The 57671-nt window shown below is 70.2% G+C and carries 51 protein-coding genes and 1 CRISPR repeat array (1 of these 52 running past the window's edge); of the genes, 22 read left to right on the top strand and 29 right to left on the bottom strand.

The features are described from left to right. Positions 1-1358, bottom strand: partial view of an amidohydrolase gene (locus tag D9R02_RS00900; RefSeq protein WP_121566150.1) — the 5' portion only. 304 nt of this gene lie to the left of the window's left edge; the window shows 1358 of its 1662 coding nt (coding positions 1-1358); it begins with the start codon at positions 1356-1358; its stop codon lies beyond the left edge, outside the window. 25 nt (positions 1359-1383) lie between these two features. Then, positions 1384-2766, bottom strand: a complete 1383-nt coding sequence (locus D9R02_RS00895; protein ID WP_121566149.1) for an MFS transporter — start codon at positions 2764-2766, stop codon at positions 1384-1386. Between the two features lie 213 nt (positions 2767-2979). On the opposite strand from D9R02_RS00895, the gene D9R02_RS00890 reads away from it, so the two are divergent. After that, positions 2980-3171 (top strand): hypothetical protein, encoded by a 192-nt coding sequence (locus D9R02_RS00890; protein WP_121566148.1) that lies wholly within the window; start codon positions 2980-2982, stop codon positions 3169-3171. Between the two features lie 3 nt (positions 3172-3174). Next, positions 3175-3351 carry a hypothetical protein gene (locus D9R02_RS12055; protein WP_164481665.1) on the top strand — a complete coding sequence of 59 codons (177 nt, stop codon included), beginning with the start codon at positions 3175-3177 and terminating at the stop codon, positions 3349-3351. On the opposite strand, the gene D9R02_RS00885 is transcribed toward D9R02_RS12055, so the two are convergent. From D9R02_RS00885 to D9R02_RS00875, 3 genes are all read right to left on the bottom strand, one after another. Beyond that, positions 3348-5081, bottom strand: a complete 1734-nt coding sequence (locus D9R02_RS00885; protein ID WP_121566147.1) for a choline/carnitine O-acyltransferase — start codon at positions 5079-5081, stop codon at positions 3348-3350. The genes D9R02_RS12055 and D9R02_RS00885 overlap by 4 nt on opposite strands. Next, a complete protein-coding gene (locus D9R02_RS00880; RefSeq protein WP_164481664.1) occupies positions 5078-5725 on the bottom strand; it encodes a TetR/AcrR family transcriptional regulator in 648 nt (215 codons plus the stop codon). Before D9R02_RS00880 ends, D9R02_RS00885 begins: the two co-directional genes overlap by 4 nt. A gap of 113 nt (positions 5726-5838) precedes the next feature. Next, the gene (locus tag D9R02_RS00875) at positions 5839-6507 is read right to left on the bottom strand and encodes a DedA family protein (RefSeq protein WP_121566145.1); all 669 of its coding nucleotides are present in this window, start codon (positions 6505-6507) and stop codon (positions 5839-5841) included. Between the two features lie 104 nt (positions 6508-6611). Between D9R02_RS00875 and D9R02_RS00870 the strand changes: the two genes are divergently transcribed. The 7 genes from D9R02_RS00870 to D9R02_RS00845 all read left to right on the top strand — a co-directional run bounded on the left by D9R02_RS00870 (position 6612) and on the right by D9R02_RS00845 (position 11078). Then, positions 6612-7061: a pyrimidine dimer DNA glycosylase/endonuclease V gene (locus tag D9R02_RS00870; protein ID WP_121566144.1), complete on the top strand. Its 450-nt coding sequence runs from the start codon at positions 6612-6614 to the stop codon at positions 7059-7061. After that, a complete protein-coding gene (locus D9R02_RS12210; protein WP_259273945.1) occupies positions 7058-7180 on the top strand; it encodes a hypothetical protein in 123 nt (40 codons plus the stop codon). Before D9R02_RS00870 ends, D9R02_RS12210 begins: the two co-directional genes overlap by 4 nt. 130 nt (positions 7181-7310) lie before the next feature. Then, on the top strand, positions 7311-7814 hold the full coding sequence (locus tag D9R02_RS00865; protein ID WP_121566143.1) for a TspO/MBR family protein: 504 nt from the start codon (positions 7311-7313) through the stop codon (positions 7812-7814). 64 nt (positions 7815-7878) lie between these two features. After that, complete coding sequence (locus D9R02_RS00860) at positions 7879-8859, top strand: DNA-3-methyladenine glycosylase family protein (protein WP_259273944.1); 981 nt, start codon at positions 7879-7881, stop codon at positions 8857-8859. Next, positions 8856-9359, top strand: coding sequence for a methylated-DNA--[protein]-cysteine S-methyltransferase (locus D9R02_RS00855; protein WP_121566142.1), 504 nt, complete (start codon positions 8856-8858; stop codon positions 9357-9359). Before D9R02_RS00860 ends, D9R02_RS00855 begins: the two co-directional genes overlap by 4 nt. A 187-nt stretch (positions 9360-9546) precedes the next feature. Then, positions 9547-10329, top strand: coding sequence for a glycosyltransferase family 2 protein (locus D9R02_RS00850; RefSeq protein WP_223246137.1), 783 nt, complete (start codon positions 9547-9549; stop codon positions 10327-10329). Continuing rightward, positions 10326-11078: a hypothetical protein gene (locus tag D9R02_RS00845; RefSeq protein WP_259463880.1), complete on the top strand. Its 753-nt coding sequence runs from the start codon at positions 10326-10328 to the stop codon at positions 11076-11078. Before D9R02_RS00850 ends, D9R02_RS00845 begins: the two co-directional genes overlap by 4 nt. A gap of 116 nt (positions 11079-11194) precedes the next feature. Here the strand turns inward: D9R02_RS00845 and D9R02_RS00840 are convergent, their stop codons facing one another. From D9R02_RS00840 to cas3, 9 genes are all read right to left on the bottom strand, one after another. Continuing rightward, the gene (locus D9R02_RS00840; protein WP_244246304.1) at positions 11195-11656 is read right to left on the bottom strand and encodes a DoxX family protein; all 462 of its coding nucleotides are present in this window, start codon (positions 11654-11656) and stop codon (positions 11195-11197) included. A gap of 242 nt (positions 11657-11898) precedes the next feature. Continuing rightward, positions 11899-16811: direct repeats of the CRISPR family, unit length 28 nt; unit sequence GGCTCATCCCCGCAGGCGCGGGGAGCAC. Between the two features lie 65 nt (positions 16812-16876). Further along, a complete protein-coding gene (cas2e, locus tag D9R02_RS00835) occupies positions 16877-17233 on the bottom strand; it encodes a type I-E CRISPR-associated endoribonuclease Cas2e (protein ID WP_121566140.1) in 357 nt (118 codons plus the stop codon). Continuing rightward, positions 17230-18177 carry a type I-E CRISPR-associated endonuclease Cas1e gene (cas1e, locus tag D9R02_RS00830; protein ID WP_121566139.1) on the bottom strand — a complete coding sequence of 316 codons (948 nt, stop codon included), beginning with the start codon at positions 18175-18177 and terminating at the stop codon, positions 17230-17232. Before cas1e ends, cas2e begins: the two co-directional genes overlap by 4 nt. 4 nt (positions 18178-18181) lie before the next feature. Then, positions 18182-18871, bottom strand: a complete 690-nt coding sequence (gene cas6e / locus D9R02_RS00825; RefSeq protein WP_121566138.1) for a type I-E CRISPR-associated protein Cas6/Cse3/CasE — start codon at positions 18869-18871, stop codon at positions 18182-18184. Continuing rightward, the gene (gene cas5e, locus D9R02_RS00820) at positions 18871-19575 is read right to left on the bottom strand and encodes a type I-E CRISPR-associated protein Cas5/CasD (RefSeq protein ID WP_121566137.1); all 705 of its coding nucleotides are present in this window, start codon (positions 19573-19575) and stop codon (positions 18871-18873) included. The genes cas6e and cas5e overlap by 1 nt, the downstream gene beginning before the upstream one ends. Then, entirely contained in the window at positions 19572-20714 is a 1143-nt protein-coding gene (gene cas7e, locus D9R02_RS00815; protein ID WP_121566136.1) for a type I-E CRISPR-associated protein Cas7/Cse4/CasC, read from the bottom strand. The genes cas5e and cas7e overlap by 4 nt, the downstream gene beginning before the upstream one ends. 26 nt (positions 20715-20740) lie before the next feature. Further along, entirely contained in the window at positions 20741-21373 is a 633-nt protein-coding gene (gene casB / locus D9R02_RS00810; protein WP_121566135.1) for a type I-E CRISPR-associated protein Cse2/CasB, read from the bottom strand. Next, positions 21370-23013: a type I-E CRISPR-associated protein Cse1/CasA gene (casA, locus tag D9R02_RS00805; protein ID WP_164481663.1), complete on the bottom strand. Its 1644-nt coding sequence runs from the start codon at positions 23011-23013 to the stop codon at positions 21370-21372. The genes casB and casA overlap by 4 nt, the downstream gene beginning before the upstream one ends. Then, positions 23010-26027 (bottom strand): CRISPR-associated helicase Cas3', encoded by a 3018-nt coding sequence (gene cas3 / locus D9R02_RS00800; RefSeq protein WP_183085926.1) that lies wholly within the window; start codon positions 26025-26027, stop codon positions 23010-23012. The genes casA and cas3 overlap by 4 nt, the downstream gene beginning before the upstream one ends. Before the next feature lie 255 nt (positions 26028-26282). Here cas3 and D9R02_RS00795 point away from each other — a divergent pair, with 255 nt between their 5' ends. Further along, positions 26283-26912, top strand: a complete 630-nt coding sequence (locus D9R02_RS00795) for a hypothetical protein (RefSeq protein ID WP_121566132.1) — start codon at positions 26283-26285, stop codon at positions 26910-26912. A gap of 36 nt (positions 26913-26948) precedes the next feature. On the opposite strand, the gene D9R02_RS00790 is transcribed toward D9R02_RS00795, so the two are convergent. Next, positions 26949-27536, bottom strand: a complete 588-nt coding sequence (locus D9R02_RS00790; RefSeq protein ID WP_121566131.1) for a GNAT family N-acetyltransferase — start codon at positions 27534-27536, stop codon at positions 26949-26951. A gap of 172 nt (positions 27537-27708) precedes the next feature. Between D9R02_RS00790 and D9R02_RS00785 the strand changes: the two genes are divergently transcribed. The 3 genes from D9R02_RS00785 to D9R02_RS00775 all read left to right on the top strand — a co-directional run bounded on the left by D9R02_RS00785 (position 27709) and on the right by D9R02_RS00775 (position 31488). Continuing rightward, positions 27709-29928 carry a catalase gene (locus D9R02_RS00785; protein WP_121241614.1) on the top strand — a complete coding sequence of 740 codons (2220 nt, stop codon included), beginning with the start codon at positions 27709-27711 and terminating at the stop codon, positions 29926-29928. A 223-nt stretch (positions 29929-30151) separates the two neighbouring features. Beyond that, positions 30152-31213, top strand: a complete 1062-nt coding sequence (locus tag D9R02_RS00780) for an iron-containing redox enzyme family protein (protein ID WP_121566130.1) — start codon at positions 30152-30154, stop codon at positions 31211-31213. After that, positions 31210-31488 (top strand): CDGSH iron-sulfur domain-containing protein, encoded by a 279-nt coding sequence (locus D9R02_RS00775; protein ID WP_019310306.1) that lies wholly within the window; start codon positions 31210-31212, stop codon positions 31486-31488. Before D9R02_RS00780 ends, D9R02_RS00775 begins: the two co-directional genes overlap by 4 nt. A 125-nt stretch (positions 31489-31613) precedes the next feature. On the opposite strand, the gene D9R02_RS12050 is transcribed toward D9R02_RS00775, so the two are convergent. Continuing rightward, complete coding sequence (locus D9R02_RS12050; RefSeq protein ID WP_180956144.1) at positions 31614-31781, bottom strand: hypothetical protein; 168 nt, start codon at positions 31779-31781, stop codon at positions 31614-31616. 257 nt (positions 31782-32038) lie between these two features. Here D9R02_RS12050 and D9R02_RS00770 point away from each other — a divergent pair, with 257 nt between their 5' ends. Next, positions 32039-32953, top strand: coding sequence for a sulfite exporter TauE/SafE family protein (locus D9R02_RS00770; RefSeq protein ID WP_121566129.1), 915 nt, complete (start codon positions 32039-32041; stop codon positions 32951-32953). An 18-nt stretch (positions 32954-32971) separates the two neighbouring features. Here D9R02_RS00770 and D9R02_RS00765 read toward each other — a convergent pair whose 3' ends face one another. The 7 genes from D9R02_RS00765 to D9R02_RS00735 form a co-directional block, all read right to left on the bottom strand. Further along, the gene (locus tag D9R02_RS00765; RefSeq protein WP_121566128.1) at positions 32972-33916 is read right to left on the bottom strand and encodes an electron transfer flavoprotein subunit alpha/FixB family protein; all 945 of its coding nucleotides are present in this window, start codon (positions 33914-33916) and stop codon (positions 32972-32974) included. A gap of 135 nt (positions 33917-34051) precedes the next feature. Further along, positions 34052-34858 (bottom strand): electron transfer flavoprotein subunit beta/FixA family protein, encoded by an 807-nt coding sequence (locus D9R02_RS00760; RefSeq protein WP_039100685.1) that lies wholly within the window; start codon positions 34856-34858, stop codon positions 34052-34054. Then, positions 34858-35748 (bottom strand): HpcH/HpaI aldolase/citrate lyase family protein, encoded by an 891-nt coding sequence (locus D9R02_RS00755; RefSeq protein WP_121566127.1) that lies wholly within the window; start codon positions 35746-35748, stop codon positions 34858-34860. Before D9R02_RS00755 ends, D9R02_RS00760 begins: the two co-directional genes overlap by 1 nt. Then, positions 35745-36227, bottom strand: coding sequence for a MaoC family dehydratase (locus tag D9R02_RS00750; protein ID WP_121566126.1), 483 nt, complete (start codon positions 36225-36227; stop codon positions 35745-35747). The genes D9R02_RS00755 and D9R02_RS00750 overlap by 4 nt, the downstream gene beginning before the upstream one ends. A gap of 73 nt (positions 36228-36300) precedes the next feature. After that, on the bottom strand, positions 36301-37464 hold the full coding sequence (locus D9R02_RS00745) for an acyl-CoA dehydrogenase family protein (RefSeq protein WP_039100772.1): 1164 nt from the start codon (positions 37462-37464) through the stop codon (positions 36301-36303). A 14-nt stretch (positions 37465-37478) separates the two neighbouring features. Next, positions 37479-39569, bottom strand: a complete 2091-nt coding sequence (locus D9R02_RS00740; RefSeq protein ID WP_121566125.1) for an ATP-binding protein — start codon at positions 39567-39569, stop codon at positions 37479-37481. Between the two features lie 12 nt (positions 39570-39581). Then, on the bottom strand, positions 39582-41189 hold the full coding sequence (locus tag D9R02_RS00735; protein ID WP_121566124.1) for a carboxyl transferase domain-containing protein: 1608 nt from the start codon (positions 41187-41189) through the stop codon (positions 39582-39584). A 135-nt stretch (positions 41190-41324) separates the two neighbouring features. Here D9R02_RS00735 and D9R02_RS00730 point away from each other — a divergent pair, with 135 nt between their 5' ends. The 5 genes from D9R02_RS00730 to relB all read left to right on the top strand — a co-directional run bounded on the left by D9R02_RS00730 (position 41325) and on the right by relB (position 46772). After that, the gene (locus D9R02_RS00730; protein ID WP_121566123.1) at positions 41325-41936 is read left to right on the top strand and encodes a TetR/AcrR family transcriptional regulator; all 612 of its coding nucleotides are present in this window, start codon (positions 41325-41327) and stop codon (positions 41934-41936) included. Between the two features lie 4 nt (positions 41937-41940). After that, on the top strand, positions 41941-43110 hold the full coding sequence (locus D9R02_RS00725) for an acyl-CoA dehydrogenase family protein (RefSeq protein ID WP_019310320.1): 1170 nt from the start codon (positions 41941-41943) through the stop codon (positions 43108-43110). A gap of 77 nt (positions 43111-43187) precedes the next feature. Then, positions 43188-44822: an AMP-binding protein gene (locus tag D9R02_RS00720; protein ID WP_121566122.1), complete on the top strand. Its 1635-nt coding sequence runs from the start codon at positions 43188-43190 to the stop codon at positions 44820-44822. A 944-nt stretch (positions 44823-45766) separates the two neighbouring features. Next, positions 45767-46483 (top strand): GNAT family N-acetyltransferase, encoded by a 717-nt coding sequence (locus D9R02_RS00710; RefSeq protein ID WP_121566121.1) that lies wholly within the window; start codon positions 45767-45769, stop codon positions 46481-46483. A 55-nt stretch (positions 46484-46538) separates the two neighbouring features. Further along, on the top strand, positions 46539-46772 hold the full coding sequence (relB, locus tag D9R02_RS00705) for a type II toxin-antitoxin system RelB family antitoxin (protein WP_121566120.1): 234 nt from the start codon (positions 46539-46541) through the stop codon (positions 46770-46772). Positions 46773-46834: 62 nt separating this feature from the next. Here relB and D9R02_RS00700 read toward each other — a convergent pair whose 3' ends face one another. The 3 genes from D9R02_RS00700 to D9R02_RS00690 all read right to left on the bottom strand — a co-directional run bounded on the left by D9R02_RS00700 (position 46835) and on the right by D9R02_RS00690 (position 50462). Next, positions 46835-47590 (bottom strand): SDR family oxidoreductase, encoded by a 756-nt coding sequence (locus tag D9R02_RS00700; RefSeq protein WP_121566119.1) that lies wholly within the window; start codon positions 47588-47590, stop codon positions 46835-46837. A gap of 22 nt (positions 47591-47612) precedes the next feature. Next, positions 47613-48938, bottom strand: coding sequence for a cryptochrome/photolyase family protein (locus D9R02_RS00695; protein ID WP_121566118.1), 1326 nt, complete (start codon positions 48936-48938; stop codon positions 47613-47615). A gap of 201 nt (positions 48939-49139) precedes the next feature. Next, positions 49140-50462 carry an SLC5/6 family protein gene (locus D9R02_RS00690; RefSeq protein WP_121566117.1) on the bottom strand — a complete coding sequence of 441 codons (1323 nt, stop codon included), beginning with the start codon at positions 50460-50462 and terminating at the stop codon, positions 49140-49142. 150 nt (positions 50463-50612) lie between these two features. On the opposite strand from D9R02_RS00690, the gene D9R02_RS00685 reads away from it, so the two are divergent. Continuing rightward, positions 50613-51035, top strand: a complete 423-nt coding sequence (locus D9R02_RS00685; RefSeq protein WP_121566116.1) for a MarR family winged helix-turn-helix transcriptional regulator — start codon at positions 50613-50615, stop codon at positions 51033-51035. A gap of 47 nt (positions 51036-51082) precedes the next feature. On the opposite strand, the gene D9R02_RS00680 is transcribed toward D9R02_RS00685, so the two are convergent. Continuing rightward, complete coding sequence (locus tag D9R02_RS00680; protein WP_121566115.1) at positions 51083-52840, bottom strand: oleate hydratase; 1758 nt, start codon at positions 52838-52840, stop codon at positions 51083-51085. 88 nt (positions 52841-52928) lie between these two features. Here D9R02_RS00680 and D9R02_RS00675 point away from each other — a divergent pair, with 88 nt between their 5' ends. Continuing rightward, positions 52929-53678 carry a TetR/AcrR family transcriptional regulator gene (locus tag D9R02_RS00675; RefSeq protein WP_223110100.1) on the top strand — a complete coding sequence of 250 codons (750 nt, stop codon included), beginning with the start codon at positions 52929-52931 and terminating at the stop codon, positions 53676-53678. A gap of 254 nt (positions 53679-53932) precedes the next feature. Here D9R02_RS00675 and D9R02_RS00670 read toward each other — a convergent pair whose 3' ends face one another. Both D9R02_RS00670 and hutG read right to left on the bottom strand, forming a co-directional pair. Then, positions 53933-55387 (bottom strand): amino acid permease, encoded by a 1455-nt coding sequence (locus D9R02_RS00670; RefSeq protein ID WP_121566114.1) that lies wholly within the window; start codon positions 55385-55387, stop codon positions 53933-53935. After that, on the bottom strand, positions 55380-56480 hold the full coding sequence (gene hutG / locus D9R02_RS00665; protein WP_121566113.1) for a formimidoylglutamase: 1101 nt from the start codon (positions 56478-56480) through the stop codon (positions 55380-55382). The genes D9R02_RS00670 and hutG overlap by 8 nt, the downstream gene beginning before the upstream one ends. A gap of 417 nt (positions 56481-56897) precedes the next feature. Between hutG and D9R02_RS00660 the strand changes: the two genes are divergently transcribed. After that, positions 56898-57671, top strand: a 774-nt coding sequence (locus tag D9R02_RS00660; RefSeq protein ID WP_147435315.1) for an IclR family transcriptional regulator, incomplete at its 3' end; no start/stop codon positions are given.

The following is a 57671-nucleotide window of genomic DNA, read 5'->3' as shown; positions in this document are numbered from 1 at the left end:
GGGAAGTCCGAGTTGCTCGGCGCCGTGATCCCGCGGTCCAGGAATGTGCGCATGGGGTAGGTCCGCCGCATCCGCTCCGGCCCCAGGTTCGTGAGGTAGGAGTCCCCGAGCTCGTGGAGGAACGCCGTGGAGGACGCCGCCACGATCCGGCCCTCGACCAGCCGCCGGAGGTCCTCCTCGGTGGGCAGCGCGCAGTGCTCCACCCGGTGACGACGCCGCGTGACCGCCTTTTCGTATGCCGCCTCGGGGCCCTCGGCCTCGGCGGCGACCTCGCGGCCCGCCCCCTCGATGAGGTCCAGGGCCTGCTCCACGGCGCGCTCCCCGATCCCGTGGATGGCCAGCCGCAGACCGTTGCGCAGCGCCTGGGCGGCCATGGGGGCGATGTCCGGGGTGTCGTAGTAGAGGATGCCGCGGGAGTCGGTGCCCTCGAAGGGCTCCTCCACCGCCGCGGTCCGTCCACCCACGGAGCCGTCCAGGATGAACTTCATGCCCTGGATCCGCACCATGTCGTCCCCCAGGCCGCTGCGGATCCCGGTGCCGATCACCTCGTCGTAGCTGCCGTGGAAGTCACCGAGCTTCAGCGCGAAGTACCACGGGCGGAACCGTGTGGTGAGCTCTCCCTCGTCCTTCAGCCGCAGGTAGGTGCCCATCTCCAGGGGCCCGGTGCTCATGTCGTGCACCGTGGTGAGCCCCCACGCCGCGAAGTCCTGTTGGGCCACGCGCATGCCGTCCAGCAGCTCGTCCGCCCCGCTCACGGGCAGGTCCGCGAGCGACATCGCGGTCTCCTGGAGCAGCCCGGTGGGCTCACCGCTCTCATCCCGCACGATGCACCCGCCGGAGGGATCCGGAGTGTCCCGGGTGATGCCCATGCGCTCCAGCGCCGCCGTGTTCACGAGCGCCATGTGCGCGCACGTGCGCTTGAGGTACACCGGGTGCTCCGGTGCGGCCTCGTCCAGGTCCGCGCGGGTGGGCCCGCCCCCGTTCATGCGGTGCTCGTCGTAGCCCCAACCGATCCCCCACTCCCCCGCCGCAGTCTCCCGGGCTGCCTCACGGATAGCCGTGACGACGTCGCCCGCTCGCGGAGTGACGGACGGCCGGCAGTCCGCGTTCAGCGCCAGCCGCGCGTACAGCCCCGGGTGCCCGTGCGTCTCGATGAGCCCCGGCATGAGGTACCGCCCGCCCGCGTCCACCACCGGCGCATCCGGTGCCGTGCGGCGTCGTGCCTCGCCGGTGTCCCCCACGAAGGTGATGACGCCGTCCTGGACCACCACGGCCTGCGGCTCGGGACGGTACTGCCCGGCGGGTCGGTGCACCACGGCATTGACCACGGTGAGGCTGCGGGTGTTCTGCCCTGTCATGTCTGATTCCTCGTTTCCACCGGGGTCACCGGTTCAGCAGGTCTCCAGAGATCTGGTCCACGTTCTGCTCCTCGTCGCGGCGGATGAGCCGGCGGGCGGCGATCGAGGAGACCAGGGAGATGACACCCAGCACCATCAGCAGCAGGGCCGGGCCCGTGGAACCGCCGCCCGTGACACCGAGGATCCACGCGGCGAGCGCGGGCATGAACCCGGCGATCACGCCCGCGAAGTTGGCGCACATGGCGATCGCGGAGTAGCGGACCTTCACCGGGAACAGCTGGGTGAGCATCGTGCCCACCGGCGCGTACGGGATGGACGCGAAGCCGATGCCCAGGATCATCGCGGCGGTGATCCACGCGACGTCGCGCGTGTCCACGAGCCAGAAGATGGGGAACGCGAGCACCGTGGCCAGTGCGTAGCCCAGGACCACCACGATGGACGGGGAGGTCCAGTCCGCCAGCTTGCCGGCCACGGACATGGTGACCAGCTGCGCGACCGCACCCCACGTGATGGCCGTGAGGATCACGGTGGAGGGCAGGCCGAGCTCCCCGGTGACGTAGCTGATCATGAACGTGGTGAGCACGAAGAACCCGGCGTTGCCGAACAGGTACGTGCCCACGCCCAGGATCAGGCGGCCGGGCACGGTCCGCAGGATCTCGACGGCGGGCAGGCCCTCCTTCTCCTGGGGAGCGGCCGCGCGGGCGGCCTGGGCATCCTTGTAGTCGTCGGTCTCGTCCACGCGCAGCCGGATCCACACGCCCACGACGACCAGCAGGATGGAGATCAGGTACGGGATGCGCCAGGCACCCTCCAGGAACTTCTCGCCGGACAGCGCCACCACGGCGGCCACGATCATCGAGGACAGGATGGTGCCGGTGGGAGAGCCCAGCTGCACCACTGATCCGTAGAATCCGCGCTTGCCCTCGGGGGCGTTCTCCACCGCCATGAGGGTGGCACCACCCCACTCGCCGCCCGCGGCCATGCCCTGCACGCACCGCAGGACCGCCAACAGGATCGGCGCCACGATCCCAGCGGTCTCGAACGTGGGCAGCACCCCGATCAGCGTGGAGGACACACCCATGGCCACGATCGTGATCATGAGGATGGTGCGCCGGCCCAGCCGGTCCCCGAAGTGCCCCGCGAGCAGCGCCCCGATGGGGCGTGCGATGAAGCCCACCCCGAACAGCAGGAACGAGCTGATCACTGCCAAGGCGGGATCGTCCCCGCCGAAGAACAGCGGCGCAAAGACGATGGAGGAGGTGGTGCCGAACAGGAAGAAGTCGTACCACTCGAGGGACGTGCCCACGTAGGCGCCGACCAGCGCGCGGCGGGCCTTGCGGGGGTCGTGCTGCCGGACGGTCTGGCCGCCCTGCGCGTGGTCTGCGGGACCACCGACGGTGTGGGACATGGGCACCTCTGGATCAGGAGGGAGGAGAACCGGTCCACGCGGTGGCCGGCGGGACCACCACGCTGTGACCCCTGCCCTGCCACTATGTGACCCAGGTCGCAGAGCGTCAAATACCTCGCGAACCCCGTTCGGCAGAAAAGTGTCGACTGTGTCATTTCATCCGGTGGGCTCGAGAGGGTTGTGGTGCCGCGCGCTGAGTGGTCGACTGGCTCCATGAGTGAAAACAGCATCTGGGAAGCCCTTCAGACCGCCCGCGACAAGGCCAAGGAGCGTGAGGACGAGGAGAAGCAGCGCGTCGAGGACGCGGACAACCACGAGCAGCAGCGCGCGGCGAGTTCGCGCGTGGCCGCACGTCAGGCCGCCCGCGAGACCCTGGACGACATCCTCGCCCAGCGGGAGGGCTGAGCCATGGCGGGTAGGCACACTGCGGATGACGGCCAGACCGCCAAGGAGCAGACCGTGGGGATGACTCCCGAGCAGGAGCAGGAGTACCTCCAGGACGACCGCACCCAGCCGCAGCCCGCAGACGGCGGGATCGGCGCCATGACGGACATGCAGGGCCGGGAGCCGGACACCGGCAACTAGCCCCGCAGCGACGCCAAGAACTCCCACAGCGTCTGCGCGGCCGTGGTGAGGTGGTGCGCGAAGCCCTCCAGGTCCTCGCTGGTGTCCCGGCGGTAGTTCACGCAGAACTCGTAGCTGTCCGCGCACGTGGTGTAGGTGACCCCGAAGCCCTCGGGTGTGGTGGGGGCGAACGCGTAGCGCACGATCCGGTCCGGTCCACCGATGGACGTGGTGGAGAGGAAGTCATGGCGCACCGCCGCGAGCGCCGGGGATCCGAAGAACGCGGAGGGCTCACGGGTGCGCTCGGCCATCATGGCGAGCCCCAGCATGTGCCGGTCCACCCCGTGGGCGCTCTTGCACGCCTTGACCCAGCCGCGGTGGGCGTCCAGGGCGGCGCGGAAGAGCTCCTCGGTGGCGTGACCCTCATGGAGGGCGCGCACGAACGCGGCGGCCTCCGGGGTGACGGGCCGCAGGCACTCGGTGCGCCCGGCCTGGTACTCGCGCATGTCCACCGCTTCGTAGACCCCGCGCACGCGCCCGTACGTGGCGTGCTGGGCGAGCAGCAGGATGAGCTGCTGGGCGGCGTCGTCGCTGATCCGGAAGGGCAGCTCCGCGCGGTGCGGGCGCGGCACCACCACGCGGTGCACGCCCAGCAGCGCGGCCTCGCTGCGGTAGCCGGCGACCGCCGCCACGAGCTCCTCCCGCAGCTGCGGGTCGATGTCCCACGTGAGGGCCTCCGGTGACGGTGCGTCCGGCAGGGGCGCCTCGTCCGGGACCGTGACGTCCTGCAGCTCCCCGGCGACCGCCAGGATCGTGGCGCCGTCCACGGTGCTGTGCTCCACGAGCATCGCGAGCCACTCGTCCTCCAGGCACACCTCGTACGTGATGGGCTTGTACACCCACGCGTGCCCCACCTCGAACGCCGAGCGTTCCAGGTGCTTCACGACCTCCGCGCGTGCCTCCACCAGGTTGACCACGAACAGCATGCGCGTGATGCGCTCGTAGACCGCCGCGTTGTGCGCGTCCGCGGTCAGTCGCTCCAGCAGCGGCGCCGCCACCTCGCTGCCCAGGTAGGACAGCGCCCCGAACGGCAGCTCGGTCTCGCGCGGCTCGTCCCGCTCGAGCACCCCCCGCAACCCCTGCGCCACGGTCCGCAGCGGCACCGGCCGCAGCTGCCCGGTGGCGATCGGCAGCGCGTACAGCCGCCCGCGGTGGATCACACCGATCTCCGGGACGTTCACCACGCCGCCGGACGACGACGCCGCGTGGCCCGGTCTGCGGATCTCGTCACGTTCCGGGAGGGGATGGCGGACTCCCCCGGCCAGGCACTCCCACTGCTCCATGCTCAGGGGGTTGCCCCGGGGGTCCACCTGCTGGGGAGTCTCCCCGCGCACCTGCCGCAGGTGCACCGACGCCGCCCGGTGCACGAGCTCCGCGGCCCGGCCCACGCCGGGTGAGCCGTAGTCCCCCGCGATCTGGAAGCCCACACTGGTGGTCAGCGGCAACGGGGTGCGCACCGTGAGGTAGCCGTCCAGCCACTCCCGCGAGAGCCAGCTGCGTCCCGCGGCGTCCTCCGCGCGGGCGAACTCCTCCAGTGCGGTCTGCAGCCGCGGGCCCTCCTGGGATGCGAAGCGCTCGACCTCCCGGCGGGCACCCTCAAGGGTTTCCCGGTCCACCAGCGGCTCCGCGGCCGTGAGGAAGCGGGAGAGCGTCCCGTCCAGCGGGGGCACTGGCAGGGTCTTCGCGCTCATGGGGTCCTCTCGGTGGTGCGGCAGGAAAGGGTCAGGGGTGTGCTCACCTGCCACGCACGCAGCAGGGCGTGGATGTGGCGGTCGTAGGCGGCGTCGGCGTCCTCACCGGGCGCCCCGGGGTGGTGCATCTCGATGGCGATCCAGCCGTGGATCCCCGCCCGCACGGACGCCCCGATGTCCGTGACGGGGACGGGGTGGAGGGCGCCCTCGTCGATCCCGGCGCGGATCAGCCGGTACATCAGGCGCGTGGAGGCCTCCGCGAACTCCACGCGCTCCGCGTCCCCGACCATGGGTGTGCCCAGCCAGGGGCGGCCGCGCCCCAGGATCACCTTGTACAGCTCGGGGTTCGCGAGCACCCAGCGGCGGCTCTCCCGCGCGAGCGCGCACAGGTCCTCGAGCGGCCGTCCCGTGGTGAGCGCCCCTCTCTGAGCCCGGAGGTAGTCGGCGAGGGCTTCACGGCGCACCTCGGCGATCAGCGCGTCCCGGCTGCCGAACATGGTGTAGATGGCGGTGGTGGAGCAGCCGTGCTTGGCGGCCAGCGGCCGGAGGGACACGGAGTCCACACCACCGGACAGGATCTGCTCGGCGGCGTCCTGGATCAGGGCTCGGCGGGTGGTCTCATCGAATTTGCGGGGGCGCGCCACGATCGCAATGCTACTGGTCAGGCCGGGGTCGGGCGCTCGATGACGGAACGCGGACACCGCCTCCGGCCCACGACGCCGCACGGCCGGCTCCCGTGCGGCCCCCACCGCGCCGCTCAGGTGTCGGAGCGCGCCTGCCGGTTGCGGCGGATGCGCTTGAGCCCCCACCCGATCACCGCCACGAGGACCACGACCACCACGATGCGCGAGAACACGCTCGCGTACTGCTCCGCGATGTGCCAGTTCTCGCCCAGGTAGAACCCGGCCAGCACGAAGATGGTGTTCCAGATCAGGGATCCCAGGCCGCTGAGCAGCACGAAGAGTCCGAACGGCATCCGCTCGATGCCCGCCGGGATGGAGATCAGGGAGCGGAAGATGGGGACCATCCGCCCGAAGAACACGGCTTTGCGGCCGTGGCGGTCGAACCACGCCTCGGTGCGGTCCAGGTCGTACAGGTCCACCAGGGGCATCTTGTCCACGACGATCCGCAGCCGGCGGCGCCCCAGGGCGATGCCGATCCAGTACAGCGCGATGGCGCCCACGATCGAGCCCAGGGTGGTCCAGAAGATGGCACTCGCCAGGCTGAAGCCGCCCTGGCTCGCGGTGAATCCGGCCAGCGGGAGGATCACCTCGGACGGCAGCGGCGGGGACAGGTTCTCCAGCGCCACCAGGAAACCGGCACCGGGGGCACCGATCGCGTTCATCACGTCCACCACCCACGCCGCGACGCCGGTGAGTGGGGAACCGCTCTCAGCGGTGGCGGCCAGGATGGCAGGCAAGGACATGAAGGTGTTCTCCGCACGTGGTCGTCAGGGGTGGGCCCCATCCTACGGGCGCTGGCTCGGAGCCGGCTTGGAGGTTCCGGGGCGTTGCACGGTTGAATGGGCGCATGCGCCTGTGGTCACTTCACCCGTCCCTGCTGGATCGACGCGCCCTCGTGGCGGACTGGCGGGAGGGCCTGCTGGCCCAGAAGGTGCTGCTGGGTCAGACCACGGGCTACACCCGCCACCCGCAGCTGCAGCGCTTCCGCGCCACGAGTGATCCGGTGGGCTTCGTGACGGCCTACCTGCACGGGGTCGCGGACGAGGCGGACCGGCGCGGCTACAGCTTCGACCGCTCCCGCGTGGCGCGCCCCCGGGACACCGAGCCCCGCTCCATCACGGTCACCACGGGCCAGCTGCGCTACGAGTTCGAGTTCCTGCTGCAGAAGGTCCTCGCCCGGGACCCGCAGTGGGCCCGCACCGCCCTGGACGGCACGGATCCCGACGCCGCCCCTGCCCACCCGCTGTTCGCGGTGGTTCCCGGGGACGTGGCCGAGTGGGAGCGGATCAAGCCGTGAGCGGAGCGTCGGGGAAGGGAGTCGCGCGGCGGCGTCGTCGGATCTCGCGCTGGCTCGCGATCACGGCGAGCGCCCTGGCCGGTCTGGCATACGAGGAGCTGCTGAGCGCCGGGGCCTGATGCGCCGCGCACCCGCCGTGCGGCCGCGCGATTTTTTCGCTCGCCTATCTAGTTGTTGATACGTCATCACCGGTTGTGGGACACTGGACGTGCCCATTGCCGCACGACCGACATGGACAAGGACACTCGAATGAGCACGCCCGCCGCCGCCCCAACCGTCAGCACCCCGACCCGCGGAGGCCGCTCGTGGCTCTGCCTGATCCCGTTCGTCCTGCTCGTCGCGGCGGTCGCCGCGCTCGGCGGACTGGCGTCCTCCAACGCGCAGGAGGTCTACGGGAGCCTGGAACTGCCGTTCTTCGCCCCGCCCGCGTGGCTGTTCGGACCCGCCTGGGCCGTGTTCTACACGCTGATCGCCGTGGCCGGCTGGCTCGTGTTCCGCGCCCGTGGCTTCTCCTTCCCCCTCTATCTGTGGGCCGCCCAGCTGGTGCTCAACGCCCTGTGGACCCCGCTGTTCTTCGGCGCCGAGCTGTACTGGCTCGCGTTCGTGGACATCGCCGCCCTGTGGGTGGCCGTGGTGTGGTGCGTGGCCGTGTTCTGGAAGGTCAACCGCCTGGCCGCGGGGCTCATGGTCCCGTATCTCGGGTGGGTCACGTTCGCCGCGGCCCTGAACCTGGGGATTGCGCTGCTGAACTGACGCCCCGGGCAACGCCTCCGCGATCCACTGGCGCCCGGCTCCGCACAGTGCGAGTCTGGTGCCCGTGCCCACCGAGAACCCCGCCTCTGACGAGCAGCACCGGGCCGCGCCTTCTCGGGACGCGTACCCCGACGCCGCGGCCGGCTCTGGCGAGGTGGACCTCGCCCTGCACTACCGTGCACCCCTGGACCTGCACGGGCTGTTCGTCTGGTTCGCGGTGCATGCCGTCGAGGGCATGGAGGTCGGCACGGCCACCTCCTACTCCCGGACCCTGCGCCTGCCGGGCGGCCCCGCGTGGCTGCGGGTGTACCGGCGGGGCGCGGACGAGCTGCGGATGCGTGCCCGTCTCACGGACCTCGCGGACCTGCCCGACCTGATCGCCCGGGTCCGGAGACTCCTGGACCTGGATGCCGACCCCCTGGCCGTGGACGAGGCGCTCTCCCGCGTGCCCGCCCTGCACCCGCTCGTCGAGGCCCGGCCGGGTGTGCGCGTCGTCGGCTCCGTGGACCCGGAGGAGACACTGTTCCGCACCCTGATCGGTCAGCAGATCTCCCTGGCCGCCGCGCGCACGATGCTCGGTGCCCGCACGCGGGAGATGGGTGAGCCCGCCCCGGACTTCGCCCCGGGGCTGAGCCGCATGTTCCCCACGGCGGCGGCAATCGCGGAGCACGGCGAGCGCTTCCTGCGCGGTCCCGCGGCCAGGGTGCGCGCGGTGCTCGGGGCCGCACGCGCCGTCGCCTCCGGGGAGCTCAGCCTGTCCCCCGGGGACGACGCCGCCCAGCAGCGTGCCGCCCTGCTCGCCCTGCCCGGGGTGGGGCCGTGGACCGCGGACCACGTGCGCATGCGGGTCACCGGGGACCCGGACGTGTTCCTGGTGGACGACGGCGCCATGCGGGCCGGTGCCCAGCGGATCGGCCTGCCCGGGGACAAGAAGGCGCTGACCGCGTGGGCGCAGGACGCCGCCCCGTGGCGCAGCTACGCCACCACCCACCTGTGGGGTCCGCTGACACCACCCGCCACCTTCGACGAGAGCGAGCAGCCATGACCCACACCGTGGAGACCATCGACACCCCGGACGGCCCCTTCACGGCCGTGGCCGGGCCGGACGGGGCGGTGATCGCCTCGGGCTGGACGGCGTCCCCCGATGAGGCGCTGGCCCGGGTGCGGGAGCAGTGGCGTCCGCAGGACGTGCGCGCCGGGACCGTGGCCGCGATGGACGCGGTGCGGTCGTACTACGCGGGGGAGCTCGACCCGGTCATGGCCGTGCCCGTGGAGCTGCACGGCACGGACGGGCAGCTCGCAGGGTGGGAGCAGCTGCGGCGCATCCGGCCCGGTGACCCGCAGACGTACACGGAGTTCGCGGAGGTCTTGGGCACCCCGCGGGCGGTGCGGGCGGCGGCCTCGGTGTGCGCGCGCAATCCCGTGGCGCTGTTCGTGCCGTGCCACCGGGTGCTGCGCTCGGACGGCTCGATGGGTGGCTTCGCGTGGGGCGAGGACGTGAAGCGGAGCCTGCTGGAACGGGAGGCGGCGGGGCGGGCGCGCTGAGCTCGGCGGACACGGGGCACGGGGCACGGGGCACGGGCAGGTTTACCGAGGTCTGCCGGACCACTACGAGGGCGCAGTCCCACGAGCAGCCGTGGTGGATCCGCTCGGGAGTGGGGGACCTCGTTGCACCGCTCGCACCCACCGCTGCGCCCAGGTCACCTCACGGGCGGCGTGACAGACTGTGCGGGTGGAACGGGTGAGTGCGGCGCAGAGCATGACGTGCAGCGTCGTCATCCCCGTGCGCAACGACGCCGCGTACCTCGAGCGCTGCCTGCGCGCCCTGCGGGAGCAGACCCGCGTGCCGGACGAGATCGTGGTGGTGGACAACGCGTCCTCCGACCACCTGGCGGACGTTCTCGCACGGCACCCCGAGGTGCGGTGCGTGCGTGAGCCGGAGCCCGGCGTCGCCCATGCGGCCGCGGCGGGATACGACGCCGCGCGCGGCGACCTGATCCTGCGCTGCGACGCGGACAGCCTGCCCGCCCCGGGGTGGGTCGAGCGGCACGCGAACACCCTCACGCGGGCACTGGGCCGACCGCAGGGCAAGGACGTCGTGGCGGTCTCCGGGATCGCGCGCTTCGGCCCGCGGTGCCCGGGCCTCGGGCGTCTCGCGGGCGCCGCCTACATCACGGCCTACCGGCTGGTGGCCGGGACCGCCCTGGGGCACTGGGCGCTGTGGGGTTCCAACATGGCGTTCACGCGGTCCTGGTGGCGGCGGGTATCCCCCGCGGTGCACCGCGACGCGCACGTGCACGACGACTTCGACCTCAGCTTCCGCGTGCGGCCCCGCGAGCGGGTGGTCATGGACCCGGGCAGCGCCGCCGTGGTCTCGTGGCGGGCGGTGGTCTCGCCGCCGCGGATCCGCAGGCAGCTGCGCATGGCCGCCGCCACGCTGCGCGCCAACTGGCGCACCGAGCGGCCGTGGGTGCGGATCCGCACTCGCCTGACCCGCCGGGGTGCCCGCCCGTGACGCACCGTTCCGCAGCACGGACCACCTCCCCGGAGGGCCCCCGGGACGACGACGCCGCACGGTCGCCCGGGCGCGCCCGTCCCTCGGAGGTGTCGGCCCACCGGGGCTCGAACTCGGGCTGCGAGCAGGACGGGGCGACAGCGGCGTCGTCGTCCTCGGCGCCGGATGCGGGAGTGCCGGCCGAGACCGGGGGCTCCCTCGTCTGGCACACGGGGTGGCTGCGCCGAGCGGGTGCGGTGGCGGCGTCGGCCACGTGCTTCACGGCGATCGTGGTGGCCCTGGTCTACGCCCTGGACGCCCGCTGGGTGGACACCGCCGTGCTCATGCTGGCCGGGCTGGGGCAGGTGATCGCGTTCCTGTGGTTCCGCGCGCCGTGGCCGCGGGCGGTGTGCTCCCTGGTCCTGCTCACGGCGGCGGTGAGCGCGGCGCAGCAGCTCTACAACCGGATCTGGTGGTGGGACATCCTGATCCACTTCCTCGCGGTCCACGCACTAGTGTGGATGCTCTGGAACCGGGTGCTTCGGGGCAGCGCGCAGCTGCGGGACCGGATGCGGGACGCGCGCCGGGAACCGTACCTGCTGTGCGCGCTGGCCGGGCTGTCGCTCGCCACGGTGTGGGAGATCATGGAGCTGCTGGGGTTCCTGTTCGTGCCCCCGGAGATCCACATCCCGCCGCTGGACACCCTCCTCGACGTGACCGTGGGGGTGCTGGGCGCCGCCATGGTGGGGCGGCACCGGGAGCCGCGGTGAACACGGGTGGGGCAGGGCAGCGTGAAGGAACCCTCCGGGGAGCCTGCCGGCTGCCCGGCCCACAGGTCCGCCCGAGCCCGCCGGTCGTGGCGCGCCACGGCCGGTGACCCGTGCGGTTACTTGCGAAGGCCTCGCAGAGCGCCGGTGGACCACAGCGCCGCGGCGATGAGGACGGGCTGGAAGAACAGGCGTACGAAGCGCTTGGTGTCCGTGTCCAGCCCGAAGCCGTCCCGGTGGTGGATCCACTGGGCCAGGTTGCCGGGGAACACCGCGGCGAAGAAGCCGGCGGCGACCAGCCCGACCGTGCGGCGTCGTGACCGGGCGGCGATCAGCGAGGCACCCAGCGCAATCTCCACCACACCGGACGCGAGGACGGTGACGTCCGTGTCCAGGGGCACGAAGTTCGGAACCTGGGCCTGGAACTCGTCACGGGCGAAGGTCAGGTGGCTGACGCCGGCGAAGGCCAGGAAGCCGCCGAGGGCCGTGCGGACGATGTGGCGGGCGGGGGAGAGCGCGGCGGGGTTTTCCGCCCGCGCACTGCGCCGGAAAGGACGACCGGAGGTGTGCAGAACGTTCATGACGACTCCTTTTCACTGGTGATCCTGACGGGCCTCGACCCCCCAAGTGCCGAGACCCGCCGACATCGATGCCGCAAACGGGTGCAGATTTTTCGCTGCCCCTCGTTACTGGCCACCCTGGATGCTCGGCTGGCAAGACCAGGGCGGGTGCCACGCGACCCGACCGCGACTGATTATAGTTGTGCAATTTTTAGTTGTCCACAACTAAATGGAAGAGGAACTCGCCGTTTTGTCCCGGCCGTGTTCGAACCCCGCAGGCGCGGGGAGCACCAGCTCGACGGCCAAGCCGAAACCGCCCCCGCCGGGCTCATCCCCGCAGGCGCGGGGAGCACCGGGCGGATCGCCGCGAGCGCGGCGGTGGTCTCGGCTCATCCCCGCAGGCGCGGGGAGCACGGGGAGCCGTTGACGGAACGTGACCGGCAACGGGGCTCATCCCCGCAGGCGCGGGGAGCACTTTGAACTCTTGCCGCGGGGCAGGGAGGGGAGGGGCTCATCCCCGCAGGCGCGGGGAGCACGCGTTCGAGTTCTGTGAGTCCCCCGGCGCTCCGGGCTCATCCCCGCAGGCGCGGGGAGCACACCGAGTGGGAGACCCTGGAGGAAGCCCGGAAGGGCTCATCCCCGCAGGCGCGGGGAGCACCTGTCCCCGATGGTGAGGACGCCGGGGCCGAGCGGCTCATCCCCGCAGGCGCGGGGAGCACTTAATCCCGGCCTAGGTGTTGGAGAGCACCGTCGGCTCATCCCCGCAGGCGCGGGGAGCACCGCAGCGCTGTCCCGCCCCGAGGTGGGTAGGGCGGGCTCATCCCCGCAGGCGCGGGGAGCACTTCCAGGGCGGGGCGCTGCACGGCGCCACGGACGGCTCATCCCCGCAGGCGCGGGGAGCACTCGCCGCTGGAAGCCGCCGCCGAGTTCCGCTCGGGCTCATCCCCGCAGGCGCGGGGAGCACACCGTGATCCTCGTATCTCCGCTCTCTGACCAGGGCTCATCCCCGCAGGCGCGGGGAGCACGGGCCAGGGACCCCGCCCGCCGCATCCGGGGCAGGCTCATCCCCGCAGGCGCGGGGAGCACAGCCTGGCCGAGAACGACCAGGTTGCCCTGCGGGGCTCATCCCCGCAGGCGCGGGGAGCACCGGCAGCTGCAGCTGCACCTGCCCGTCCACCGCGGCTCATCCCCGCAGGCGCGGGGAGCCCAACCCAAGACGTACCGCAAGAAGCCCGTGACCGGGCTCATCCCCGCAGGCGCGGGGAGCACGGCAGACCCCCACCAGGCTTGTCCATCCCCGCCGGCTCATCCCCGCAGGCGCGGGGAGCACTTCAAGGCCGGTTTGGGACTGCTGAAGGACGCGGGCTCATCCCCGCAGGCGCGGGGAGCACTTGATGTCGTCGCCCTTCCAGAAGTCGTTGATCGGCTCATCCCCGCAGGCGCGGGGAGCACACCGCGCCCGTGGTCATGACCACCGAGGCCGCCGGCTCATCCCCGCAGGCGCGGGGAGCACAACTCCTCGAGGTCTTCGGGCTCGGCGTCCACGGGCTCATCCCCGCAGGCGCGGGGAGCACGCTAGCGCCAGCAGCACGACGAACGCGCTGGGCGGCTCATCCCCGCAGGCGCGGGGAGCACGCTAGCGCCAGCAGCACGACGAACGCGCTGGGCGGCTCATCCCCGCAGGCGCGGGGAGCACCTCAGCCCGCTCGTGGGACTTCGCGGCGGGTTGGGCTCATCCCCGCAGGCGCGGGGAGCACACCCGCGCCCAGTTCGACGCGGAGGGCTCCCACGGCTCATCCCCGCAGGCGCGGGGAGCACGCCTCGTCGGCGACGTCGATGCGCTGGCAGGGCGGCTCATCCCCGCAGGCGCGGGGAGCACGCGCTCGCGAACCTGTCGACGGCCATCAGCCGAGGCTCATCCCCGCAGGCGCGGGGAGCACACAGTCGCCGCACGCGCCTTGTGCCCCGCGCCCGGCTCATCCCCGCAGGCGCGGGGAGCACGGCACCGTGAAGACCGCCCGTGTGCCGGGCAACGGCTCATCCCCGCAGGCGCGGGGAGCACACGGACCGGAAGAAGCCCTCCGCGAAGTTCTCCGGCTCATCCCCGCAGGCGCGGGGAGCACGCCTGTGCTGCCATGGTCAGTTCTCCTTCGTGGGGCTCATCCCCGCAGGCGCGGGGAGCACGGTGGCGGGGTTGATCCACCGGGCGATGGTGTCGGCTCATCCCCGCAGGCGCGGGGAGCACGACCTGTGGATCGTCACGGAGGTGGAGTTGCCGGGCTCATCCCCGCAGGCGCGGGGAGCACGCCGACCGTGAGCAGTCTCGTGTGCGGTGGCGGGGCTCATCCCCGCAGGCGCGGGGAGCACGTTGATCGCCCGAGACGCCGACCCCGCATCGTTGGCTCATCCCCGCAGGCGCGGGGAGCACTTCGGGAAGCCGTCGTGGCTGGTGGACACGGGGGGCTCATCCCCGCAGGCGCGGGGAGCACTGCACAGCCAACACCAGGGCCGTGTTGGGGAGCGGCTCATCCCCGCAGGCGCGGGGAGCACGTCGGGAGGCGATTGCTCAGGCGGAGAAGGATCGGCTCATCCCCGCAGGCGCGGGGAGCACGTCACGGGGTACGCCCTCGATCTGGCGTCCGCGGGCTCATCCCCGCAGGCGCGGGGAGCACTCCTGGCCAGAGATGCCCAGCCCCCCGAAGTGCGGCTCATCCCCGCAGGCGCGGGGAGCACAACTACATCGCCGCTGGCAAGGACCCCAAGAAGGGCTCATCCCCGCAGGCGCGGGGAGCACCATGACGGGTTCCTCCCAGACAGGGCGAGCAACGGCTCATCCCCGCAGGCGCGGGGAGCACTTCCCGTCCGCCGCCGCCTGCGCCGTGCCCGCCGGCTCATCCCCGCAGGCGCGGGGAGCACTCGCGGATACGTTCATGATCCGCGGAGGTCTCCGGCTCATCCCCGCAGGCGCGGGGAGCACACGAACTTGGGCCATGCCTCGACGTTCCCGGCGGGCTCATCCCCGCAGGCGCGGGGAGCACCAAGCTGAAGGATGCCGTGAAGGAGCCCATCAGGGCTCATCCCCGCAGGCGCGGGGAGCACGGGGGGCTCCTCCCGATCGTCCACGAGACCCCGGGCTCATCCCCGCAGGCGCGGGGAGCACGGCCGTGTCTGCTGGCGAAGAGCTCGGCGTCGGGGCTCATCCCCGCAGGCGCGGGGAGCACCGAGGTGCACGTGAGGCGGGTGACGGGGTGAAGGGCTCATCCCCGCAGGCGCGGGGAGCACTACACACCCCACTGCGCGGTCCCACCACCCGAGGGCTCATCCCCGCAGGCGCGGGGAGCACCAGGATCGGGTCCCGGCCATCGTGGGCTTCTTCGGCTCATCCCCGCAGGCGCGGGGAGCACTTGACCGTCCAGAACATCTTGACCGTGTCGCTGGGCTCATCCCCGCAGGCGCGGGGAGCACGGGGATGACGCCCGTGTGACCCTGCCGGATGACGGCTCATCCCCGCAGGCGCGGGGAGCACCTCAACGGGAAGAACAACTACCTCACCGGCACGGGCTCATCCCCGCAGGCGCGGGGAGCACCGGACCCCAGATGTCTGCGGTGTCCGCGAGGAAGGGCTCATCCCCGCAGGCGCGGGGAGCACGGGTCCACCCACGTCCGCGACATGCACGATGGGGGCTCATCCCCGCAGGCGCGGGGAGCACCGCACGATCTCCGCGGACATCGCCCCCGTCACGGGCTCATCCCCGCAGGCGCGGGGAGCACTATCCAGTTTGAGAACGGTGATGTTGCGCGTACGGCTCATCCCCGCAGGCGCGGGGAGCACTCGCGTGTGGCGTGCCATGGTGGGAGCATGATGGGCTCATCCCCGCAGGCGCGGGGAGCACGGACAGGAACTAGACCATGGCTGACTTCCAGGCGGCTCATCCCCGCAGGCGCGGGGAGCACGCCTCCAATGCCTTCTGGCCCGACGCGGTCACCGGCTCATCCCCGCAGGCGCGGGGAGCACCCGTCGAAGGCGGCGGCGATGTTTTTCCGGGACGGCTCATCCCCGCAGGCGCGGGGAGCACCTGAGGCGAACCTGGACCAGATGGGCCGTAACCGGCTCATCCCCGCAGGCGCGGGGAGCACGCCTGGGTGACCGTGCTGCCCGCACCGGCACCCGGCTCATCCCCGCAGGCGCGGGGAGCACCCATTGGTCGTAGTCGTACGTTGCGGCCACTAGGGCTCATCCCCGCAGGCGCGGGGAGCACCCGCGTACCTGAAGAAGGACGAGCTGCGCGAGAGGCTCATCCCCGCAGGCGCGGGGAGCACGCCGGGTTGTACAGGTCCAGCACGTACGCCCTGGGCTCATCCCCGCAGGCGCGGGGAGCACTCCGACAAAGCCACCCAAACCCTCGACATGGCGGGCTCATCCCCGCAGGCGCGGGGAGCACAACGCCGGGGCGATGCCGTCCCAGTGGGCACAGGGCTCATCCCCGCAGGCGCGGGGAGCACCACCCTTGCCACATGGCCGCGATCTCTTTCCCGGGCTCATCCCCGCAGGCGCGGGGAGCACTGGGGCTTTCGCTCCGCAGTACCTACAGGTGAAGGGCTCATCCCCGCAGGCGCGGGGAGCACCGGTACAAGTCCACGTCGGTGAGCACGTACCAGGGCTCATCCCCGCAGGCGCGGGGAGCACGGCTATGACCGATTCTACATGCGCCGTGCACAGGGCTCATCCCCGCAGGCGCGGGGAGCACCAGGCGGGCACGAACAAGATGCCAGCCCGCCCGGGCTCATCCCCGCAGGCGCGGGGAGCACTTGGCTCGCATCTCGGGGTCCGCGAACTTGCACGGCTCATCCCCGCAGGCGCGGGGAGCACGGGATAACCTGCGGGTCATGGCCCGGGACCTGGGGCTCATCCCCGCAGGCGCGGGGAGCACTGCGAACACGTGGGACGGAGAGCACGGGAGATGGGCTCATCCCCGCAGGCGCGGGGAGCACTACACCACCCTGCTGGTGAACAAGGCTGACGCGGGCTCATCCCCGCAGGCGCGGGGAGCACATGAGCAGGATGAACACGGTGTAGTCCGCATCCGGCTCATCCCCGCAGGCGCGGGGAGCACCGTGGACAACGGCATCACCCGCGCCGCCCCAGGGGGCTCATCCCCGCAGGCGCGGGGAGCACACTTGGTGACTAGGGGTTATTGTCCCCCGAGGGGTGTTTTTCCTTTGACTTCGACACTTTTGCGGTCAGGTCTTTTTGTCGCCGAACCTGCGACGGGCACCGGCTTTGCTCCACCCCGGCCTGAGCTCGGGAGAAGATCGGGGCTTGGTGCGCGAGGGGCGTTTCATCAGGGTCAACCCATCGAGATCCACTGGGTCCCAGTGGTGGTCCTTGACAGAGAACGTCAAGCCCTGCTCTCCCCTGGCATTCCATACAAGGATGGCCCGCCCCGAGCCAGATGACTCCAGCACTCGCTCCCACAGGTGCTCCCGAATCCGCGCACTGACTTTACCTACGAAAACCCCGGCAGAGACTTCGTACAGCCATTTCGTCAGATCCCCACGGAGCCCTACCGGGCAGGCTGAGAGGACCAAGACGATCATGAGTCCTCCCGAGAGAAGTTCTGCCCCGTCGGCATGCGGCCTTCACGCCGACCAGACCACAGCGACATGGCGTCGTCGTAAACAATTCGCATAACTTCCTCCCGCTCTTCAGCGCTCAGGAACAGCTCACGCAGGACATCTACGCACCGATCCATCACGTGCCCGGTGACGAGTTGATCTCGCAAAAGCCTTCTCACGTCATTCACGGGATCTTCGCTGCCCTGGGCCAGCACGTCGAAAGAGGCCGGGATTGTCGTCTCTGCCTTGAAGAGGTCCGCCACGTCGTAGACGAGGCTCTGGTCGTGCCCCACATGGACAAACCCGAGCCCGGGGCTCATGCCCAGAGCATGGATGACAGCCGTCACCACCCCGTACAAGCACGTGTTGGCGCTGGACAGAGCTTGATTGATCGGATCCGACCCAGAGAGATCACCGGGACGGTAGTCCCGCTTCACCCACTCGACACCGGTCCGCGCAGCCTCACGCTGGTAGAGCTGCCTGACCCGCGCACCCTCTCGCCCGCGAAGCTGCTGCATGGTCAGGGCGGATACATCCTCGCCGGGAAACCGGTATTCGTACATTCGCCGCGCGATGGACAGTCTCTGCCGCTGATTGGCAAATGCCCTCGCCTGAGCCTCCAGGAGTCGGCTTGACCGGGCCAAGGGCCGGCCAGCCGCATAGCACCGAACACCACCCTCACCCACCCACACCACGCTTGCCGCGCTGGCCCCGATCAGGCTCATGGCCGCATGAGTGACGCGTGTACCGGGCCCCAGCAGCAGAGCACCGATCATGGCAGCTGGGATGTGAAGGGTCCCAGTCTCGTCCGTCGCAGTGATCGCGTTGCTGTCCCTATGCACGACACAGCGCTCCAGGTACACGAAAGACAACCGTTCTTCCGCCCTGACGAGCTCCCTGCTCTCCGGAGGTGGAGCGCCAGTCACGAGGTCACCGGACCCTGGCCAGCGTCATCAGTCCGCACCCGTACGCCTTGCCCCGGCCCATTCCACCCGTCAGGTGGGATCTCAACAGGCCCGCGGAAGTGACGCGCAGCTGACCCGCGATGGTCACCTGGCGCTGAGTCACCGTCCGTCGACCGTCGCCATCCTGCTTACCGAACACCCGGTCGTGCCGCTTGACCACGCGTAACGACTTGATGGTGATCTCCTCGTTCGGCATTTCCCGTTGCTGGGGAAAATCGAGAGTCTCAAACCCCCAGCTGGAGGAACGTTCGTGGAACCAGGCCAGTTGCTGCTCCTCGGTGAGGTGGGGCATGAGCTTTCCGCGCTGTCCCTGAACGAACTGGCGCTTCACAGGGTTGACCGTCACGCGGAAGCTGTACTCCTGACCCGTCCTCAGACCATCCAGGAACCGGTCGTAGTCAGTGGTCTCGGCTGGCGAACTCTCCCACCCTGCGTTCTCCACCAGGTGCTGCATGTCCGGGACGTCAGGCGACACCATGTACAACCGCACGTCTGCCCCGTCTGCGTCCACGCGCCACAGATTCCGGGCCCCCACCTGAGCATCACGGGCGGGTGGGAAGCACGCCTCGACCGCGCCGTGCATGGCCCGAGGGTTGGCGAGCAGTTTTCGGGACTCACGCCGCTGCGGATTGAGTTGGATCCTGCTGAAGTACATCAGCCCTCCTTGACTGTCTGGAAGAAGTCGTCCTTAACATCCACGCCGTCGGGATTCTCGATCATCACAGGAGCCGGACGCACCACGGCGCGGGCATCGTAGAGTCGATGGCGGGGGTCGAAACTCACGGGCACGTCCTGAACCGTTTCGCCAACTTCGTCAGCACAGGCGTCCCTGGCCAGTGGCAAATAGACGACCTTCGCCGCTTCCCTGCGGTACCAATCGGAGGCCAGCCATGGAGTGGCGTCGACGTCCCGGAGGGTTGCCTCGACGTCGTCGCCCGGGAGCACCCCGCCCAGCAAATCCACCGAGGCGGGGCACGCCCGCCGGCCCAGATACAGCGGGAAACGCGGCGAGTCGATGGCTTCCGCCAAAGCGGCGACTAGGCTGTCCGGGCCAGAGATTGCGGCTGTATAGGCGGCGTCAACCCGGTAGTGACGCGACGACAGCGAGGAGTTCTTGGCCCCGCGCACCCGTGCCGTGTGGTAGTCGACCATGAGCCGACCCGGTTGATCGGCTCGCACGCCGAAACCCAGCTCGAGCAGATCCGTCAGCTCACTCGCGCGGGATCGTCCCTGCGCGGCGGCGAGCAGACCGATCACGCCGGACTTGCTGGGTTCCGTCCCGGCTTCGCGGGTCCTGTAGCGGGACGAGGTGCCCCACGACTGCTGCGGACCCTTCAGACGCAGGATCAGAACACTCATCGTGCGGCCTCGGCGCCAGCGTCCGAGGCCTCCCGAACAGCCTCTCCAACAGCCTCCACCAGTCGCTTCTGGTTGACGTTCTCGCCCAGTCCCTCGGCGCTCTCACGAAGCGCAGGCACGGTCATGACCCACGAGTGCAGAGGCGACATGCCGTAGGTGTCCTCCACACCCTGTGCCTCACTCGCGAGCGCAGCCGTGGCAGCCACTCGCCGGTTGCCGCCTTCGTCCACCTCAACCGGCTTCTCGAACGCATTCACGTAGCTCACCGGACGACGGTCTCGGACCGCCACCGAGACGAGCTCCGGCAAGGAATGCGCGGCGAATGTGTTCTGCTTCCCTGACGGAAGGCTCTCGATGAACGTGGCTGCGAAGGCTTCCGCCGCACGGACGGCCGCGTCCACGCTGCCGAGATTGGCCACGAGCTGGTCCACGTTGAGCGTCGCATAGCGGTACACCGTGGAGGACATCATCTCGAGGGTGCCGATCATGCCCGCACCCGTCTGCTCGTTGAGACGCTCCATCTCGTCGATGGCCGTGTAGTAGTCGAAATCGGGAACCGCAGCATGGGTGCCCAGGGCATGTGCCACCTGCACCGCAGCATCGACGTTCAACGTGGCGTCCTCCGCTACCATGCGCCCGAACAGAGCCACGTCCACAGCGTGCTCGGTGTCCAGGAGTTCCTGAGCCTCTTTCTTGCTCGCCAAGCCGGCCTCCCCCCGCTCGAGGAGCACGCGGGCCAACCTGTCCACCTGGTGGTAGCCGAGGAAGACCAGGTAACCCGCCGCTGGTGCCTTGGGCTCGGTGCCCGACTTCTTGGCCTTGGGGGCACTCACATTGATGCCCGCCTTTTTGAATGCCGCCTCGGCCGATGTCAGGGCATCGTCGTAGTCTGCGGTGGAGTCGATCTCCACCATGCGCTGGGCGACCAGCTCCACGACCCTCTTGGTGCGAGTTCCCAGTTCCGACCGGTCCAGGTAGTCGGCGAAGCTGCGTCGCTGAGCCGCTTTCAGGGCCTGCGATGAGATCCGCTGACGTTGCACACCACCGAAGAAGGCCGTTTTCGGGGCGCCGTCCTCGCCTCGGTTGATGTTGTTGGGGGCGAGGGTCTGCAGTGCATGAAAATCGATGTACGTGGTCATGATTTTTTCCTTTCGGAGGGAGGGAATCAGTCGGATGCTTTCTCGGTGACGCGGTGGGCGAATGCGCGATAGAAGTCACGCCCCCAGACCCGCACCACAGAGTTCTTGTGGTCGGCGCTCTGCAGCCGGAAAAGGTCCAGAGCCAACCGGCCGTGGTCCACGGGGATCCCGTCGGTCGAGAGCAGCCCGGTGAGGCTGCGCAGATAGTTCCTGCGTCCGGCGAAGTGACTGGCGCTCAGCAGGGCGTCGTAGCGTGATTTCGCCGAGGGACGCTCACGCATCAGCCTGCCCATCGCGGTTCCGAAGGTGACCCCGGGCTCGTGCATTGGTGTGTTGTTGCCCTGCTGGTGCACCCCGTACAACGTGAGAGCCAAATGAGCCGCCCATTCACCCTTTGTCGGCTGGTCCCGGGATCCGATGAACTGCTCGGGAAGGATCTCCAGGACTGTCTGCCACACGTCCGGGTTGACGCCGGGCGCTTCGTCCACGGCCTGACGCAGCCGCGCCAGGGTGGCCCGGGCGGAGCTCTCCCGCCCGCCCAGGTAGTCCCGCTGCAGTCCGGCGACGTAGGTCCCGACGGCGGCATCCAGCGTTCTCTTCTTCGCCGCTGGTCCCGGCGTAATTTCTTCTTCGCGCACCGATACTGATGTCTTGGTCATGATGTGCTCACCTCTCCTTTCAAAATCTCCAGGTTGTCGTGAAGTTTCGACATGATCCACGCCTCGTACCGCGCGGACGAGTGCAGAATCATCTTTCCCACCTCGCTCTGTTCACTGCGGCCGATAGCCGCACGGGGCCCCGCCGCATCCACGGCCTGCTCCACGAACCGTCGAGTCACCGCGACCATGCGGCGGGCCCACTCCTCTTCGGCGTCCCGTGGATCGGGCAGGTCCCCCAGGTAGCTCAACCACTCCACGAACTCCGTCTCGAGTGCTGCCAGCCATGCCTGAACGGGTGCTGTCGGCGCTTCCTCGGGTGAGGCCCCGGCGCAGACGAGCAGCTGTTTGTGGAACCACGACATGCTGCCGCGGAAGGACATGACCCGCTGAATCACCCGCACTGCCGTTTCCCGCAGCTGCCCTGCGTCATCTCCCAGGAGCCGCACGTTGACGGGGTAGGTCTCGGAGATCTCGCTGCTGACGACGGCGTCCTGGGTTCCGTAGCTGACACCGGTGAGCCGCACCATCGTGCGTTCCTTCCCGTATCTCTGGGCGATTGGCAACGCGAGGTCCGTCCGGAGCTGAGTCACCAGGGCAGGCTTCTTGTCCTGCCCCGGCTCCGTGCCGTCCTCCGAGAAGATGCTCTGGATCCCACGCCAGACCGTCAGCTCAGGATCGTGCGCCTTGGGGAAGAAGACGTTCATACCGGCCTTCTTCGACTGAACGACCGAATATCTGTAGGCCGTGGTGGGGTCCGCAAAGTTGTTTGCCCGCTGGACCTTGTCCCCATTGCAGATCAGGACACCCTCAACATATTTTCCGTCAGTGCTGGGGAACAGGCGTATTCTCCGCTGCTGCCACGTCAGAACATCGACCACGCCCTCGGGCAGCACCTCTTCCACGGCGCGAGGCGCTGCGCCATTCGGTGCGCGTTCCCACGGCGGGAGATCAGCCTCGATGTCCTGGAATTCCCTGAGCAGTTCCTCGACCGGGAGGTTCAGAACCAATGTGTCCCGCAGCGTCGGCCCCAGGATTTGAACCGAACCGATAGCTCCCGCCCAGCCCGTGCCGATGGGATACCCCTTGCTTCCCTTGACTCGGGGATCACCCACGGCACCGGATTTGATCCCGGAGATGTCGTAGGCCTGGGTCGAGATGAGCCACCGCGCGGCCACGGCGGTGGGAAGCCGACGTCCTGCCGCTGCGGTCGAGGTCGAGAAGAGCCCCGGCCCCACGTCAGGAATCAGCACAGAGGCGTCCGGGTGCTCGCCCTTGGCCGTTCGGAGATCCGCGACCTGGAAGAACGGCGCCACGGGGTCGAAGAGGTCGAACCGCGCTTCCTGTTCGACGAGGTACTTGTCCACCAGCTCACCGAGCTCCGGCGCCCCCTGAACGTCTTCCCAGACCTCGACCGGATCGGAGCCCGGAGCGAAGAAGTTGTGCCAGCGCAGCGCGCGGATCAGAACCGCCTCCAGAGTCCGGAACACCGCTTGATCCTGAGTGGGCGATTCACCGGCGAGATCCGTGAACTCCGAAGCCCGCTCGTACAGCTCCAGGAGTCCAACCTCGCTCACGACCCCGTCATTGTGGCGCACTTTAATCCATGGTTCACGCAACAGGTTGAATGTCTGATCACTCACCGAAATCCCTCTTCTTCCTTTGTGTCCCACACGTCGAAATCTACGTAGTCGTCGACAAGGCCACCGACCGGTTCGGACTCCTCCACGCGGTGGATCCCCACCCCACGGTCGTAGCCGAATGGCTTGCCCAGAATGCGCCCGCGCAGCTGCTCGTCCAGCCGGATCACGAGTTGCCCCCGCAGACGGAAGTCCTCCTGCCAGGACCGAATCCCCTGCGCCTCCAGCTCGGCGATGGCTCGGTCGAGCTCCCACGGTGCCACCAACCACCTCGGCAGTCTCAGCGTGCTCATGGCCACGGCGCGAGCGAAGCGCGGAGGCGGCGCTGCCATTTCCGAGAGGAACCACTCTCCCCGCGCGGCTCCTCCCGGCAAGATCCATGGGAGCGGACTCAGCAGTCCGTCCCGTTCCTGCACCACGAGCACCTCAAGAGAGGGCTCGATGTCACGCACGTGGGCCGCGGCCAGCGAATCGCTCCGGTCCGGATCCGAGGCGATCATCCGTTCGAGGGCGCGGCGCATGTCACCGCGGCTCTCGGCGGGCGTTACAAGCTGGAATGTCCCCGCTTTGTGCCGGGCTTCAGCCATTCTCTGGGTTTCCTCCGCTCGCGCCGCCTCATACACGTCCTGCCAGGAATCCGGGACACGAAGATCCCCCCGGTAGGTCTCCTCGACCACGAACTCCAGCTCGTGGGTCAGACACCACGGCTCGCCGGAGAGGTACGGCTGCATGACAGCGAAGGTGGCCAGCAGGACTCGATCCCCGTAGATGCCCACCGCCCCCGACTCGAACTCCGGCAGGCCCCCGGAGGTATCCACACCCCGCATGTAGACCAGCGCCTCCCGCATGGCGCGTGGCCTGTCCGCGTCCGGCCGCTCATGGCGGTGGAGCCGACCGGCCCTTTGCGCCAGGCTGTCCGCCGGGGCCAGGTCCGTGACCAGGAGGTCCAGATCGATGTCCAGGGACTGTTCGAGCACCTGCGTTCCCACGAGAACCCGCCGCGCGGGTCTTCCCGTGCCACGGTGCGCCGCAGGGCCCAGTTCGGCCACCAGCCGGTGCTCCCGCTCGGACCTGTCCCAGGCGGTGAACTGGGAGTGGTGCAGCTCCACGACGTCCTCACCGAAGTGCTCCACAAGCTGCCCGTAGGCCTCCTGCGCACGTCGAACGGTGTTGCACACCACCCCCACCACCCCGCCGTCCTCGGCAAGCGAGGCCACGAGGTTGACAAGACTCTCGAGGTCGTCCGGCACCAGGTTCATCCGCACGCGACGGTGCGTCGCGCGCTGGGTGATGGGGGTGATGTGCGTACCACTCGACCCAGTGACGGAGATCCGCGGATAGGCGGGGACCGACGCCGCCGCCACGGCCTCTCCCGCGCCACGAGGCCCCCCGGTCCCCGCCTTTGCGGCCAGTTTGCCTCGAACCTGCGGCTCCACTGGGCCAAGGGCGGAGTCGAGATGCGGTCGTGGGTTGGCCCCCAGCCCGGAGCGATAGGCGGCCTCCAACTGACCTCGCAGCCCGGAGGCCAGGGTTGCAGAGAGCAGGATGACGGACACCCCGTGCGCGGCGAGCCACGTCAGCGTCCGCTCCATGTAGCTGGACGTGAAGACGTCGTAGGAGTGAACCTCATCCAGGATCACCATCTTGCCCGCCAGACCCAGGTGGCGCATGGTCACGTACCGGGTGCAGAGTGCAGCCATCAGCACCTGGTCGATGGTGCTGACCGTGAACTCCGCGAGCATCCCCTTCTTGCCCGTGAACCACTCGTGGGCGACAACGCTCTGGCCGCCTTGGGCGCCCACTGCCCGTGTCTGCCGGATGAGCTTCTCGTTCCGCGGCTCCAGCCAGGACCGGGAATGGCCCAGGAACAGGGAGTGCGGGACATTCGAATCCATTTCGAGGGTTTCCACCCAGGACTTGACCCTGGCGAACATGGAGTCCGCCGTGGCCATGGTGGGCAGTGCGAACGCCACTCCCCCGCCTCCACGCTGGCCCGCAATGATCTCGGCCGCCATGAGCGCGGCTTCCGTCTTCCCCTGTCCCATCTCCTCCTCGATGACGACCAGGCGGGGGCCCTGCGACGTCGTGGCAGCCTCGACAGCAGCACTCTGACAGGGACGCAGCGACGCACTCTCGGGCCAGCCGAAGCGTCGCTGGAAAGACGGCGCAACGACGTCGTCGGGCACCCATGCGCGGGTCAGCTTCAGCTGCTCGAGGGCCCTGTCCGCGCGCGTTCCATCGCTGTCATGCCGCCCGCTCTCACTGAGTGGGAAGAGTTCCTGGTTGGAGGCAATCCAGTCCGCCATGGTCACCAGACCGCACAGCATCATCTGGTCCGCGATGCCCAGGCCCCCCGCGCGGAAGAGCTGTTCAAGAACGGTCTGAGCTCTCGTCCGATCCATGATGTCGTGGACCATCTGGTCCCACAGCTGACTCCAGGCCGTTCCGTGGCGGTCCAGCCAGAGGGACAGCTGGTGCGCGCGCCCACCGCCCGGCCCCGTGAGGGGGCCCAGTTCACCCAGGCGGCCGTGATGGCACCCTGCGGTGACCGTGACGGATCTGATGGCAGCCGGGTTCGCGTCCGGGACGATCTGGGCGAAGCACCGTCGCAGGATGAGATCTGAGACCTCGGCGTGCTGGGGCTTAGGCACGGGCACGCCGTCCCTGTGAGGAGGACAGCTGGGGAGGGAGCGCACCTGGTCCCACAACCAGCCGTGCTCCGGGGAGCCGTCGATCTGACTCTGGAAGGCCACGTCCGCCTTGCCAATGTCATGGACACCGCAGAGGAGAGCCACCAACCGAGCAGCCTGGTCGAGGTCACCGCCACAGATACCTGCAAGACGATCCTGCAGCTGCCCGGGGAGCCACTCGGCGACGAGCCGCTCCCCCACGTCCGCGGCATCACGAAGATGCTGCATGAGTGCCAGCCACTCCCGCACCCCCAGTTCCTCCACTCCCCGTGCGCGCTCCGACGGAGTCTTGGCCCAGAGCTGCCAGGCGTCCATCGTGAGTTTCACGGGGTCTCCTATGCGTGTCAGTGAGGTGGAGCACCCTTGCCCCATGCGCATTCATCTTCACACACATTTGGAGTAAAAACTAGAGCGTTCCCCATTTTTTCCACCGGCCTTGGTAACCGCTTGAGCCCCACCAGCGTGGGGAGCACGAGCACGTCAAAACCAGAGCGGGCTCACCCCCGCACCGCGGGGAACTGCCCACCACAGTACGACAGCCTGACCAGTAGTTTCACTGCTGCGCTCACTACCCTTGACCCCATGACCCACACCCACCGCTTCACCGGCCACATCGCCGGCGTCAGCACCTCCGGCGGCACGCGCCTGGTGCTCGGCTGCTGGGACCGCACCCCGCAGGGTCCGTTCGCGGACGTCATGGTCGCCCACCCGGACGGCCGCCGTGAGCTGCTGGCCCCCACCGACTGGGTGGCCGACTTCGTGTCCGCCACCTACTCCTTCGACACCGTCACCCGCGTTCCCGTGAGCGTGCAGCGCACCGGGTTCTCCCGCGCCTCCCGCTGGACGGTCACCGCCGGACCGCTCACGTGGCAGTTCAGCGTGGGTCCACGAGCGCCACTCGGTCTGCTGCTGCAGTCGGTTCCACGGCCGCTGGGCACCTCGCTGCCCTTCGCGCGGATCACCAACCTGGTGGCGCCGCACGTGATGTCCGGCGTGCAGACCCTGGGCACCGCGGGCAACGGCCGCACCGAGTGGTACTCCGCCTACGACCTACACACCATCACGTTCTCCCGCGCCACGTGGGGCGGCCACGACCTGGGCACGCTCACGGACATGACCCCTCCCCCGGACTTCGGGTTCAGCTCCACGCCCCGCCGCCCGAGCCTCACCGCGCTGACCAGCACGGTGAGGCTTCCCAGCTCCGGGCGCTGACGACGCCGCACGGTCGGCACCTGCCGCCCGCTCACCTCAGCGCCGCGCCACCCGCGCTTCCAGCCCGGTCCGCACGGACGGCCACTCGTGCTCGAGCACCGAGTAGACCACGGTGTCCCGAAGCACCCCGTTGCGCTCCAGCCGGTCCCCGCGCAGCACGCCGTCCAGCCGGGCACCGAGGCGTTCGATGGCGGCGCGGGACTGCTGGTTGGCCCAGCTGGTCTCGTAGCGCACGCACCGGCAGCCGAGCTCCTTGAACGCGTGGGTCATGAGCAGCAGCTTGGACTCCGCGTTGGTGCCCGTGCCGTGGGTGGAGGCCCGGTTCCAGGTGTGCCCGATGCTCACGCGCGGGACCGCCCACTGGGGGTCGTAGAAGGTGGTCATGCCCAGGACGGCGTCGTCCGACTGGCGCACCGTGGTGAACGGGAGCATGAAGCCTTCCTCCTGCCACGCGAGCCGCTGCTCGATCGCATCCGCCATTCCGTCCGGGGACGGCACGGAGGTGTACCAGCGGTCCCACATGCTCCCGTCCTCGGTGGCCTCGACCAGGCCGTCCAGGTGCTCTCGGGTCAGGGGCTCCAGCCGCACGAGCCGGCCGTGCAGGGTCACGGGTGTCCACGTCATGGGGCCACTGTCTCACGACGCCGCGATGCTGCTCCTCAGCCGGGCCTCGCGCGAGCGCCGGGGCAGGGCACACCTAGAGGTGTAGTCAGTCCATCAGGGTGCTGACATTGTGGAGGGGCACACCCGGTGCTCCATCCGCGGGTGTGTGCCGTCTCTTCGCAGGAGGATCATCATGTCCGCACACGAGAACCAGACACCCCAGGTCCCGGGAGTTCCCGGCACCGGGGACACGTCCCTCGAGGAACCCACCACACCGAGTGAGCCCCTGCCTCCCAAGCCGGACCAGGGTGCGCCCGAGCGGGTGTCCCCCACCGGCGCGCCGACCGATGCGCCCATGTCCAGCATGGCGCAGCAGGGCGAGTACCTGACCACGGCGCACGGTGCCCGGCTGACCAACTCGGACCAGTCCCTCAAGGCCGGCCCGCGCGGTCCCGTGCTGCTGCAGGACCACCACTTCCGCGAGAAGATCTCGCACTTCGACCACGAGCGCATCCCCGAGCGCGTGGTCCACGCCCGCGGCACCGGCGCCCATGGCACGTTCCGCTCCTACGGCACCGCGTCCCGCATCAGCCGGGCGGGCGTCTTCGCGGAGGGCAAGGAGACGCCGGTGTTCGTGCGCTTCTCCACCGTCCTGGGTTCCCGGGGCTCCGGGGACCTGGCCCGTGACACCCGCGGCTTCGCCGTGAAGTTCTACACGGACGAGGGCACGTGGGACCTGGTGGGCAACAACATCCCCGTGTTCTTCATCCAGGACGCCATCAAGTTCCCGGACGTCATCCACGCCGGCAAGCCGCACCCGGACCGTGAGATTCCCCAGGCGCAGTCCGCGCACGACACGTTCTGGGACTTCGTGTCCTTGCACACCGAGGCGCAGCACCACACCATCTGGAACATGTCCGACCGCGGGATCCCCCGTTCGCTGCGCACCATGGAGGGCTTCGGCATCCACACCTTCCGCCTGGTGGCCCAGGACGGCGCCTCCGTGCTGGTGAAGTTCCACTGGAAGCCGCGCCTGGGCGTGCACTCCGTGGCGTGGGAGGAGGCCCAGCTGATCAACGGCGCGGATCCGGACTTCCACCGCCGGGACCTCGCGGACGCCATCGAGGCCGGTGCGCATCCGCAGTGGGAGCTGGGCGTCCAGGTCTTCGAGGACAACGAGGAGCAGAGCTTCCAGGGCATCGACCTGCTCGATCCCACGAAGATCGTGCCGGAGGAACTGGTTCCCGTGGAGCCCGTGGGCCTCATGACCCTGGACAGGAACCCCTCCAACTACTTCGCGGAGACGGAGCAGGTGGCGTTCAACCCGAACAACCTGGTCCCGGGCATCGACGTGACCAACGACCCCCTGCTGCAGGGTCGGCTCTTCTCCTACCTGGACACCCAGATCACCCGCCTGGGCGGGCCGAACTGGAACCAGCTGCCCATCAACCGCCCGCACGCCGCGGTCAACGACATGCTGCGGGACGGCTTTCACCAGGGCGCCGTGCACTCGGGGGTGGCACCGTACCGGCCCAACTCGCTGGACGGCGGCAACCCGTTCGAAACGCCCGAGAGCGAGCACGCCTTCATCGACTACCCCGCCCCTGTGGCGGAGTCCGTCAAGGAACGCGCCCGGCCGCAGTCGTTCGAGGACCACTTCTCCCAGGCGCGGATGTTCTGGCTCAGCCTGAGCGAGGTGGAGCGGGAGCACACCGCGCAGGCCTACGCGTTCGAGCTCGGCAAGTGCTGGGACGAGACCATCCGCGTGCGCCAGCTGCGGCACCTGTTCGCCATCGACCCCTCCCTGGGACACACCGTGGCGCAGGGGCTGGGCCTGCCGGACCAGGAGCCCACGGTGGCCCCGGCCCAGGACGTCCAGCCCTCGCCGTCGCTGTCCCAGGTGGGCGGCACGTGGCCCGTGGACGGTCGCCAGGTGGGCATCCTCGTGGGCGCGGACACGGACGTCGAGCAGCTCACCACGCTCGTCTCCCGGATCGACGCCGCGGGCATGGTCCCGCTCGTGATCGCACCGCAGGGTGGCGAGGTGGCCCCGGGCGTCGTCGCCCACCGCACGCTGCTCACGGCGCGCTCCATCGAGTTCGACGCCGTGGTGGTCACCACCGCGGGGGCACCCGCCCACCAGGTGGCCGCGGGAATGGACGCGAAGGCCGGAGCACCCAGCCCGGGCGACGTGGACCCCCGCGTGAGCCTGCTGCTGAACGAGATGTGGCGCCACGCCAAGGCGATCGCGGCCTTCGGGCCCGGCGTCACGGCCCTGGAGACGCTGCAGATCGGGCAGACGCCCGGCGTGGTTGCGGCGGAGTCCGCCGAGGACGCGCTGGACTCCGTGGTGCAGCTGCTCGGCAGCCACCGGGTCTGGGAACGCTTCCCGACCACCGGTATGTTGGCGTAGGGAACAACCACAGCAGTTCACGGAGTTGCCCGCGGATCGTGACCCGGTCACGGTCCGCGGGTCACCGTCTGCTCCCCCACCCATCGCGTGCGCGGTAGGACACCGTGCACGCTGTGCCAACGATGCCACCCACCCGGTGTGCATCCTCGGCGGCACGTCCGCCAGCGGGCCACACAACCCGCGGGCGGGCCACTCAACGACTTCGTCACGGGAGACCACGATCATGACCACAACCCCCGTCCGCACTGCCGCCCCGGCCGCTCGGGGACCCGTGAGCACCGCCCTCCTGGACGTCCTGACCGGCCCCGAGGACACCCCGGACGCCGCCTACGAGGCGCTCGCGAGCGCCGTCGCCCGCGCCGTGGAGAGCACCGAGGACGTGCTCGCGGACGAGGACGTCCAGCTCTCCCTGTTCCTGCTGTACCTGCTGCACTACGGCCCGGCCGAGTTCGTGACCGGGGACCGCGAGTGGGACCCCGAGCTGCTGCGCATCCGCGCGGTGCTCGAGGAGCGCTTCGAGCGCGAGCTGCGGGAGCGGGTGCCCATGCCGGACCCCATGCCGCAGGACGGCGCCGAGCTGGTGGACACGATGTTCGCCATCACCGGCGGGGCGGAGAAGCCCACCCTGGCCACGTGGCTCGCCCGGCACCCGAGCGAGGAGATCCTGCGGGAGTTCCTGATCCACCGCTCCATCTACACGCTGCGCGAGGCGGACCCGCACTCGTGGGGCATCGCCCGGCTGCGGGGCCGTGCGAAGGCCGCGCTGGTGGAGATCCAGTCGGACGAGTACGGCGGCGGGCGCCCCGAGCGCGTGCACGCCACGATCTTCGCGCAGAGCATGCGCGGCGTGGGGCTGGACGACACCCTGGACCACTACCTGGACCTGGTGCCCGCGCCCACGCTCGCGTCCATGAACGTGATGAGCCTCTTCGGGCTGCACCGCCGGCTGCGCGGGGCGATCGCCGGGCACCTCGCGGCGTTCGAGATGACCTCCTCGATCCCCAACAAGTACTACGGCCGCGCGTTCCGCAAGCTCGGCTACGGCGAGGACGTCACCTGGTACTACGACGAGCACGTGGAGGCCGACGCCGTCCACGAGCAGATCGCCGCCCGGGACCTCGCCGGGGCGCTGGGCCAGGACGAGCCAGAGCTGCTGGAGGACGTGCTGTTCGGCGCGGCCGCGTGCCTGTACGTGGACGGGCTCATGGGCGATCACATGCTGGAGTGCTGGAGCAACGAGCGCTCCTCGCTGCGTGCGGACGACGCCGCTGGGGCGGCTCTGTGAGCAACGAACGCCCCGAGGACTCCCCCGCCGACGATCCCGTGGTCATCACCCCGTGCCCCAACGGGCCGCTGCTGGTGCGCGGGGACGTGATGATCGCCCCGGAGCCGGGAGCCGAGCCGCAGAAGCCGCCGCGCCGCGTCGTCGCCCTGTGCCGGTGCAACATGTCCTCGATCGCCCCGTTCTGCGACGGCTCCCACAAGCTCGCGAACTTCCGCACGCGCCCGCCGCGCTACAACATCGGCAGCCCGCGGGAGGACGCGGACCAGGAGGACTGAGGCCCAGGTCGCAGGGCGGTGTAGAACGGCCCGCACGGCAGCCGCTCTCCCCCGCATCCCCTCCGAACACAGAAGGGCGCCCCGCAGACACGTGTCTGCGGGGCGCCCTTGTCCGCGCGCGGAGCTCAGTTCTCGGTGGCGGGGTGCTCGCCCTTGTTGTCGGTCATGGCGCCGACGCCCTCGTCGGCGGGCTCGGCGTCCACCTGGGTGTCCTGGGCCATGGCCGCGGCCTCGTCCTGCGGGTTCATCTTGATGGACTCTTCCCCGGCGTTGGCGGGATTCTTCTGTGCCACGGTGCTGCCCTTCCTCTGGACTGCTGATCGGCGGGATCACCGACATCCCCATTTTCGTCAGCGTGCTGTCTGCTGACAAGTGGTGGCGTGAGCCACGTTCCGAGGGCAGTGTCAAGCCCACGTCACGCTGTGACATGGGACGACGCACGACGACACATTCCTTGGGCCCGGGTTCGGGCGGTTTCTACGCTGGGGCGATTCGCGCGGCAACCCGCCGGTACCCCGCCGGCACCGCCGCCCGCCGTGCAGGAGGCATCGTGCGCACACTCATCGTGCTGGCCCTCGTGGGCTTCGGAGCGCAGCTCGTGGACGGTTCTCTGGGCATGGCCTACGGCGTGACCTCCTCCACCCTGCTGCTCGCCGCCGGGCTGACCCCGGCGTCCGTGTCCGCCACGGTGCACCTCGCAGAGGTGGGCACCACGCTCGCGTCCGGGTTCTCGCACTGGCGCTTCGGCAACATCGACTGGCGCGTGGTGGGCTTCATGGCCGTGCCCGGCGGGATCGCGGCGTTCTTCGGCGCGAACCTGCTCACCGTCTCCGGCGACGCCGCCGCGCCGGTCATGTCCACCATCCTCCTGCTGCTCGGGGTGTACGTGGTGTGGCGGCTCCTCAGCATCGGCGGACGGCGCCCCTCGTTCCGTGGCCGCGTGCCCGCCGCGTTCCTCGTGCCCCTGGCCGCGGTGGCCGGGTTCATGGACGCGATCGGCGGCGGCGGGTGGGGGCCCGTGGGCACGCCCACGCTGCTGGCCTCCGGCAAGATCGCACCCCGCAAGGTCATCGGCTCGATCGACACGTCCGAGTTCGTGGTCAGCCTGGGCGCCTCCGCGGGCTTCCTGCTGGCGCTCGGCAGCCAGAACATCAACTACGGCATGGTGGTGGCCCTGCTCATCGGCGGCGTCGCGGCCGCACCGCTGGCCGCGTGGCTCGTGCGCCTGCTCGCCCCGCGCATCCTCGCCATCGGCGCGGGCGGGCTCATCATCGTGACCAACGCGCGCACCCTCCTGGGGGTGGACGCCGTCCGCAACGCCCTGCCCGACGCCGCTCCCGTCGTGATCCTCGCGGCTCTCGCCGCCCTGTGGGCCGGTGCGCTCGTGTGGGTGATCCGCCGGGAGGTGGCGGACCGTCGCGCCGCCCCCGTGCGCACGGAGGTGCGGGTGCCGGAGAAGGTGTGAGGGGGACGTGGACCCGAGTCAGCCCTTCCGCTCCCGCAGCGCCTCGATCAGCTGCGGCAGCACTTTATTGAGGTCTCCCACCACGCCGTAGTCCGCGATCTCGAAGATCTGGGCGTTCTCGTCCTTGTTGATCGCCACGATCGTCTGCGAGGTCTGCATGCCCGCCCGGTGCTGGATGGCTCCGGAGACACCCGCGCACAGGTACAGCTGTGGGGACACCGTCGCACCAGTCTGACCCACCTGCGCGGCGTGCTCCACCCAGCCCGCATCCACGGCCGCGCGGGACGCACCCACCGCCGCACCGAGCTCGTCCGCGAGCTGCTCGACCAGCGAGAAGTCCTCACCCACGCCGCGGCCGCCGACCACCACGGTCTTGGCCTCGGTGAGCTTGGGGCGCGACGACGCCGGCGCGGCCTCCGTTCCCGTGACCGTGGCCGCCGGACCGGACACCGAGACCGCCAGCGGCTTCACCTCCGGCGCCTGGCCCCCGCTCACATCCTCGGTCTGCACCGAGTTGGGCGCGAGCGTGACGAACGCGAGCTCCGTGGTGGGCTCCGCCGTGGTGGTGTAGCCGCCCGCGAGCACGGACTTGGTCACGGTGCGGTCCTGCGCCACGCCCACCGCGTCGGTGATGATCGCCGAAGAGTGGCGCACGGCCAGGCGGGCGAACCACTCGGTGGTGTCCGCGTCGTTGGCGCCCAGCACGAGAGTGGCACCGGAGTCCGCCAGGGCGGCGTCGAGCAGGGCGGTGTCCGTGAGGGACAGGTCCTCGGCCTCCCGTTCTGGGACGAGCAGCGTGGCCGCGCCGTAGCCGCCGAGCTCGTCGGCCAGGCCCTCGGGCTGGGGGGCGTGGCTGAGCACGGTGACGGAATCTCCCCCGGCGAGGGTGCGCGCGAGCGTGAGCAGCTCATGGTCCGGGGAGCGCAGCTGACGGGTGTGGCCGAGGTCTACGAGGACGTGCATGGTGTTTCCTCTCGAACGCAGTGGAAGATCGTGGGTGCGGCGCGGGACGGGCCCGCAGCGGCCCGGTGCGGTGCTCGGACCGCCGGGAACAGAGACCCCGGGCAGCCGTGTGAGGCGCCCCGGGCCACGCGGCCGTCAGAGCAGGCGGCGCTGCGCGAGGAAGTCCGCGAGCTGGATCCCGGCCTCGCCCTCGTCCTGGACCACGGTTCCGGCCTCGCGCGGGGGCCGGGCGGTGGCGGACTGCACGGAGGCGGCCGCGGCGTCGCGCCCCACGGTGGAGGCCTCCACGCCGATCTCCGCGAGGCTCAGCACGGCCGAGGGCTTCTTCTTCGCGGCCATGATCGCCTTGAAGTTGGGGTAGCGCGGCTCGTTCGCCTGGTCCGTGACCGAGACGACCGCGGGGAAGTGCACCGCCACGGTCTGGGTGGCGTCCGCTCCGGGGCGGGTCAGGGCCAGCCCGGTGTTCCCCTCGTCCCAGGCGACGCTGTCCGCGCGGGTCACGAGCGCGAAGTCCAGGCGCTCGGCGAGCATCGCGGGCATCACGGAGGTCTCCCCGTCCGTGGACGCCAGGCCCGTGAGCACCAGGTCCACCCCGCCGTGCTCCTCGCCCACGTGCTGGATCGCGGCGGCGAGCGCCGCGGAGGTGCCGAGCGCGTCGGAGCCGGCCAGGGCGTCGTCGGCCACGTGGAACGCGGCGTCCGCGCCCATCTGCAGGGCCTTCTTCACGGCACCGGAGGCGTCCTCGGGGCCCACGGTCACGGCGATGATGGTGACCTCCGCCTCCGGGGCCGCTTCGCGCAGGGCGATGGCCGCCTCCAGGGGGTACTCGTCCAGCTCGGAGAGGATCGACTCGCCGCGGTCCACGGTGAGGTCCTCCTGGAACGTGCGCTGCTTCTGGGCGTCCGGAACGTGCTTGACCGGAACCACGATGTTCGTGCTCATCAGTTCTCCCTCGTCTCGGTGCGGGACGTCTCGGTGCCCGGTTCATCGGTGCCGAGTGTGTCGGCGCGGCGTGCCTGGGCCACGGTGCGCTCCGCGTGGCGCAGCAGCGGCCCGTCGATCATGTGGCCCTCGAAGCGGAACACGCCGGGCGCGCCCTCCGCGGCCGCCAGCAAACGGCGCGCGTAGTCCACGTCCTCGGCGGTGGGTAGGTACGCCTCGCGAATCACCGCCACCTGGCCGGGGTGGATGCACGCGGTGGCCGCGAATCCGCTGCCCGCGGCGTCCTCCGCCTCCGCCGCGAGGCCCTCGGTGTCCGCGATGTCCACGTGCACGGCGTCGATCGCGGCCTTGCCGTGGGCGCCCGCGGCCAGCAGCACCGCGGCGCGCGCGGCCACGGCCACATCCCGGTAGGAGCCGCCCGGGCGGCGGCTGGAGCGTCCGCCCAGGGATGCCACCAGGTCCTCCGCGCCCCACATCAGGGCGACGACGCCGCTCTGCTCCGCGATCTCGGACGCCGCCACGATCCCGGCGGCCGTCTCGCACAGCGCGATGACCCGCGCCTCCGGCAGGGCGTCCGTCACCCGGCGGACCTGCTCGGCGGACTCCGCCTTGGCGAGCATCACGGTCCGGAACGGGGTGTCGCGCACCGCGGCGAGGTCGTCCTCGAAGAACGGCGAGGCGGCGTCGTTGACGCGCACCACCGTGGTGGCGGGATCCAGGTCCGCAGCGGCGATGTGCTCGCGCGCGGCGGGCTTGGCGTCCGGGGCCACGGCGTCCTCGAGGTCGAGGATCACCGCGTCCGCCCGCTCGGCCGCCTTGGCGAAGCGCTCGGGGCGGTCCGCCGGGCAGAAGAGGATGGCCGGGCCCATCGTGAACGTGGGGATCGTCATGACTGGTCCTTCCCTGGGGCGCCCTGCATGAGCACCGAGCGCACGCACGTGGCCACCACGGTGCCGTCCTGGTTGCGGCCCACGTGGCGGACCCTGATGATGCCCTGGCCCGGCCGGGATCTGGAGGGGCGCGCGTCCAGGATCTCGGACTCGCTGTAGAGCGTGTCCCCGTGGTGCATGGGGTGCGGGAACGCGACCTCCTCGAAGCCCAGGTTCGCCACGATCGTGCCCTGCGTGAGCTGCGCGACGGACGCGCCCACGATGATCGACAGCGTCATCATGGAGTTCACCAGCCGCTCCCCGAACTCCTGGCGCTCGCTCCACGCGGCGTCCAGGTGCAGGGACTGCGTGTTCATGGTGAGGGTGGTGAACAGGACGTTGTCCGCCTCCGTGACGGTGCGCCCGGGGGCGTGCTTGTACACGGCGCCCACCTCGAACTCGTCGAAGTACAGCCCGCGCTGCTCGATGACCTTGGCCATGCGGTTCTCCTTGCCGGTGCGCCGGGGCGGCGCGTTCAGTCGTGCTCGGGTGACGTGGTGCTGGGCGCCCCTGTCACAGCCCCAGCTCGCGGGCGATCAGCATGAGCTGGACCTCCGTGGTGCCCTCGCCCACCTCCAGGATCTTGGAGTCGCGGTAGTGGCGGGCCACGCGGAACTCGTTGATGAACCCGTAGCCGCCGAACACCTGGGTGGCGTCCCGGGCGTTGTCCATGGCGGCCTCACCGGCCACCAGCTTGGCGATCGCGGCCTCCGTCTTGAACGGCTTGCCCTTGAGCATGCGGGACGCGGCGTCGTAGTAGGCCAGGCGGGCCTGGTGCACCCGGGCACGCATCCGGGCGATCTTGAACGCCACGGCCTGGTTCTTGCCGATCGAGCGGCCGAACTGCTCACGCTCGGTGGCGTAGCGGATGGCCTCTTCGAGACAGCCCTGCGCGGCACCCGTGGCGAGGGCGGCAATGGCAATGCGCCCCTCGTCCAGGATCCGCAGGAAGTTCGCGTAGCCGCGGCCCTGCTGGCCCAGCAGGTTGGCTTCCGGAACGGTGACGTCCTCGAACGTCAGCGGGTGGGTGTCCGAGGCGTTCCAGCCCACCTTGTTGTACGCCTTCTGCGCGGTGAAACCGGGGGTGTCCGTGGGGACAAGGATGGTGGAGATCTCCTTCTTCTCCCTCCCGTCCGCCGTGGTGGTGGTGCCCGTGACCGCGGTGACGGTGACGAGTTTGGTGATGTCCGTGCCGGAGTTGGTGATGAACTCCTTGCTGCCGTTGATCACCCAGTTGCCGTCCTTGAGCTCCGCGCGGGTGCGGGTGCCGCCGGCGTCGGAGCCGGCCTCCGGCTCGGTGAGCCCGAAGCCCGCGAGCGCCTGGCCGCTGGCCAGCTGGGGCAGCCACTGCTGCTTCTGCTCCTCGGTGCCGAACAGGTACACGGGCATGGCGCCCAGCGAGACGCCCGCCTCCAGGGTGATGGCCACGGACTGGTCCACGCGGGCGATCTGCTCCAGGGCCAGGCACAGCGCGAAGTAGTCCCCGCCCTGTCCCCCGTACTCCTCCGGGAACGGCAGGCCGAACAGGCCCATCTCCGCCATCTGGGACTGGATCTCGTACGGGAACGAGTGCTCCTCGTCGTGCTTGGCGGAGACCGGGGCGATCTCCTCGTCCGCGAACTCGCGCACGGCGTCCGAGAGCGCCTGGTACTCCTCGGACAGTTCGAACGTGTTCAGCTCGGTGTTCTCGCTCATGCCTGGTCCTCCGTGTGGTCGTGGGTGTCCTGCTCGGTGCTGTCCTGCTCGGTGTCGTCCGTCTCGATCGTGGCGACCACCTGGTCCACCTTCACGCGGTCCCCCACGCCCACCAGGACCGTGACGGTCCCGGGCAGGGTGGCGGTGATCGGGTGCTCCATCTTCATGGCCTCGACGGAGACCACGGTGCGGCCCTCGGCCACGTGCTCGCCGCTCTCCGCGAGCACGGCCACCACGGTGCCCGGCATGGGGGAGCGCAGCTCCGGTCCGCCCGCGGTGGTCTCCCGCTCGATCTGCGCGAGCTGCGCCTGCAGCGCCCCGGTGCGGGTCCGCACGGGGATCTCGAACGACGCCGCCCCCTCGCTCACGTGCACCGTGCGGCCTTCCGCGGTGTCCGGGTTCCCGGTTCCCACGGCGGTCACGACGGCGCGCGAGGGGTCCTCTTCGAACGGCGCCGGTCCGGGCAGGGCCGTGGTGGCGGAGAAGCCGTCCGCGCGCCACGCGGTGCCGCCGATCCGGCGTGCGGCCAGCCGGTCCCGGTGCGCTGCGGTGTCGGTGTCGGTGCGGCGGTCGGCACCGTGGTGCCCGTGGGCTCCGGAGCCGACCACGGGGTCCGTGCCGGCCCCGGCACCGAGGGTGGCGAGCAGGGAGCCCGCGCGGGCGGCGTCGTCGTCCCGGGAGCCCAGGACCACGTGGGCGGCGAGCGCCTCCACGTAGGGGTCCGGCCGGGCGAACTGCAGCTGCGGAAGCTTGCGCTCGATGAGGCCGGTGTCCATGCGCCCGGCCACCACGTCCTCGTCCGTGAGCAGCATGTGAAGGTACTCCACGTTGGTGGCCACGCCCAGGACCACCGTGTCCTCGAGCGCGGTGCGCAGCCGCTGCAGCGCGGTGCGACGGTCGGGGCCGTGGGCGATGACCTTGGCGAGCATGGGGTCGTAGTCCAGGCTCACGCGCTGACCCGCCATGATCCCGGAGTCCACGCGGACCCCCGGGCCGGAGGCGTCCCGCAGGGCCACCACGGTGCCCTCGGTGGGCAGGAAGCCGCGCGCGGGGTTCTCCGCGTAGACGCGCGCCTCCACGGCGTGGCCGTCCAGGTGGACGTCCTCCTGGGTGAGCGTGAGGTGCTCGCCGTCCGCGATCCGCACCTGCCACTCCACCAGGTCCACGCCCGTGACCATCTCGGTCACCGGGTGCTCCACCTGCAGGCGGGTGTTCATCTCCATGAAGTAGAAGGTGTCCGGCTCGCGGTCCGAGACCAGGAACTCCACGGTCCCGGCGCCCACGTAGTCCACGGCCTTCGCGGCGGCCACGGCGGCCTCCCCGATGCGCGCACGGGTGGCGGCGTCCAGCAGAGCGGACGGCGCCTCCTCGATCACCTTCTGGTGGCGGCGCTGCAGCGAGCACTCCCGCTCCCCCAGGTGGATCACGTGGCCGTGGGTGTCCGCGAGAACCTGCACCTCGATGTGGCGCGGGGTAGCCACGAGCTGCTCGATCAGCAGGGTGTCGTCCCCGAAGCTCTGCTTCGCCACGCGGCGCGCGGCGGGCAGCGCCTCGGCGAGGTCCTCGAAGCGCTCGACCACGTGCATGCCCTTGCCGCCACCACCGGCCGACGGCTTGATGAGCACGGGGAACGGCATGTCCGCCGCGGCCGCCACGAGCTGCTCGTCCGTGAGACCGGGCTCGGAGACGCCCTGCACCAGGGGGACCCCGTGCTCGGCCACCTGCAGCTTGGAGGCGATCTTGTCCCCCATGATCTCCAGGGCACGCTCCCGCGGGCCGATGAACGCGATTCCCGCCGCGGCGCACGCGCGGGCGAAGTCCACGTTCTCGGCCAGGAAGCCGTAGCCGGGGTGGACGGCCTCCGCGCCGGTCTCCCGGGCGGCGGCCACCACAGCGTCGATGTCCAGGTAGCTCTCGGCGGCGGCCGCGGGACCGATCCGCACGGCCACGTCCGCCTCCTTCACGTGGCGGGCGCCGGCATCGGCGTCCGAGTACACGGCCACGGAGCGGATGCCCATGGCGCGCAGGGTGCGCATCACGCGCACGGCGATCTCGCCTCGGTTGGCGACGAGCACGGTGGAAAACATGAACGAGGACTCCTACATCCGGAAGAGGCCGAAGCCCGGGTCGGGAAGGGCTTGCAGGGACGCCGCGGCCAGCGCCATGGCCAGGACGCGGCGGGTGTCCGCGGGCTCGATCACGCCGTCGTCCCACAGCCGGGCCGTGGAGTAGTACGGGTTGCCCTGGGACTCGAACTGCTCACGGATGGGAGCCTCGAAGCGCTCCTGCTCCTGCGGGTCCATCTGCTCGCCGCGCGCCGCCAGCTGGTCCTTCTTGACCGTGGACAGCACGGACGCCGCCTGCGGGCCGCCCATCACGGAGATCCGGGCGTTGGGCCACATGAACAGGAACCGCGGGGAGTACGCGCGCCCGCACATGGAGTAGTTGCCGGCGCCGAAGGAGCCGCCCACCACCACCGTGAACTTGGGGACCCGGGTGGAGGCCACCGCGGTGACCATCTTGGCGCCGTTCTTGGCAATGCCACCGGCCTCCGCGTCCCGGCCCACCATGAAGCCCGTGATGTTCTGCAGGAACACCAGGGGCACGCCGCGCTGGTCGCACAGCTCGATGAAGTGCGCGCCCTTGAGCGCTGCCTCGGAGAAGAGGATGCCGTTGTTCGCCACGATCCCCACGGGGTGGCCGTCGATGTGCGCAAAGCCCGTGACCAGCGTGGTGCCGTAGTCCTTCTTGAACTCGTGGAACTCGCTGCCGTCCACGATCCGCCCGATGACCTCCCGCACGTCGTAGGAGCCGTTGACGTCCGCGGGGATGATCCCGTCCAGGTCCGCCACGCTCAGGTCCGGCTCCCGGGCGGCAACCACGTCCCACGCCACGGTCTTCTGCTCGGGCAGGGTGGCCACGATGTCCCGGACGATCTCCAGGGCGTGCTCGTCGTTCTCCGCGAGGTGGTCGGTCACACCGGAGGTGAGGGTGTGCAGCTCACCGCCGCCCAGCTCCTCCGGGGTGACCTCCTCCCCGATGGCAGCCTTCACCAGGGGCGGGCCGCCCAGGAAGATGGTGCCCTGGTTGCGCACGATCACGGTCTCGTCGCTCATCGCGGGGACGTACGCGCCGCCCGCGGTACACGAGCCCAGCACGGCGGAGATCTGCGGGATACCGCGACCGGAGAGGTTCGCCTGGTTGTAGAAGATCCGCCCGAAGTGGTCCCGGTCCGGGAACACCTCGTCCTGCAGGGGCAGGAACGCCCCGCCGGAGTCCACCAGGTACACGCACGGCAGCTTGTTCTCCGCGGCGATCTCCTGCGCCCGCAGGTGCTTCTTGACCGTCATGGGGTAGTAGGCGCCGCCCTTCACGGTGGCGTCGTTGCACACCACCACCACCAGGCGGCCCCGGACCATCCCGATCCCAGCGATGACCCCGGCACCCGGGCACGCGCCGTCGTACATGTCCTCCGCGGCCAGGGCGCCGATCTCCAGGAACGGCGAGCCCTCGTCCAGCAGCCGGGCCACGCGCTCGCGCGGCAGCAGCTTGCCGCGGGAGCGGTGGCGTTCACGGCTCTTCTCGGGTCCGCCCAGGACGGCCCGCGCCGTGCGCTCACGCAGCTCGTCCCGCAGCCGCGCACTGGTCTCGCTGTTCGTGCGGAACGCGGCGGAACTGCGGTCCAGCTCGCTCGTGAGGAAAGCCATGTCGTCCCTTCGGAAAATTCAGTTAATGCTCGATAACTAAGATGGACTATAGTGATGCGCATCACCGTTGTCCACGCCCCACCGCCCAGCGTCCGCACAGGTCCGGGGGTGGGCACGGCACCCGAAGGAGGTTGCGTGGTCGTGACGCCCCGCGAGCAGGCCAAGAGCGAGCGCCGTCGCAGGATTCTCGACGCCGCCGCCGAGCTCTTCGCGCGCCACGGCTACCAGGCGGTGACCCTGCAGAGCATCGGCGAGCGCGCCGGGATCTCCGGGCCCGGGGTGTACCGGCACTTCGAGAGCAAGCAGGAGATCCTGTGCGAGCTGCTCGTGGGGATCTCCCAGCGCCTGCTGGACGGCGGGCGCGCGATCCGCGCCGAGCACGGGGACACATCCCGGGCGCTGGCGGAGCTGATCTCCTTCCACGTGGACTTCGCCCTCGCGGACGCCGCTCTGATCCGCGTGCACGAACGCGACTTCGGGTCCCTGGAGCAGCACAACCGTCGCACCGTGCGGGAGATCCAGCGGCTCTACCTGGCCGAGTGGCGCCACGTGCTGCTCGCCCTGGAGCCCGGTCGCTCCCTCCAGGACCAGACCACGCGCGCGTTCGCCGTGATCGGCCTGATCAACTCCACCGCGTACTCCCGCGCCCGGACCGAGAGCCCGGACGCCCAGGTCAGCGCGGTCCTCAAGGAGATGTCCCGGCTCGCGCTGGGCATCTCCGCCGAACCCGTTCCCAGTGAAAGGTGACCCCATGATCCACGGCTTCTACGACGAAGAGCACGAGGAGTTCCGCTCGGTGGCCCGCGAGTTCAACGAGCGCGAGGTGGCCCCGCACTACGCGCAGTGGCACGCCGAGCACATGATGGACCGTGGCATCTGGAACCAGGCCGCGGAGGCCGGGCTGCTCGGGCTGGCCGTCCCGGAGGACCACGAGGGCATGGGGCTCGCCGACTACCGCTTCCGCTGCGTGATGGACGAGGAGTTCGTGCGCTCGGGCCACCTGGCCCTGGGGCTCGCGTTCCACCTGCAGGACGACTGGGTGCTGCCGCACCTGCTCGCGTACGGCACGGACGAGCAGAAGCAGCGCTGGCTGCCCGCGATCCTGGGCGGGGAGATGGTCACGAGCGTCGCCTTCACCGAGCCCGGCGCGGGATCCGACCTGCGCGGGGTGCGCACCAAGGCCGTGCGCGACGGCGACGAGTACGTGCTCAACGGCCAGAAGACGTTCATCGGCAACGGCATCTCCGGCGACGCCGCCCTGGTCCTTGCCCGCACGGACGGCGGCACCTCCCCGCGCGGGAACCGGGACAGCTTCAGCCTGTTCCTCGTGGAGAAGAAGGACCACGAGGGCTACACCACGGGCAAGCAGCTGGACAAGATGGGCCTGCAGGCCTCGGACACCGCCGAGCTGTTCTTCGACGACGTCCGGGTGCCCGCCGCCAACCTCGTGGGCGAGGAGGGCAAGGGGCTGGACCAGGTCACCGAGCAGCTGCCGCAGGGGCGGCTGGGCGTGGCCGTGGCCGCCATGGCCATCGCCGAGGGCGTGCTGGCCGAGACCACGGAGTTCGTCTCCAGCCGCAACGTGTTCGGCGAGCGCGTCCTGGACTTCCAGAACACGCAGTTCGAGCTCGCGGAGCTGACCGCGCAGCTGGAGGCCTCGCAGGCGTACGTGGCGCACTGCGTGGAGCTGTTCAACCGCGGTCAGCTGGATCTCATCGCGGCGTCGAAGGTCAAGCTGCAGGCCACCGGCACCGTGAAGGACCTGGTGGACCGCTGCCTGCAGCTGCACGGCGGGTTCGGCTACATCCTGGAGTCCTCCGTGGCGCAGGCGTACACGGCCGTGCGGCTGCTCACGATCTTCGGCGGCACGGACGAGATCCTCAAGGCCACGGTGGGCCACCACATCGCGGCCGCGAACTGAGCACACCACCCCACCTCGAGCCACCCGCCGGCCGCGGCCCCTGCTGACCCTCCCGGCACCCGACCAAGGAGACACCGATGACCGACCCCACGCCGTCCTACGCCGCCGGGCCCACCGATCAGCCGCTGTTGGAGGAGACCATCGGCGAGAACCTGCACCGCACCGCCGAGCGCTTCCCAGACCACGAGGCCCTCGTGGAGGTGGCCGCCGGGAAACGGTGGACCTACCGCGAGTTCCTGCGAGACGTCCGGTCCCTGGCCACGGGGCTGGACCGGCTGGGCGTGCGCGCGGGTGACCGGGTGGGGATCTGGGGGCCCAACTCGTGGGAGTGGGTGCTCACGCAGTACGCGTCCGCTGAGCTCGGCGCCATCCTGGTCAACATCAACCCGTCCTACCGCCAGCACGAGGTGGACTTCGCGCTCGCGCAGGCCGGGATCTCCACGGTCATCAGCAGCCCCGCATTCAAGAACAGCGACTACGCGGGAATGCTGGAGGCCGCCCGCCCCCACGCCCCGGAGCTGCAGAACGTGGTGCTCATGGGCAGCCCCGAGTGGGACGCCCTGTTCGTGGAGCCAGACGACGCCCGGCTCGCCTCGGTCGCCGCCGGTCTGCACGCCGACGACGCCGTGAACATCCAGTACACGTCCGGCACCACCGGGCGACCCAAGGGAGCCACGCTCAGCCACCGGAACATCCTCAACAACGGGTACTTCATCGGCGAGCTGCTGCACTACACCGCCGAGGACCGGATCGTGGTGGTCCCGCCGCTGTACCACTGCTTCGGGATGGTGATCGGCAACCTGGCCGCCACCAGCCACGGCTGCGCGATCATCCTCTCCGGGCCGGGCTTCGACCCGCGGGCCGCGCTGCGCGCCGTCGCCCAGGAGAGGGCGACCAGCCTGTACGGGGTGCCCACCATGTTCATCGCGGAGCTGGAGCTGCCGGACTTCGCGGACTACGACCTCTCCACCCTGCGCACCGGGGTGATGGCCGGGTCCCCGTGCCCCATGGAGGTGATGCGCAAGGTCATCGACCGGATGAACATGGGGGACGTGGCCATCTGCTACGGCATGACCGAGACCTCCCCGGTGAGCTTCCAGACCCGCTCGGACGACTCCCTGGACCGCCGCGTGGGCACCGTGGGACGGGTGCACCCGCACGTGGAGGTCAAGATCGTGGACCCCTCCACGGGCGAGACCGTGCCCCGCGGGCAGGCCGGCGAGTTCTGCACCCGCGGCTACTCGGTGATGAAGGGCTACTGGGGCCAGGAGGAGAAGACCCGCGAGGCCATCGACCCGGAGGGCTGGCTGCACACCGGGGACATCGCCGTGATGGACCAGGACGGCTACGCGCAGATCACCGGGCGCATCAAGGACATGGTGATCCGCGGCGGGGAGAACATCTACCCGCGCGAGGTGGAGGAGTTCCTCTACACCCACCCGGACATCGTGGACGCCCAGGTGATCGGCGTGCCCAGCGAGAAGTACGGCGAGGAGCTCATGGCCTGGCTGCGGCTGCGCGACGGCGCTCCCGCCCTCACCGCCGAGGCCATCCTGGAGTTCGCGGACGGGAAGATCTCCCGCCACAAGATCCCCCGCTACGTGCACGTGGTGGACGAGTTCCCCATGACCGTGACCGGCAAGGTCCGCAAGGTGGAGATGCGCGAGGAGGCGCTGAAGCTGCTGGACCTGGAGGGCCGGCGCGATGGGTGACGTGCTGGCCAGGATGGCGAGCCGGAAGGACCTGGCCCTGAAACGGGTGAGGCGGTCGGCGGAGGCCGCGGCACGGCACCACTCGCCCTCGCGCATCCGCACCAGCCGTGCGCTCTCCGGAGCCATGCGCTTCCCCTCGGGCGCCTTGGGTGACGACCGGGCACTCGGGGGCGTGTGGGGCGTGTCGATGGTCCGGGACGAGATGGATCTGCTGCCGCTCGTGATCGCCCACCTCGAGCAGCAGGGAGTCACCGGTCTGGTGGTCGCGGACAACGGCTCAACGGACGGCACCAGGCAGTTCCTGGAGGTCTACGAGGGCCCGCTGGGGTTGATCGTGGTGGACGACTCCGAGCCCCGGTTCCTGCAGGAGCACAAGATGGACCTGCTGGCGCAGGCAGCTGTGGCCCGCGGTGCCCAGTGGATCGTTCCCTTCGACGCCGACGAGTTCTGGTACGGGCTGGGCGGCACCCTGGCCGAGGTCCTGCAGCGTTCTGCCCCGGACAGACCCGTGCAGTCCGCGCACGTCCACAACGCGGTGCGCACGCCCGAGGGCTTCCTGGTGGGAACAGGGCCCGACCCGCTGCCCAAGGTCGCCTTCCGGCCCCACCGCTGGGCGCACCTGGCCCACGGCAACCACTCCGTGCACCGACCGGGGCTCATCGGACAGGACCTGCGCGTCCTGCACTTCCCCTACCGGTCCCAGGAGCACTTCCTCGCGAAGATCCGCCACGGCAGCAGGGCCCTGGGGCAGAACCGGGAGGGCGCCCCCGTGGGTCACAGCTGGTCGGACCTCGACCTGCTGAGCGATGAGGAGCTGCGGGCGGTCTACGCCGACATGCTCATGGGCAGGGGGCCCTGGTACATGGACTGGATCCCCGGGGCCCCATGGCACCCCTCACGGAGTTTCCCCCGGCCACGTGGCCCCTGGACTGAGAGAATCGACCATGCTGACCCTCGAGGAGATCTTTCCGCCCTTCGGACTGCGCATCACGTGCGGGGACCTGGAGCTGCGCGTGCTGCGGGACGAGGACTTCCCGGAGCTGGTGGAACTCGTCCAGGGCGGGATCTCCGTGGCGGGTCTGCCCATGCCGTTCCTACGCGCCTGGCACGAGGAACCGTTCGCGCCGGGGACGCCCGACGGCTTCCCGACCACATCGCTGTCCTGGTGGTGGACTCAGCGGGCCACGTTCGCACCGCAGCACTGGAACCTGGCGCTGGTCGTCCGGTTCCGGGGCGAGCTGGTGGGGATGCAGGACCTCGCGGCCCGGGACTTCCCCGTGGCACGCTCGGTCAGTTCGGGCTCGTGGCTCGGGCGCGCGCACCACGGACAGGGCATAGGCACTCTCATGCGCCAGATGGCCGTGGGGTTCGCGTTCGACGAGCTGGACGCCCTCGCGTGCCACTCGGAGTACGTGGTGGGCAACCACGCCTCCGCCGCGGTGAGCCGGAAGACCGGCTACGTGGACAACGGCAGGGCCCGCATTGCCCAGAACACCCGCGACGGCGCCGCGGGCGTGGAGGAGCAGCGCGTCGTCGTCACCCCGGAGACGTACGTGCGCCCCGAGACTCCGGTGACCTGCGAGGGCACGGAAGCCCTGCGCCGCTTTTTCGGGGTTGAGCGCGCGTGCAATGGTGCGCACCGCCCCTTGTCGCCATCCTGACGGCGGGTAAGACTGACTACCTGTAGTCAATCCGCCCCTGAAAGGGGATGTCCCCATGACCGTGGCCACATCTGTGAAGCTGTCCGACGAAACCGGGGCCAAGCTGGAGCGCCTGGCGGCCCGCACAGGGCGCTCGAAGTCCTACTACCTGCGCGAGGCCGTGGAGACACACATCGACCAGCTGGTCCGCGACTACGAGATCCTGGACACCGCACAGAATGTGCGTGCCGGCCGCGAACGCACCTACTCGCTGGCCGAGGTGGAGGACATTCTTGACCTGGGCGATTGAGTTCTCCGAAACGTCTTTGCGAGCCCTTAAGAAAGTCGACCGCCCCGACCAGGCACCGGCGATCAGCCCAGCCAGTCCTCGAACCGGGTGGCCGTGACGAACGCGTCCTGCGGGATCAGCCCGCCGTTCGCGATGCCGCGCCCCAGGTAGGGCGCCTCCTTGATCGTGCTCGGGCGCTGGCCGCCCAGGTCCCCACCGGCGGCGAGGATGCGGCGGGCGAAGTTCGCGATGGTGTCCGCCTCCGGGCCCCGGACCGCGAGAATCTCGTGACGGGCCTCGCGCGGTGCGGTGGCGGCGTCGGCCACGAACTCCGCAACCTCCTCGCGCAGGGCGGGGGCCATGAGCATGGTGGGGGCGAGCGCCACCGGGCCCCGGCTGACCATGCCCACGGTCGCGGGGACGAAGTCGAACCACTGCGTGGAGCGCACCGTGACGGACGGGACCGGGGACTGCTGGTAGATGCTCTGCTGCACGGCCTTGCCCTTGTAGTAGCCGTACCCGGAGTTCACGCGCGGGTCCTCGGCCCCGGCGATGGACAGGCACACGATCCGGCCCACGCCCTGCTCGTGTGCCGCCGAGGCGATGTTCGACGCCGAGCGCGCGAAGAACGGCACGGCCTTGCGCGCTCCCATGGTGGTGATGTGGAGGGCGTCCACCACGGCGTCCGCGCCCTCGAACGCGCGGGTGAGGCCCTTTCCGGCCACCGCGTCCACCCCCGTGCGGCGGCTGGCCCGCACCACCGTGTGGCCGCGCCCCTCCAGCACGTCCGCCACGTTCGCCCCGAAGTTCCCGCTGGCACCCAGCACCGTGATCTTCATGGGGTCAGGGTAGACCCGGCACCTACAGGCTCTTGAACAGCTCCAGCGCGTGCGCCCGGGACTCCTTGAGGTCCACGATGGGCTCCACGCCCTCCTGGCGCCCGTTCCAGCGGTCCACGTACTCGAAGTCCGGGTCGAACTTCTTCTGCTGCGTCTCGGCGTTGAAGATCCGGAAGTAGGGTGCGGCGTCCGTGCCGCAGCCGGCCACCCACTGCCAGTTGTGCGGATTGCTCGCGGGGTCCGCGTCCACCAGGGTGTCCCAGAACCACTGCTCGCCCAGCCGCCAGTCGATCAGCAGGTTCTTGGCCAGCAGGGAGGCCACCACCATGCGCACGCGGTTCTGCATGGTCCCGGTCTCCCACAGCTCGTGCATCCCGGCGTCCACCAGCGGGATCCCGGTGCGCCCCATCTGCCACGCGGCGAGCACGTCCTCGTCCAGCGGGGGCCACGGGAAGGCGTCGAACTTCGGGTTGATGTTCTCGGTGGCCATGTCCGGGTGGACGTACAGGTTGTACCAGGAGAACTCGCGCCACCCCACCTCGGTGAGGAACTTCCCGGGGTTCTCGGCACGCTCCAGCGCCGTGTGCCACACGGTGTACGGGCTGATCTCGCCCCAGCGCAGGTGCGGGGACAGCCCCGACGTGGCCGGCTTGGCGGGCACGTCCCGGTCCTGGGCGTAGCGGGGCAGCCGCTCGTCCAGGAACTCGTCCAGCCGTTCGTGCGCCGCCCGCTCCCCCACGGTCCACGTGCGCGCCAGCCCCCCGGACCAGTCCGGGTGCGTGGGCAGCAGGCCCCACTTGGCCAGGTCATCGGAGGCCGGTGCCGGGTCCGCAGGCTGGATCGACGACGGCGCCGGGTACGGTTCCCGGGGCGGCGGCCCACTGGTGCACGCGCGCCAGAACGGCGTGAACACCCGGTAGGGGTCCCCGTTCTGGGTGCTGACGGTCCACGGCTCGAACATGAGCGAACCGGCATACGAGTGGGCGTCCACACCGTTCTCCCCGGCCCACTCCTTGAGCCCGGCATCCACCGTACGCTCCGGCCCGCCGTAGCGGCGGTTCCACAGCAGACGGTCCGCACCGGTCTCGCGCACGACGCCGGGCACCACCTCCCCTGCCGGGCCGCGCCGCAGCGTGAGGGGCACCCCCAGGTCGGAGAGGTCCGCGGCCAGTGAGCTCAGGGAGTGGTGCAGCCACCACTTCGCCGCGCCGCCGAGCGGGCGGACGCCCTCGGACTCCTCGTCCAGGACGTAGAGGCACACCACGGGCTCGCCGTGGGACACCGCCTCGTGCAGGGCGGGGTGGTCGGTGACCCGGAGGTCGTCGCGGAACAGCACCACGGTGGTCATCTGGGCTCCTCACCCGTTCGGTCGGGGGTGTGCAACGACCCCCGCTGCTCAGCAGCGGGGGTCGCGGCCTCGGTCACGGCCAATCTACACAGGGGGACCGCGCCGGGCCCGGGGCGGGAGGCCCGCAGCGGTCCGCACCGCGCCACCGGCGGCCGGGCGCGAACCCAGCCCAGCGGCGTCGTCATGCGGCGGCGTGGGGCGTCAGGCCACCAGGCCGTAGATGATGCCGCTCACGGCCACCAGGCCAGCCACCGTGACGAACACGTTGGAGAGCTTGCCGCGGTAGGGCTCCAGCGCGGGGAGCTTGTGGATCGCGTACATGGGCATGAGGTACAGGATCATCGCGATCACCGGGCCCGCGAGGGACTCGATGAGCGAGAGCACGCTGGGGTTTGCGATGGCCACGAGCCACGTGGTCACAAACATGAACACGGCCACGGCGGTGTGCAGCGTCTTGGTGCCGATCCTGGTTCCCTGCGGGTCCACAGTGGAGCGCACGACCCCCACGGCGCCTTCGGCGGCACCCATGTAGTGGCCGAAGAAGGAGGAGGCGATCGCCGTCAGCGCCACGGCGGGGCCCAGGTAGGCGATGAACGGGCTGCCGTTCTCGTTGGCCAGGTAGGACAGGACGGGCAGGTTCTGGTCCTTGGCGGCCTGCAGCCCGTCCGGGCCCAGCGAGAGCACGCAGGACCACACGAAGCCCATGGTGAAGACGACCAGGAGCAGGGTGCTGCGGCGCAGGACCACGGAGGCGCGCGCGCTCGCGTGCTCCCCGTACTGGTGCTTCATGGCCACGGAGAACTGGCTCACGGCCGGCGAGTGGTTGAAGGCGAACACGAGCACCGGGATGATCATCCACACGGACATCAGGAAGTCGCCCGCGGACGGCACGCCCTGGAACACGCTGAGGTCCCACGTGGGGATCAGGTACAGCGTCACGCCCAGCAGGATCAGGATCAGCGGGTACACGAGCCACTGGGTGACGATCAGCATGATGCGCTGACCCGTGAACATCACGAGCATGAGCAGCGCCACCAGGATGCCCGAGAGCAGCCAGCGCGGCGGGGACGCCATGCCCAGCTGGTTGACCATGAGGCTGTCCACGGTGTTGGTGATGCTCACCCCGTAGATCAGCACGATCGGGTAGATCGCCAGGAAGTACAGGACGGTGATGACCCGGCCGATGCCCTCACCGAAGGCCTTGCGGGCCACAACCGTGATGTCCTCGCCCGGGACGGGGGAGGCGCACACGAAGCGGGACAGCGCCCGGTGGGAAAGGTACGTCATGGGGCCGATCAGGATGGTGACGACCAGCAGCGGCCAGAGGCCGCCAAGCCCAGCGTTGATGGGCAGGAACAGCACGCCCGCGCCGACGGCGGTGCCGAAGAGGGAGATGGCCCAGTTGGTCTCGAACCGGCGGTTGACGGGCCGCTCGTTCGCGGCCCCCGCCTGCGTGGCCGTGGCCACGGAGGACCCTCCGGTCGAGGCGTTCGTGGGGTCTGGGGCGTGGTCGTGGTCAGCCACCGGGGTCTCCGTGCTGTCGGGGAAAGGGACGAGCGAAAGGATGCGGACACCCTGTGAGCCGGATCATAGTTATACGCGATTCGGTGGCATTGTTCAACAAACTCCCGTCGGCCCAGGTCGCACCGCAGGGCCCTCCCGTACCATGGACGCATGGATCCCGAGCTCCGCCTGGACACGCAACTGTGCTTCGCGCTGTACACCGCCTCGCGCAAGGTCACCAGTGCCTACCGGGAGCCGTTGAAGGCGATGGGTCTGACCTACCCTCAGTACCTGGTGATGCTCGTGCTGTGGGAGGACGACCACCGCTCCGTCCACCAGCTGGGGGAGACCCTCATGCTGGACAGCGGGACTCTCTCACCCCTGCTGCGGCGCATGGAGGCCGCCGGCTTCGTCACCCGCAAGCGGTGCGAACGCGATGAGCGCTCCGTGGTCGTCTCCCTCACGGACGCCGGTCGCTCCCTGGAGGAGAAGGCCGCCGCCATGCAGAAGAAGCTGCTGGACGAACTGGACATGACTCAGCGGGAGAGGCTGACCCTGCACGAGCTGGCGCGGAGGCTGTACACCTCGCGGTGACACCCTCCGGCCGCACCCGCGCAGGGTCGCTCAGTGCGCGCTGAGGATCACAGCACGCCGTACTCCTCGAGCAGCTCGCCCACCTCGCCGTTCTCCAGACGACGACGCAGCCGCTTGCGCAGCGGTTCCGGCCCGGGGATCCGGACCTTCTCGCCGTCCCGCAGCCGGGTGAGGCCTTCCAGCAGCACGCGCACGTCGTAGGTACTGCCCCACGTCTCGGGAACGCCGCGCTCCACCCCCATGAGCTGGTAGACGGCCTCCATGCCGGTGCGCACCGAGTACTCGGTGGTGAAGATGCAGTCGCGGCTCGTCTCCGCGAACTGACCCAGGAACGCGAAGTTCCGGGCCCCCTCGGGCACCACCTGGGGGCGGTCACCCGCGTGGCGCGGCATGAAGAAGCTGGTCACGTACGGCATCATCACGGGCACCGTCTTGGCGCCGGTGGCCGCAAGCTCCGGGATCTCCTCCACGGGAACGCCCATGTGGTAGAGCCACTCCTGGGTGATCTCCTCACCCGTGCACTCGGCCATGGTCTTCTTCACGAAGTCGCCGGGGGTGTCCACGAACAGCGAGTAGACCCACACCACGATCTGGTCCTTCGGCTGCTTCTTGAAGTGGGGCTGACGGTTCACGGTCCAGCTGAGCAGCCACGAGGAGTCCTCCGCCGTGACGATTCCGCCCGTGACCACGCGGCCGCTGAACGGGTCCCGCTGCGCGATCTTCCGGATGTACTCGGGGATCCGCTCGTCCAGGGTGGTGACGGTGGCGGACTCCCACTTGGTCTCGTCGATCGAGGAGCAGAACACCTCGGGGCGCCCGAAGGAGGGGTCCTTGGCGGCGATCCGCTTCCACAGGTCCCAGGCCGAGGCGGGGCCGCGGTCGAGCTTCGCGGGGGTGGCGTGGTCGCCGTCGTCCGAGTTGTCCACGAGGGAGCCGATGGTGGTGAGCACGAGGTCGTGCTCACCCAGCTCCTGGGTCTCGGTGGCGCCCTCGCGCACCCAGTGGATCGCGGTGGCGCGGATCTCACCGTTGCGGTGGGAGAAGTCGATGTCGCGGACGTCGGTGTCGTACTGGAAGGTGACGCCGCGCTCGGTGAGGTAGGAGATCAGGGGCAGCACGAAGGACTCGTACTGGTTGTACTTGGAGAACTTCAGCGCAGAGAAGTCCGGCAGCCCGCCGATGTGGTGCACGAAGCGGTGCAGGTAGAGCTTGAACTCCAGCGCGGAGTGCCACTCCTCGAACGCGAACATGGTGCGCCAGTACATCCAGAACGGGGAGGCCAGGAACTCCTTGCTCATGACCTCCTGGATCTGCTTGCCCTCCATCTCCTCGCGCGTGGCCAGGAAGACGTGCAGCAGGTCCTTCTGGGCGCGCTGCGGGAGGTCGAACTTGCCCTCGTGGCCCGCGTCCTGGCCCTGCTTCACGGTGGCGCGGCGCAGGGAGTAGTTGGGGTCGTCCCGGTTGAGCCACGCGAACTCGTCCAGCACGGACGCGCCCTCGATCTCCAAGGACGGCACGGAGCGCATCATGTCCCACAGGCACTCCATGTGGTTCTCGAGCTCGCGCCCGCCGCGGATCACGAACCCCTTCTCGGGGACGTCCAGACCGTCCAGGGCGCCGCCGGGCAGCCGCCCCTTCTCCACCACGGTCACGTTCTCGCCGGGCACGCCGGCGTCCCGGACCAGGAACACGGCTGCGGCGAGTCCGGCCAGACCGGATCCCACGATCCACGCGCGGGTGTCCTGGGCGTGCTCCGCCGGGCGGGGCCGCATGAAGGCCTCGTAGTTGCCTGCTGTGAACTGCATGTCGTTCCTCCTTCCGCGGGGCGTCGCTCTGGCGCTCCCTGCGTACATAATTGAGCTTACTCAATTTTGAGTGCAATACAATTATCTGGTGGAGAACATTCAGAACCCGACGCCGCGCCGCAGGGCACGGCCCCTGGAGCACGTAGCCTCCCGCGTGGGTCCGCGCGGTCCCGGCCGCCGTGAAATCGCCAAGGCCGAGAAGCGCGCCCGCATCCTGGCCGCTGCCCGCGCGCTCGTGAGCGAGAAGGGCTACGCGCAGATGTCCATGAGCGAGGTGGCCGCCCGCGCGGACGTGGCAGCGGGCACCGTGTTCCAGTACGCCGCCACCAAGGCGGAGCTGCTCATGATGGTCACCGAGAACATCTGGGCGGACCACGTCAACGACGCCTTGGACGCGACTCCCGGCCCTGCCCGGCACTCCCCCGCCGCCGTGGTGGACGCGATCATGGACTCGCTGGACCCGATCTTCGACATGGCCGTCCACTGGCCCGAGACCACGGTGTGGATCGCCCGCGAGATCCTCTTCGGGGAGGACCTGCCGCACCGCCGCGAGGTGCTGGTGCTCGTGGAGAAGCTGGAGGACCACATCGCCCGGATGCTCGCGGGCTGCCGCCCCGCCGCCTCGGACGCCGACGCCGCCCCCCTGGACGTGGGTGCGCGGATGATCGTCACCAGCGGGCTGGCCGAGCTCAACCGCGCCCGCCAGGGTCGCGCGGAGCTGGACCTGGTGCTGGAGCGGATGCGGGAGATCGTCGCGCTCGTGGCCGCGGGCGTGGGCACCGCACACGCTCCCGCGCACGACGCCGCCGTCCCCGCCTCCCCGGAGTCCGCCCGGTAGCCCGCCGGGGCGCGACGCCGCCGTGCCCCGGGTGGCCTGCTCAGGGAGCACGGAGCGGCGCCAGCGCGTCACGGGCAGGCGCTGGAGCGGACGGCGGCCGCGCCCCGCTCAGGAGGCGGCCACGGCCCCGCGAGGACGAACCCGTGACCCGCGCGGCGCGTGACGGGGCGCGCGGGCCCGGCCGTGCGGCGTCGTCGTCCGGGCATGGGAGAGTCCCGGCTCGCGGACGGGCCGGGGCTCTCAGCAGGCGGGGATCAGCTGCGGGGCAGGGTGATCAGCGCGGTGTGGTCGTCCAGGTCGGGGCGGTTGCGGCCGCCGCCCTTGACGAACAGCAGGTAGCCCACGCCCAGGAGCACGAGCCACACGACGCCCACGATCAGCGCCACGCGGGTGTCCGGGAACCAGCCGAGCAGCACGATCACGAACAGGATGCCGGCGGTCGCGGCCCACGAGGCCACGGGCCAGAACGGGACCTTGAACGCGGACTCGGGGCGGTTCTTGCGCTCGATCTCGCGGCGCATGGCGATGTGCGAGAGCAGGATCATGAGCCACACCCACACGGTGGCGAACGTGGCGATCGAGGCGATCACCAGGAACACGTCCTCGGGGATTACCACGTTGAGGATCGCGCCGATGCCCAGGGCGACGCACATGACCACCACGGTGAGCCACGGGACGCCGCTCTTGGACACCTTGGTGAACGCCTGGGGCGCCTGCCCCTGCTCCGCGAGGCCGAAGAGCATGCGGCCGGCGCCGAAGGTGTCCGCGTTGATTGCGGAGACAGCGGCCACGATGACCACCACGTTGAGGATGGATGCCGCCGCGGGAATACCCAGGGCGGAGAAGATCTGCACGAACGGGCTGGCCTCGCCGGTGATCTCGGTCCACGGGACCAGAGACATCAGCACCACCATGGTGCCCACGTAGAACAGCAGGATGCGGGCGGGCACGGCGTTGACGGCCTTGGGGATGGAGCGGGCCGGATCGCCGGCCTCACCCGCGGTGATGCCGATGGTCTCGATGCCGCCGAACGCGAAGACCACCACGGACAGCGCGGCCAGCAGACCACCCAGGCCGTTGGGCATGAAGCCTCCGTGGTCCACCAGGTTCTGCGGCCCCACGGGCTCGCCCGGGGCGTAGGAGACGCCGAGGACCATGAGCACGATGCCGCCGCCGATCATCGCCAGGATGGCACCCACCTTGATGATGGTCAGCCAGAACTCCATCTCGCCGAAGATCTTCACGTTGCGGGTGTTGATCGCGGCGATGAACAGGATGACGGCCGTGACCCAGATCCAGCGGGGCGTGTCCGGGAACCAGAAGCCCATGTACACGCCGAACGCGGTGACGTCCGCAATGGCCACCACGATCATCTCGAACACGAACGTCCAGCCCGTGACGAAGCCCGCGAACGGGCCCAGGTAGCGCGCAGCGTACTGGCCGAAGGAGCCCGGAACGGGGTGGCGCACGGCCATCTCGCCCAGGGCCCGCATGACCATGTAGACCACCGCTCCGGCGATCAGGTACGCCAGGATCACGGAGGGTCCGGCCGCCTGGATGGCGGTGGCGGAGCCGTAGAACAGGCCCGTGCCGATCGCCGAGCCCAGCGCGATGAACTGGATGTGGCGCATGCTCAGCCCGCGGGACAGCGTGGGGTGGCCCGCCCCGCCCTGCTGCGGTGCGGGCGGCGGGTATGCGGGACTACTCATGGCGCTCTCCTGTGGTGTTCCCGGCGAGGCCGGTGGGTGGGGTGCTCAGGGCGTCGTGGGCCAGGGTGGTGATGAGGCGCGCGGCGGCGCGGGCGGTGCGGCCGTCCACGTCCATCCGCGGCAGCAGCTCCACCACGTCCACGAGCACCAGTTTGCCGCTGCGGGCCACCCGGTGGCACACGGCCTGGATGGTCTCCAGGGGAACACCGTATCCGGCCGGGGCGCTCACGCCGGGCGCCACGGCGGCGGGCAGGACGTCCAGGTCGATGCTCAGGTGGATGGCGTCCACGCGTTCGACGAGGCGGTCCACGACCTCCAGGACGGCGTCGAGGTGGCGGGGCTGGCACTGCTCGTCCGTGAGGAACTCGACGCCCAGCTCCTCCGCGGTGCGGAACAGGATGCCGGTGTTGTTGGGCTCGCTGATCCCCAGCACGGTGTAGTCGAACGCGCGGCCGGCCTCCTGGTCCGCGCGGGCCATCTGCAGGAACGGGGTGCCGGAGGAGGGCTCGTCCGCCTGCCGCAGGTCGAAGTGGGCGTCCAGGTTCAGCACACCCACGCGCTGGTCCCGCAGGCGGTCGCAGCGGGTGCGTCCCAGGTAGCTGCCCCACGCGGTGTCGTGGCCGCCACCCAGGACGACCACGGGGTTGCCCGTGTCCAGGAGGCGTGCGACCTGGTGGCCCAGGGTGTCCTGGCCGTCCTCCAGGTCGCGGCCCGGGACCACCACGGTGCCGGCGTCGTGAATGCCGAAGTCGGCATGCATCGCCAGAGGGGCGAGGGCACCGCGCAGGGCGTCCGGGCCCTCGGAGGCGCCCACGCGGCCCTTGTTGCGGCGCACGCCCTCGTCGCAGGAGAAGCCGATGAGCTCGACGGCGGGGGTCTGCGCAGTCTGCGCAGTCTGCGCAGTCTGCGCAGTGTCCTGGTCGGCGCCGCGCTGTCCGTCACCTCGCGAGGCATTCTGAGGGGTCTGCTGCGCGGCTTCATGAGCGATGCCCTGCCCTGCTCGTTGGTGCCAGCGCAGGTGCTCGGGGGTGTCCCCGTCCGTCCTGCCGCTCCACACCTCGGGGTCCGGCGGGGTGATCCGGGTGGTCGTCATGCAGCATCCTTCCCTGCGGTGCCGCCTCCCCGGGCCGCCTCGCGGTGCTCACGTGTGATCTGAATTACCTTTGCTCCACACAAGCCCATCACCGGGGATCGCGGGGAGGCCCGACACCAGATATCGTCTGGTATTCCAGACACGCAGATCGTACGACACGCGGGCCAGACAACGACGCCGCTCGCTGGGTCCCTGGGGCGCGGCGCCGCATCTCGGAAACGGCCGGGGCCGGCCCTACCGTTGCGGAGCCGAGACGCGCGAGGTGCGGCCTCGGCCATCGACAGCCCCACCGCATCACCGGCACTGTGCCAGACCGTACTCACACCGCGGGCTGCGGGCACCGCGGGGGTACCGGACGCGCCCGGGGTGACCGTGCGGCGTCGTCCGCCCGAACTAACACCGTCCGAAGGGAACGCGATGACCGGAGCCAAAGTCCCCGCCGCGCAGAACACGCTGCGGATCCTGCGGTTCCTGGCGTCGCGGAAGGGGCCGGTGGCGGCGTCATCGATTGGGACGGCGCTGGAGCTGCCGCGGTCCAGCGTGTACCACCTGCTGGCGGTGATGACGGAGCAGGGGTTCGTGGTGCACCTGCCGGAGGAGCGGCTGTACGGGCTGGGGATCGCGGCGTTCGAGCTGTCCTCGGCGTACACGCGGCAGGATCCCATGGCCCGGCTGGGTGAGCCACTGCTGCGCGCGCTCGTGGACGCGGTGGGTGAGAACGCGCACCTCGCGGTGATGCACGGGCGGGACGTGGTGTACGTGGTGGAGGAACGGGCGCCGTACAAGCCGTCACTGGTGACGAACGTGGGGGTGCGCATCCCGGCGCACCTCACGGCGAGCGGGCGGTCCATGCTCGCGGGCCTGCCCGCGGCCCAGGTGCGGGCGCTGTACCCGGACAGGGACTCGTTCGCGTCGCGCTGGGAGAGCACGGCGATCACGACGCCTGGGCAGCTGCGCGCCGAGCTTTCGCGGACCCGTGAGCGCGGCTGGGCCGTGGAGGAGGGGGACGTGACGCCGAACTTCGCCTCCGTGGCGGTGGCGGCGCACGACCACCGGGGGCTGCCGGTGGCGGGGGTGGCGCTCACGTTCCTGGGACACAAGATCGACGATGAGCGGCGGGCGGAGCTGGTGGGGCACGTGCGGCGGACGGCGGAGGCGCTGACGCGGCGGTTGCATGGGGCGGTGCCGGGG

Source organism: Kocuria rhizophila (assembly GCF_003667225.1).
Taxonomy (GTDB): Bacteria; Actinomycetota; Actinomycetes; order Actinomycetales; family Micrococcaceae; genus Kocuria; species Kocuria rhizophila.
This window is presented reverse-complemented; position numbering and strand designations above follow the sequence as displayed.

Bases quoted from the DNA above. Each gene is read 5' to 3' on its own strand.
- D9R02_RS00760 (WP_039100685.1), bottom strand. From the start codon at position 34,858: ATGAGCACGAACATCGTGGTTCCGGTCAAGCACGTTCCGGACGCCCAG.
- D9R02_RS00685 (WP_121566116.1), top strand. From the start codon at position 50,613: ATGGATCCCGAGCTCCGCCTGGACACGCAACTGTGCTTCGCGCTGTAC.
- cas5e (WP_121566137.1), bottom strand. From the start codon at position 19,575: ATGAGTGTTCTGATCCTGCGTCTGAAGGGTCCGCAGCAGTCGTGGGGC.
- D9R02_RS00885 (WP_121566147.1), bottom strand. From the start codon at position 5,081: ATGAGCGCGAAGACCCTGCCAGTGCCCCCGCTGGACGGGACGCTCTCC.
- D9R02_RS12055 (WP_164481665.1), top strand. From the start codon at position 3,175: ATGGCGGGTAGGCACACTGCGGATGACGGCCAGACCGCCAAGGAGCAG.
- D9R02_RS00700 (WP_121566119.1), bottom strand. From the start codon at position 47,590: ATGAAGATCACGGTGCTGGGTGCCAGCGGGAACTTCGGGGCGAACGTG.
- D9R02_RS00890 (WP_121566148.1), top strand. From the start codon at position 2,980: ATGAGTGAAAACAGCATCTGGGAAGCCCTTCAGACCGCCCGCGACAAG.
- D9R02_RS00725 (WP_019310320.1), top strand. From the start codon at position 41,941: ATGATCCACGGCTTCTACGACGAAGAGCACGAGGAGTTCCGCTCGGTG.
- D9R02_RS00680 (WP_121566115.1), bottom strand. From the start codon at position 52,840: ATGCAGTTCACAGCAGGCAACTACGAGGCCTTCATGCGGCCCCGCCCG.
- D9R02_RS00785 (WP_121241614.1), top strand. From the start codon at position 27,709: ATGTCCGCACACGAGAACCAGACACCCCAGGTCCCGGGAGTTCCCGGC.
- D9R02_RS00870 (WP_121566144.1), top strand. From the start codon at position 6,612: ATGCGCCTGTGGTCACTTCACCCGTCCCTGCTGGATCGACGCGCCCTC.
- D9R02_RS00765 (WP_121566128.1), bottom strand. From the start codon at position 33,916: ATGCACGTCCTCGTAGACCTCGGCCACACCCGTCAGCTGCGCTCCCCG.
- D9R02_RS00795 (WP_121566132.1), top strand. From the start codon at position 26,283: ATGACCCACACCCACCGCTTCACCGGCCACATCGCCGGCGTCAGCACC.
- D9R02_RS00720 (WP_121566122.1), top strand. From the start codon at position 43,188: ATGACCGACCCCACGCCGTCCTACGCCGCCGGGCCCACCGATCAGCCG.
- relB (WP_121566120.1), top strand. From the start codon at position 46,539: ATGACCGTGGCCACATCTGTGAAGCTGTCCGACGAAACCGGGGCCAAG.
- D9R02_RS00670 (WP_121566114.1), bottom strand. From the start codon at position 55,387: ATGAGTAGTCCCGCATACCCGCCGCCCGCACCGCAGCAGGGCGGGGCG.
- D9R02_RS00750 (WP_121566126.1), bottom strand. From the start codon at position 36,227: ATGGCCAAGGTCATCGAGCAGCGCGGGCTGTACTTCGACGAGTTCGAG.
- D9R02_RS00735 (WP_121566124.1), bottom strand. From the start codon at position 41,189: ATGGCTTTCCTCACGAGCGAGCTGGACCGCAGTTCCGCCGCGTTCCGC.
- cas7e (WP_121566136.1), bottom strand. From the start codon at position 20,714: ATGACCACGTACATCGATTTTCATGCACTGCAGACCCTCGCCCCCAAC.
- D9R02_RS00895 (WP_121566149.1), bottom strand. From the start codon at position 2,766: ATGTCCCACACCGTCGGTGGTCCCGCAGACCACGCGCAGGGCGGCCAG.
- D9R02_RS00855 (WP_121566142.1), top strand. From the start codon at position 8,856: ATGACCCACACCGTGGAGACCATCGACACCCCGGACGGCCCCTTCACG.
- cas2e (WP_121566140.1), bottom strand. From the start codon at position 17,233: ATGATCGTCTTGGTCCTCTCAGCCTGCCCGGTAGGGCTCCGTGGGGAT.
- casB (WP_121566135.1), bottom strand. From the start codon at position 21,373: ATGACCAAGACATCAGTATCGGTGCGCGAAGAAGAAATTACGCCGGGA.
- D9R02_RS00755 (WP_121566127.1), bottom strand. From the start codon at position 35,748: ATGACGATCCCCACGTTCACGATGGGCCCGGCCATCCTCTTCTGCCCG.
- D9R02_RS00695 (WP_121566118.1), bottom strand. From the start codon at position 48,938: ATGACCACCGTGGTGCTGTTCCGCGACGACCTCCGGGTCACCGACCAC.
- D9R02_RS00840 (WP_244246304.1), bottom strand. From the start codon at position 11,656: ATGAACGTTCTGCACACCTCCGGTCGTCCTTTCCGGCGCAGTGCGCGG.
- D9R02_RS00865 (WP_121566143.1), top strand. From the start codon at position 7,311: ATGAGCACGCCCGCCGCCGCCCCAACCGTCAGCACCCCGACCCGCGGA.
- D9R02_RS00790 (WP_121566131.1), bottom strand. From the start codon at position 27,536: ATGACGTGGACACCCGTGACCCTGCACGGCCGGCTCGTGCGGCTGGAG.
- D9R02_RS00780 (WP_121566130.1), top strand. From the start codon at position 30,152: ATGACCACAACCCCCGTCCGCACTGCCGCCCCGGCCGCTCGGGGACCC.
- D9R02_RS00710 (WP_121566121.1), top strand. From the start codon at position 45,767: ATGCTGACCCTCGAGGAGATCTTTCCGCCCTTCGGACTGCGCATCACG.
- cas6e (WP_121566138.1), bottom strand. From the start codon at position 18,871: ATGTACTTCAGCAGGATCCAACTCAATCCGCAGCGGCGTGAGTCCCGA.
- D9R02_RS00740 (WP_121566125.1), bottom strand. From the start codon at position 39,569: ATGTTTTCCACCGTGCTCGTCGCCAACCGAGGCGAGATCGCCGTGCGC.
- D9R02_RS00875 (WP_121566145.1), bottom strand. From the start codon at position 6,507: ATGTCCTTGCCTGCCATCCTGGCCGCCACCGCTGAGAGCGGTTCCCCA.
- hutG (WP_121566113.1), bottom strand. From the start codon at position 56,480: ATGACGACCACCCGGATCACCCCGCCGGACCCCGAGGTGTGGAGCGGC.